The 56,602-nt window shown below is 67.8% G+C and carries 54 protein-coding genes and 3 tRNA genes (1 of these 57 cut by a window edge); 36 read left to right on the top strand and 21 right to left on the bottom strand.

The features are described 5' to 3' along the window. The 3 genes from WFM69_RS07255 to WFM69_RS07245 form a co-directional block, all read left to right on the top strand. Window positions 1–429: the 3' end of a YifB family Mg chelatase-like AAA ATPase gene (locus WFM69_RS07255; protein ID WP_337003146.1), read on the top strand. It extends 1,101 nt beyond the left edge of the window; only the last 429 of its 1,530 coding nucleotides appear in the window; its start codon lies off the left edge, out of view; its stop codon occupies window positions 427–429. Further along, the gene (gene dprA / locus WFM69_RS07250; protein ID WP_337003144.1) at window positions 426–1,616 is read left to right on the top strand and encodes a DNA-processing protein DprA; all 1,191 of its coding nucleotides are present in this window, start codon (window positions 426–428) and stop codon (window positions 1,614–1,616) included. Before WFM69_RS07255 ends, dprA begins: the two co-directional genes overlap by 4 nt. Before the next feature lie 64 nt (window positions 1,617–1,680). Then, complete coding sequence (locus WFM69_RS07245) at window positions 1,681–2,583, top strand: tyrosine recombinase XerC (RefSeq protein WP_337003141.1); 903 nt, start codon at window positions 1,681–1,683, stop codon at window positions 2,581–2,583. A gap of 27 nt (window positions 2,584–2,610) precedes the next feature. On the opposite strand, the gene WFM69_RS07240 is transcribed toward WFM69_RS07245, so the two are convergent. Then, a complete protein-coding gene (locus tag WFM69_RS07240; RefSeq protein ID WP_337003139.1) occupies window positions 2,611–3,120 on the bottom strand; it encodes a murein hydrolase activator EnvC family protein in 510 nt (169 codons plus the stop codon). 308 nt (window positions 3,121–3,428) lie between these two features. On the opposite strand from WFM69_RS07240, the gene rpsB reads away from it, so the two are divergent. From rpsB to WFM69_RS07195, 9 genes are all read left to right on the top strand, one after another. Next, complete coding sequence (gene rpsB / locus WFM69_RS07235; protein WP_337003137.1) at window positions 3,429–4,370, top strand: 30S ribosomal protein S2; 942 nt, start codon at window positions 3,429–3,431, stop codon at window positions 4,368–4,370. A gap of 44 nt (window positions 4,371–4,414) precedes the next feature. Beyond that, window positions 4,415–5,242, top strand: coding sequence for a translation elongation factor Ts (gene tsf, locus WFM69_RS07230; protein ID WP_337003136.1), 828 nt, complete (start codon window positions 4,415–4,417; stop codon window positions 5,240–5,242). Window positions 5,243–5,334: 92 nt separating this feature from the next. Further along, window positions 5,335–6,051: a UMP kinase gene (gene pyrH / locus WFM69_RS07225; RefSeq protein ID WP_017830711.1), complete on the top strand. Its 717-nt coding sequence runs from the start codon at window positions 5,335–5,337 to the stop codon at window positions 6,049–6,051. Between the two features lie 68 nt (window positions 6,052–6,119). Continuing rightward, window positions 6,120–6,674 (top strand): ribosome recycling factor, encoded by a 555-nt coding sequence (gene frr / locus WFM69_RS07220; protein ID WP_105668299.1) that lies wholly within the window; start codon window positions 6,120–6,122, stop codon window positions 6,672–6,674. A gap of 5 nt (window positions 6,675–6,679) precedes the next feature. Then, window positions 6,680–7,825, top strand: a complete 1,146-nt coding sequence (locus WFM69_RS07215; RefSeq protein WP_337003135.1) for a phosphatidate cytidylyltransferase — start codon at window positions 6,680–6,682, stop codon at window positions 7,823–7,825. After that, on the top strand, window positions 7,825–8,403 hold the full coding sequence (locus tag WFM69_RS07210) for a DivIVA domain-containing protein (RefSeq protein ID WP_337003133.1): 579 nt from the start codon (window positions 7,825–7,827) through the stop codon (window positions 8,401–8,403). The genes WFM69_RS07215 and WFM69_RS07210 overlap by 1 nt, the downstream gene beginning before the upstream one ends. Window positions 8,404–8,570: 167 nt before the next feature. Then, on the top strand, window positions 8,571–9,137 hold the full coding sequence (locus WFM69_RS07205) for a transglycosylase SLT domain-containing protein (RefSeq protein WP_337003131.1): 567 nt from the start codon (window positions 8,571–8,573) through the stop codon (window positions 9,135–9,137). A 9-nt stretch (window positions 9,138–9,146) separates the two neighbouring features. Continuing rightward, a complete protein-coding gene (locus WFM69_RS07200) occupies window positions 9,147–9,434 on the top strand; it encodes a hypothetical protein (protein ID WP_337003129.1) in 288 nt (95 codons plus the stop codon). A gap of 2 nt (window positions 9,435–9,436) precedes the next feature. Then, entirely contained in the window at window positions 9,437–10,150 is a 714-nt protein-coding gene (locus tag WFM69_RS07195; RefSeq protein WP_337003645.1) for an alpha/beta hydrolase, read from the top strand. Window positions 10,151–10,166: 16 nt separating this feature from the next. On the opposite strand, the gene WFM69_RS07190 is transcribed toward WFM69_RS07195, so the two are convergent. Further along, the gene (locus WFM69_RS07190; protein ID WP_337003127.1) at window positions 10,167–11,228 is read right to left on the bottom strand and encodes an AI-2E family transporter; all 1,062 of its coding nucleotides are present in this window, start codon (window positions 11,226–11,228) and stop codon (window positions 10,167–10,169) included. A gap of 180 nt (window positions 11,229–11,408) precedes the next feature. On the opposite strand from WFM69_RS07190, the gene WFM69_RS07185 reads away from it, so the two are divergent. Together WFM69_RS07185 and WFM69_RS07180 are read left to right on the top strand one after the other, a co-directional pair. Then, window positions 11,409–13,376, top strand: coding sequence for a glycosyl transferase (locus WFM69_RS07185; protein ID WP_337003125.1), 1,968 nt, complete (start codon window positions 11,409–11,411; stop codon window positions 13,374–13,376). Then, window positions 13,373–14,299 carry a tetratricopeptide repeat protein gene (locus WFM69_RS07180; protein ID WP_337003123.1) on the top strand — a complete coding sequence of 309 codons (927 nt, stop codon included), beginning with the start codon at window positions 13,373–13,375 and terminating at the stop codon, window positions 14,297–14,299. Before WFM69_RS07185 ends, WFM69_RS07180 begins: the two co-directional genes overlap by 4 nt. 36 nt (window positions 14,300–14,335) lie before the next feature. On the opposite strand, the gene glgB is transcribed toward WFM69_RS07180, so the two are convergent. The 3 genes from glgB to glgX form a co-directional block, all read right to left on the bottom strand. Further along, window positions 14,336–16,540: a 1,4-alpha-glucan branching protein GlgB gene (glgB, locus tag WFM69_RS07175; RefSeq protein ID WP_337003121.1), complete on the bottom strand. Its 2,205-nt coding sequence runs from the start codon at window positions 16,538–16,540 to the stop codon at window positions 14,336–14,338. Next, window positions 16,537–18,609 carry a maltotransferase domain-containing protein gene (locus WFM69_RS07170; protein WP_442928470.1) on the bottom strand — a complete coding sequence of 691 codons (2,073 nt, stop codon included), beginning with the start codon at window positions 18,607–18,609 and terminating at the stop codon, window positions 16,537–16,539. Before WFM69_RS07170 ends, glgB begins: the two co-directional genes overlap by 4 nt. Window positions 18,610–18,674: 65 nt before the next feature. After that, window positions 18,675–20,747 carry a glycogen debranching protein GlgX gene (gene glgX / locus WFM69_RS07165; RefSeq protein ID WP_337003119.1) on the bottom strand — a complete coding sequence of 691 codons (2,073 nt, stop codon included), beginning with the start codon at window positions 20,745–20,747 and terminating at the stop codon, window positions 18,675–18,677. A gap of 98 nt (window positions 20,748–20,845) precedes the next feature. On the opposite strand from glgX, the gene WFM69_RS07160 reads away from it, so the two are divergent. The 3 genes from WFM69_RS07160 to ligA are packed head-to-tail and all read left to right on the top strand — an operon-like array spanning window position 20,846 to window position 25,503. Then, the gene (locus WFM69_RS07160; RefSeq protein WP_337003117.1) at window positions 20,846–22,021 is read left to right on the top strand and encodes a cysteine desulfurase family protein; all 1,176 of its coding nucleotides are present in this window, start codon (window positions 20,846–20,848) and stop codon (window positions 22,019–22,021) included. Between the two features lie 10 nt (window positions 22,022–22,031). Next, window positions 22,032–23,129, top strand: a complete 1,098-nt coding sequence (gene mnmA, locus WFM69_RS07155) for a tRNA 2-thiouridine(34) synthase MnmA (protein WP_337003115.1) — start codon at window positions 22,032–22,034, stop codon at window positions 23,127–23,129. Between the two features lie 40 nt (window positions 23,130–23,169). Then, window positions 23,170–25,503: an NAD-dependent DNA ligase LigA gene (gene ligA, locus WFM69_RS07150; RefSeq protein WP_337003113.1), complete on the top strand. Its 2,334-nt coding sequence runs from the start codon at window positions 23,170–23,172 to the stop codon at window positions 25,501–25,503. Window positions 25,504–25,571: 68 nt separating this feature from the next. Here ligA and WFM69_RS07145 read toward each other — a convergent pair whose 3' ends face one another. Then, on the bottom strand, window positions 25,572–27,416 hold the full coding sequence (locus WFM69_RS07145; protein WP_442928456.1) for a DEAD/DEAH box helicase: 1,845 nt from the start codon (window positions 27,414–27,416) through the stop codon (window positions 25,572–25,574). Between the two features lie 47 nt (window positions 27,417–27,463). Then, window positions 27,464–29,164, bottom strand: coding sequence for a long-chain-fatty-acid--CoA ligase (locus WFM69_RS07140; RefSeq protein WP_337003111.1), 1,701 nt, complete (start codon window positions 29,162–29,164; stop codon window positions 27,464–27,466). A gap of 66 nt (window positions 29,165–29,230) precedes the next feature. Here WFM69_RS07140 and gatC point away from each other — a divergent pair, with 66 nt between their 5' ends. The 6 genes from gatC to WFM69_RS07110 are packed head-to-tail and all read left to right on the top strand — an operon-like array spanning window position 29,231 to window position 34,782. Then, window positions 29,231–29,530, top strand: a complete 300-nt coding sequence (gene gatC / locus WFM69_RS07135) for an Asp-tRNA(Asn)/Glu-tRNA(Gln) amidotransferase subunit GatC (protein WP_337003109.1) — start codon at window positions 29,231–29,233, stop codon at window positions 29,528–29,530. Beyond that, complete coding sequence (gene gatA, locus WFM69_RS07130; RefSeq protein WP_337003107.1) at window positions 29,527–31,044, top strand: Asp-tRNA(Asn)/Glu-tRNA(Gln) amidotransferase subunit GatA; 1,518 nt, start codon at window positions 29,527–29,529, stop codon at window positions 31,042–31,044. Before gatC ends, gatA begins: the two co-directional genes overlap by 4 nt. Further along, a complete protein-coding gene (gene gatB / locus WFM69_RS07125) occupies window positions 31,044–32,558 on the top strand; it encodes an Asp-tRNA(Asn)/Glu-tRNA(Gln) amidotransferase subunit GatB (protein ID WP_337003105.1) in 1,515 nt (504 codons plus the stop codon). The genes gatA and gatB overlap by 1 nt, the downstream gene beginning before the upstream one ends. A 47-nt stretch (window positions 32,559–32,605) precedes the next feature. Beyond that, entirely contained in the window at window positions 32,606–33,862 is a 1,257-nt protein-coding gene (dinB, locus tag WFM69_RS07120; protein WP_337003103.1) for a DNA polymerase IV, read from the top strand. A gap of 37 nt (window positions 33,863–33,899) precedes the next feature. After that, window positions 33,900–34,217: a hypothetical protein gene (locus tag WFM69_RS07115; RefSeq protein ID WP_337003101.1), complete on the top strand. Its 318-nt coding sequence runs from the start codon at window positions 33,900–33,902 to the stop codon at window positions 34,215–34,217. Beyond that, on the top strand, window positions 34,201–34,782 hold the full coding sequence (locus WFM69_RS07110; protein ID WP_337003099.1) for a hypothetical protein: 582 nt from the start codon (window positions 34,201–34,203) through the stop codon (window positions 34,780–34,782). Before WFM69_RS07115 ends, WFM69_RS07110 begins: the two co-directional genes overlap by 17 nt. Here WFM69_RS07110 and WFM69_RS07105 read toward each other — a convergent pair. From WFM69_RS07105 to orn, 6 genes are all read right to left on the bottom strand, one after another. Further along, complete coding sequence (locus WFM69_RS07105) at window positions 34,779–35,279, bottom strand: DUF2017 family protein (protein WP_337003097.1); 501 nt, start codon at window positions 35,277–35,279, stop codon at window positions 34,779–34,781. The two genes, WFM69_RS07110 and WFM69_RS07105, sit on opposite strands and share 4 nt — an antisense overlap. Continuing rightward, entirely contained in the window at window positions 35,276–35,572 is a 297-nt protein-coding gene (clpS, locus tag WFM69_RS07100; RefSeq protein WP_337003095.1) for an ATP-dependent Clp protease adapter ClpS, read from the bottom strand. The genes WFM69_RS07105 and clpS overlap by 4 nt, the downstream gene beginning before the upstream one ends. After that, entirely contained in the window at window positions 35,569–35,916 is a 348-nt protein-coding gene (locus tag WFM69_RS07095; protein ID WP_337003093.1) for a metallopeptidase family protein, read from the bottom strand. Before WFM69_RS07095 ends, clpS begins: the two co-directional genes overlap by 4 nt. 28 nt (window positions 35,917–35,944) lie before the next feature. After that, window positions 35,945–36,574: a LysE family transporter gene (locus WFM69_RS07090; protein WP_337003091.1), complete on the bottom strand. Its 630-nt coding sequence runs from the start codon at window positions 36,572–36,574 to the stop codon at window positions 35,945–35,947. A 91-nt stretch (window positions 36,575–36,665) separates the two neighbouring features. Further along, window positions 36,666–36,740, bottom strand: a tRNA-His gene (locus tag WFM69_RS07085). Window positions 36,741–36,775: 35 nt separating this feature from the next. After that, window positions 36,776–37,402: an oligoribonuclease gene (gene orn, locus WFM69_RS07080; RefSeq protein WP_337003089.1), complete on the bottom strand. Its 627-nt coding sequence runs from the start codon at window positions 37,400–37,402 to the stop codon at window positions 36,776–36,778. A gap of 85 nt (window positions 37,403–37,487) precedes the next feature. Between orn and WFM69_RS07075 the strand changes: the two genes are divergently transcribed. Then, window positions 37,488–37,560 (top strand) — tRNA-Arg (locus WFM69_RS07075). 31 nt (window positions 37,561–37,591) lie between these two features. Here the strand turns inward: WFM69_RS07075 and WFM69_RS07070 are convergent. Continuing rightward, window positions 37,592–37,861: a hypothetical protein gene (locus WFM69_RS07070; RefSeq protein ID WP_337003087.1), complete on the bottom strand. Its 270-nt coding sequence runs from the start codon at window positions 37,859–37,861 to the stop codon at window positions 37,592–37,594. Between the two features lie 206 nt (window positions 37,862–38,067). Between WFM69_RS07070 and WFM69_RS07065 the strand changes: the two genes are divergently transcribed. From WFM69_RS07065 to WFM69_RS07050, 4 genes are all read left to right on the top strand, one after another. Next, the gene (locus tag WFM69_RS07065; RefSeq protein WP_337003085.1) at window positions 38,068–38,583 is read left to right on the top strand and encodes a single-stranded DNA-binding protein; all 516 of its coding nucleotides are present in this window, start codon (window positions 38,068–38,070) and stop codon (window positions 38,581–38,583) included. Between the two features lie 67 nt (window positions 38,584–38,650). Continuing rightward, window positions 38,651–39,148 carry a DUF6993 domain-containing protein gene (locus WFM69_RS07060; protein ID WP_337003083.1) on the top strand — a complete coding sequence of 166 codons (498 nt, stop codon included), beginning with the start codon at window positions 38,651–38,653 and terminating at the stop codon, window positions 39,146–39,148. A 111-nt stretch (window positions 39,149–39,259) separates the two neighbouring features. Beyond that, entirely contained in the window at window positions 39,260–40,939 is a 1,680-nt protein-coding gene (ettA, locus tag WFM69_RS07055; RefSeq protein WP_337003081.1) for an energy-dependent translational throttle protein EttA, read from the top strand. 7 nt (window positions 40,940–40,946) lie between these two features. After that, complete coding sequence (locus WFM69_RS07050; protein ID WP_337003079.1) at window positions 40,947–41,432, top strand: acyl-CoA thioesterase; 486 nt, start codon at window positions 40,947–40,949, stop codon at window positions 41,430–41,432. Window positions 41,433–41,481: 49 nt separating this feature from the next. On the opposite strand, the gene WFM69_RS07045 is transcribed toward WFM69_RS07050, so the two are convergent. Beyond that, window positions 41,482–42,372, bottom strand: coding sequence for an acyl-CoA thioesterase (locus WFM69_RS07045; protein ID WP_337003077.1), 891 nt, complete (start codon window positions 42,370–42,372; stop codon window positions 41,482–41,484). A gap of 50 nt (window positions 42,373–42,422) precedes the next feature. On the opposite strand from WFM69_RS07045, the gene WFM69_RS07040 reads away from it, so the two are divergent. Continuing rightward, the gene (locus tag WFM69_RS07040; protein ID WP_337003075.1) at window positions 42,423–43,088 is read left to right on the top strand and encodes a hypothetical protein; all 666 of its coding nucleotides are present in this window, start codon (window positions 42,423–42,425) and stop codon (window positions 43,086–43,088) included. 19 nt (window positions 43,089–43,107) lie between these two features. Here the strand turns inward: WFM69_RS07040 and WFM69_RS07035 are convergent, their stop codons facing one another. From WFM69_RS07035 to pepN, 4 genes are all read right to left on the bottom strand, one after another. Next, the gene (locus WFM69_RS07035) at window positions 43,108–44,775 is read right to left on the bottom strand and encodes an FAD-binding dehydrogenase (RefSeq protein WP_337003074.1); all 1,668 of its coding nucleotides are present in this window, start codon (window positions 44,773–44,775) and stop codon (window positions 43,108–43,110) included. Further along, the gene (locus WFM69_RS07030) at window positions 44,772–45,221 is read right to left on the bottom strand and encodes a globin (protein WP_337003072.1); all 450 of its coding nucleotides are present in this window, start codon (window positions 45,219–45,221) and stop codon (window positions 44,772–44,774) included. Before WFM69_RS07030 ends, WFM69_RS07035 begins: the two co-directional genes overlap by 4 nt. Further along, entirely contained in the window at window positions 45,218–46,294 is a 1,077-nt protein-coding gene (locus WFM69_RS07025) for a mechanosensitive ion channel family protein (RefSeq protein ID WP_337003070.1), read from the bottom strand. The genes WFM69_RS07030 and WFM69_RS07025 overlap by 4 nt, the downstream gene beginning before the upstream one ends. 79 nt (window positions 46,295–46,373) lie before the next feature. Beyond that, window positions 46,374–48,926 (bottom strand): aminopeptidase N, encoded by a 2,553-nt coding sequence (gene pepN, locus WFM69_RS07020; protein ID WP_337003068.1) that lies wholly within the window; start codon window positions 48,924–48,926, stop codon window positions 46,374–46,376. Window positions 48,927–49,096: 170 nt separating this feature from the next. Between pepN and WFM69_RS07015 the strand changes: the two genes are divergently transcribed. Genes WFM69_RS07015 through WFM69_RS06995 form a run of 5 tightly spaced genes read left to right on the top strand, consistent with a single transcriptional unit; the run spans window position 49,097 to window position 53,970 of the window. After that, window positions 49,097–50,281 (top strand): ferrochelatase, encoded by a 1,185-nt coding sequence (locus WFM69_RS07015; protein WP_337003066.1) that lies wholly within the window; start codon window positions 49,097–49,099, stop codon window positions 50,279–50,281. Window positions 50,282–50,319: 38 nt separating this feature from the next. Then, on the top strand, window positions 50,320–50,805 hold the full coding sequence (locus WFM69_RS07010; RefSeq protein ID WP_337003064.1) for a ribose-5-phosphate isomerase: 486 nt from the start codon (window positions 50,320–50,322) through the stop codon (window positions 50,803–50,805). A gap of 1 nt (window position 50,806) precedes the next feature. Continuing rightward, window positions 50,807–51,805 carry an Fpg/Nei family DNA glycosylase gene (locus tag WFM69_RS07005; RefSeq protein WP_337003062.1) on the top strand — a complete coding sequence of 333 codons (999 nt, stop codon included), beginning with the start codon at window positions 50,807–50,809 and terminating at the stop codon, window positions 51,803–51,805. A gap of 39 nt (window positions 51,806–51,844) precedes the next feature. Continuing rightward, window positions 51,845–52,486, top strand: coding sequence for an FMN-binding negative transcriptional regulator (locus WFM69_RS07000; RefSeq protein WP_337003061.1), 642 nt, complete (start codon window positions 51,845–51,847; stop codon window positions 52,484–52,486). Continuing rightward, entirely contained in the window at window positions 52,483–53,970 is a 1,488-nt protein-coding gene (locus WFM69_RS06995; RefSeq protein WP_442928440.1) for an amidohydrolase, read from the top strand. Before WFM69_RS07000 ends, WFM69_RS06995 begins: the two co-directional genes overlap by 4 nt. Before the next feature lie 61 nt (window positions 53,971–54,031). On the opposite strand, the gene WFM69_RS06990 is transcribed toward WFM69_RS06995, so the two are convergent. Then, window positions 54,032–54,517, bottom strand: coding sequence for a Dps family protein (locus tag WFM69_RS06990; protein WP_029263436.1), 486 nt, complete (start codon window positions 54,515–54,517; stop codon window positions 54,032–54,034). Between the two features lie 130 nt (window positions 54,518–54,647). Here WFM69_RS06990 and WFM69_RS06985 point away from each other — a divergent pair, with 130 nt between their 5' ends. Together WFM69_RS06985 and WFM69_RS06980 are read left to right on the top strand one after the other, a co-directional pair. After that, window positions 54,648–55,184, top strand: a complete 537-nt coding sequence (locus WFM69_RS06985; RefSeq protein WP_337003060.1) for a gamma carbonic anhydrase family protein — start codon at window positions 54,648–54,650, stop codon at window positions 55,182–55,184. Window positions 55,185–55,214: 30 nt separating this feature from the next. Further along, a tRNA-Ile gene (locus tag WFM69_RS06980) sits at window positions 55,215–55,288 on the top strand. Here the strand turns inward: WFM69_RS06980 and WFM69_RS06975 are convergent. Then, on the bottom strand, window positions 55,286–56,602 hold a 1,317-nt coding region (locus tag WFM69_RS06975), incomplete at its 5' end, for an FRG domain-containing protein (RefSeq protein ID WP_337003059.1). The two genes, WFM69_RS06980 and WFM69_RS06975, sit on opposite strands and share 3 nt — an antisense overlap.

Here is a 56,602-nt window from a genome sequence, read left to right as displayed (position 1 = left end):
CCGGCGTCGATCAGGCGGTACTCGACACGATTGTCCGGGCCGCTCCGGGATCGTGTCGATATCGACCTCCAGGTGGCGCGGGTCGCTGCGTCGCGCGCGACTGGAGAGGTGGCGACAGGCACGACGACCGCGCAGGCACGGAACCGTGTCACGGCGGCGCGGGAGCGCGCCGCCGTGCGGTGGCACCGAACTCCGTGGCGCCGCAACGCCGACGTGCCGGGCACCTGGCTGCGTCAAGGAGCGCTGCGCCTTCCTCCGGCCACCCGCTCGCCGCTCGATCGGGCGCTGGAACGCGGCGTGCTCACCTTGCGAGGCTATGACCGGGTGCTCCGCGTCGCGTGGACCATGGCGGATCTGGCAGAGCTCGACCGCCCGGGAACCGACGAGATCGGTCGAGCCCTGCACTTGAGAAGAGGCTTGCCGAGATGATCGATGCACTGCTCAGCGACGCGGAGAGCGTCGCCGCGATGCGCCGCGTGCACCCTGCGGGGGCACTCGAAGATGCCCTTGCCCGTGCGGCCTGGACGGTCATCGCGGAACCGGGAGATGCCGTGGCGGGTGTTCTGGTCGAGACGCTTGGTGCAGTCGACGCCCTGGCGCTGGCGGTCGGGGCCGCAGACTCGCTCTCGTCCACGGGTGGCGACTCTACGCTCGCGTCGCGGGAGCTGGCCGCCGCCCGAGCTCGATGGTGCCCGCGCGCCGACCTCGTGTCGGTACGCCGAGCGCTGACGAGTGCTCGCGATATCGGCGCGAGCCTGGTCATCCCCGGGGACGAGTTCTGGCCGGAGTCCCTCGGGGATCTGGGTCCGGGGGTGCCCAACGCCCTATGGGTACGCGGACGTCTCGAACTTCTGCGGTGGGCGCCGCGAGTGTCGATCGTCGGAGCACGTGCCAGCAGCGGCTACGGCGAACACGTGGCTGCAGACCTCTCCGGCGATCTCGCCTCGGCCGGGGCTGTGATCGTGTCCGGTGGTGCGTACGGCATCGACGGGGCTGCGCACCGTGCGGCGCTCGGGGTGGGTGGTGCGACGATCGCCTTCCTCGCAGGCGGGGTGGATCGCGCTTATCCGGCAGGGCATCAGACGCTGCTGAGCCGGATAGTGACGGAGGGGGCGGTGGTGAGCGAACCGCCGTGCGGCACGTCGCCGACGAAATGGCGCTTTCTCGCCAGGAACCGCCTGATCGCCGCACTCGGGCAGGCGACGGTGGTGGTGGAAGCCGGCTGGCGAAGCGGGTCCCTGAACACGGCGGGCCATGCGGCCAGCCTGGGGCGCCCTCTCGGCGCGGTCCCTGGACCGGTGACGTCGGCGTCGTCGGCGGGATGTCATCGCTTGCTGAGGGAGTACGACGCGCAGTGCGTCACGTCAGCTCAGGAGGTACGGGAGCTCTGGGGAGAGGCCTATCCTCCGCGGGCAGAGGACGAAAGGCGCGATCCGGAGCGAACCCGCCTCCTCGAGGTGATGAGCCCGAAGTCGGGTGCGAATCCGGATGAACTCGGGCGCCGATCCGGATTGTCGCTTCATCGCGTGCGCGCGTTGCTCGGACTCTTGCAACTGGAAGGAGCGGTTGAGTTCGGAGCGACAGGATGGCGGCGCACAGCCTCAGGCGCGATATGACCGACAATCGCTGCGAGCGGCGAGGCGCGGACTGTCGCAGGGCGATCCCCGGCAGGCTGGGGGCATGGATCTCGCGGAGGCAGCCGAAGCCTTCGCCGACCACCTGCTCCGGGTGCGTCGGTTGTCTCCGGCGACCGTCAAGGCCTACCGCTCCGATCTCCGAGATCTCGCGGCTGCGGTCGGCAACGTTCCGCTCGACGCCATCGATCTCGAGATGCTCAGAGACTGGCTGTGGCGGGCGACTCAGCGGGGCGATGCGCGATCGACGTTGGCCCGACGGTCAGCAGCGGCTCGGTCGTTCTTCACGTGGGTGCAGGAGCAGGGGCTGATCGTCCATGACCCGAGCCTTCGCCTGATCGCGCCGAAGAAGGGCCGCACGCTCCCCACCGTCGCGTCTCGTGATGCCATGTCGGCCCTGCTCGACGAGCATCGTCGGGCCGCGGAGGAGGGGGACCCGATCGCGCTCCGAGATCATGCGATCCTCGAGCTGCTGTACGGCTCAGGGATCCGTGTGTCGGAACTGTGCGGCCTCGACATCGACGACCTGGACCTCGATCGCTGCACAGCTCGCGTCCTCGGCAAAGGTGCGAAGGAACGTGTCGTGCCGTTCGGAACGCCCGCCCGCAACGCCCTCGCCGCATACCTGCGTCGGGGACGGCCGACCTTGGTGGCGAAGGCGCGTGCCTTCACGTCCGCGGCGATCCTGGGAAGCCGCGGCGGGCGGATCGGTCCGCGAAGCGTCTACGAGCTGGTCGCGAGGGTGCTGTCGCCGATCGTCGGCGCAGAGACCGTCGGCCCTCATGCTCTACGGCACACGGCGGCGACGCACCTCCTCGATGGGGGTGCGGATCTCCGAGCGGTGCAGGAGCTCCTCGGCCACGCGAGCCTCGGAACCACGCAGATCTACACCCACGTCTCCACCGAGCGACTGACCGCCACCTACCGGCTCGCACATCCCCGAGCCTGAGCAGACGGGAAACGACGCAGCTCGAGCTCACTCGCAGCAGGGGAGGAGCACGGCACGAGGGACATCGCCGAACAGCAGCATCGGGTTGATGTAGTCGCCCTCCCGTCGAACCCCCACGTGGAGGCCTCCTGCAGCCGTGTGTCCGCCGACGTCAACGCTCCCGATCTCCTGGCCGGCGATCACGGCCTCGCCCGGGATGAGCGACGACTCCACGGGCTCGAAGGTGGAAGTGAGGCCGCCGGGATGCTCAATCGTCACCAGCGGGCGATCCACGACAGTGCCGCGGAAGGCCACCACACCGTCAGCGGGTGCCGTGACGGCGGCACCGAGGGATGTTCCGAGGTCGATGCCACGATGCCCGGCACCATACGCGTGGGCGGGTGCACGATACGGCGCCAGTACGGCATGCGGTCCGGAGAGCGGCCACCGCCAGCGAGGCAAGGCGCTCGTCTCGGAGGCGGAGGCCGGACTGAGGGCCGTGACGATCAGGGCCAAGGCCAGGACGGTGCTGAGTATCGATCGTGAAGGCGTGCGCATCACGGCAGTCTGGTAGGCCGCTCGGGAAGGGGTGAACGGAAGTGGAGCGGAGTTCACGTATCCGGAAGAACTCCATGGAATGACGGGTCGTGCAGGGCGAGTGCAGGCGGAGTGATCCTGTATGCTGGGGGAGCACCCCGAACTCGGGGTGACTACGCGTGCCCAAAGTGAGTCATCTCACGGCATCCACTCCCACAGGTCCTTCTCTCTGAGCAGGCGGGTGTGAGCCGGGCACCAGGGAGTCCGGTCATCCGATCGGCTTGTACAACCTCAACGGCGCAGAAACGCGCCAGAACCAGGAGACGACCATGGCTGTGGTCACCATCCGCCAGCTGCTCGACAGCGGCGTGCACTTCGGACACCAGACCCGTCGGTGGAACCCGAAGGTCAAGCGCTTCATCCTCACGGAGCGCAGCGGTATCCACATCATCGACCTTCAGCAGTCGCTGGGCTACATCGACAAGGCTTACGACTTCGTCAAGGAGACTGTCGCCCACGGCGGCACGATCCTCTTCGTCGGCACGAAGAAGCAGGCGCAGGAGATCCTCGCCGAGCAGGCGACCCGCGTGGGCCAGCCCTTCGTCAACCAGCGCTGGCTCGGCGGACTCCTCACGAACTTCCAGACGATCTCCAAGCGTCTGGCCCGTATGAAGGAGCTCGAGGAGCTCGACTACGAGACCCCGGCGAACAGCGGCTTCACGAAGAAGGAGCTGCTTCTCAAGAAGCGCGAGCTCGACAAGCTGCACAAGTCGCTCGGTGGTATCCGCAACCTCACGAAGACGCCGTCCGCCATCTGGGTCGTCGACGCCAAGCGTGAGCACCTTGCGATCGACGAGGCCAAGAAGCTCGGTATCCCCGTCATCGGCATCCTCGACACGAACGCCGACCCGGACGACTTCCAGTACCCGATCCCCGGCAACGACGACGCGATCCGCTCCGTCTCGCTGCTGACCCGCATCATCGCCGACGCCGCGGCCGAGGGCCTGCAGCAGAAGCACAACCCGGAGACGGGTGACGCGGAGCCGCTCGCCGACTGGGAGAAGGAGCTTCTCGAGACCCCGGTCCAGGAGTCCGCTGACGCTGCGGAGATCGTGACCGCAGACGATGCTGCTGCTGTCGTCGAGACGCCTGCTGCCGATGAGACCGCTGCCGATGCAGCCGGTGCCGAGGCACACGACGAGGCGATCGCCGCCGCTTCCGGTGAGGAGACCGCTGAGGTCGCCGCCGCCGAGGCCGCAGACGCCAAGTAATCCCCTCGTACACACATACATAACGAAGCAAGGAGCCACCACACATGGCCAACTTCACCATCGCCGACCTCAAGGCGCTGCGTGAGCAGCTCGGCACGGGAATGGTCGACACCAAGAAGGCGCTCGAGGAGGCCGACGGAGACGTCGAGAAGGCCACCGAGATCCTGCGTCTGAAGGGTGCGAAGGGCAACGCGAAGCGCGCTGACCGGTCCACCAGCGAGGGACTCGTCGTCGCTCGCGAGCAGGACGGTGCTGTGACGCTGATCGAGCTCGCCTGCGAGACCGACTTCGTCGCGAAGAACGAGCGCTTCATCGCGCTGGCCGACAAGGTCGCCGATGCCGCGGCAGCGGTCAAGGCCGACTCGGTCGAGGCAGCTCTCGCTGCCTCCGCCGGCGACAAGAGCGTCGAGCAGGTCATCTCCGAGGAAGCCGCGATCATCGGCGAGAAGGTCGAGCTGCGCCAGGTGCGCACGATCGTCGGCGACAAGGTCGAGGTGTACCTGCACCGCACGAGCAAGGACCTGCCGCCGCAGATCGGTGTCGTCGTTGCCTACTCGGGCGAGGACGCGGAGACCGCTCGCAGCATCGCGCAGCACATCTCGTTCGCCAACCCGACGTACCTCTCCCGCGAGGACGTCCCGGCCGACGCCGTCGAGAAGGAGCGTGAGATCGTCACCGAGATCTCGCGCAACGAGGGCAAGCCGGAAGCGGCTCTCCCGAAGATCGTCGAGGGTCGTGTGTCCGCGTTCATCAAGCAGGTCTCCCTGCTCGAGCAGGACTACGCCAAGGACAACAAGCTCTCTGTCGCCCAGGTGGCGAAGGACGCCGGTATCACCGTGACGGACTTCGCGCGCTTCAAGGTCGGCGCGTAGCACTGTCGAAGGGGTTCGGATCGCAGAGATCCGAACCCCTTCTTCATGCCCACAAGGCACTATCTTGAATCGGGACGAGAGGACACCCACCCATGACTGAACGCACCGGACGCCGCCGCGTCCTTCTCAAGCTCTCCGGCGAAGCCTTCGGCGCAGGACAGCTGGGTGTGAGCCCCGACGTCGTATCCCAGATCGCGCGAGACATCGCTGCTGCGGTCGACCGGGTCGAGGTGGCCATCGTCGTCGGCGGTGGCAACTTCTTCCGTGGTGCGGAATTGAGCCAGCGCGGCATGGATCGCGGACGTGCCGATTACATGGGCATGCTGGGTACCGTGATGAACGCTCTGGCACTCCAGGACTTCCTCGAGCAGGCTGGTGCCGCGACCCGCGTGCAGTCCGCGATCTCGATGACCCAGGTCGCCGAGCCTTACATTCCGCGTCGTGCCGAGCGTCACCTCGAGAAGGGGCGCGTCGTGATCTTCGGCGCCGGCGCGGGCCTGCCCTACTTCTCGACCGACACCGTGGCGGCGCAGCGTGCGCTGGAGATCGGCGCGGATGAAGTCCTCGTCGCGAAGAACGGTGTGGACGCGATCTACACGGCCGACCCGAACAAGCACGCCGACGCCGAGCGCATCGAGCGGGTGACCTACCGTGATGCCCTGCAGCGCGGACTGAAGGTCGTCGACTCGACGGCGTTCAGCCTCTGCATGGACAACAGCATGGACATGCGCGTGTTCGGCATGGAGCCGGCAGGCAATGTGACCCGGGCGCTGCTCGGCGAGCCGATCGGAACCCTCGTCACCGCTTGAGCGTGGGACACGGCGGAGAAGGCTTCGCCCGATAGAATTTGCAGAACACCCCGACGATAGGAGTCACCGTGATCGCGGACGTCCTCGCTGAAACCACCACCCGCATGAACCGGGCGGTCGAAGCTGCCAAGGAGGACTTCTCCACGGTGCGCACCGGTCGTGCCAACCCGCAGATGTTCCAGAAGGTGCTCGTCGACTACTACGGAACACCGACCCCGATCGCGCAGCTCGCGTCGCTGGCGAACCAGGAGGCTCGTACCCTCATCATCACGCCGTACGACAAGTCGGCGCTGAAGGCCATCGAGCAGGCGATCCGCGACATGCCGAACCTCGGTGCGAACCCCACGAACGACGGCAACCTCGTCCGGGTGACGATGCCGGAGCTCACGGCCGAGCGCCGCAAGGAGTACGTCAAGCTCGTCAAGACCAAGGCGGAAGACGCCAAGGTGCATGTGCGCGGGATCCGCCGCAAGGCGAAGGACGAGCTCGATGCACTCAAGTCCGAGCTCGGCGAGGACGAGATCGCCCGTGGCGAGAAGGAGCTCGACGGTCTGACGCGTCAGCACGTCGACCTCATCGACGACGCGCTGAAGCGCAAAGAGGCCGAACTCCTCGAGGTGTAGGCGGGATGTCTGACGAAACGCGAGATGCCGAGGACGACAAGCCGTTGACGCGTCGTGACGCGACCGATGGCTCGCCGTCCGGAGGCGTCCCGCTCGTCGACGCGGCGTTCCCGTCGTTCGACGCGGACGCGGTTCCCCCGCGGCCCCCGCTTCCTGTGCCGTCGGGCGGTGGTGCTGTGCACGCGGATGACCCGCTGGACACGGCCGATCACAACGCGATCCGCGAGCAGTGGCGTGCGGCCCGAGACGAGCTCGGCAGTCATGTCTCGCACGCACGCGACCAGCTCGATCAGGCGAACGAGCGGATCAAGCAGCGCACCGGTCGCGACCTGGTGCTCGCGATCCTCATCGGTCTTGCTTTCGGGGCGGCACTGCTCGGCTCGCTCCTGTTCATCAAGGCGCTCTTCGTGCCGTTCGCTCTCGCGGCAGCACTGCTCGGCGTGTACGAGCTCTCCCGCGCGCTGCGCGCCTCGGGTCGGCGCATCGACGTCGTCCCGCAGTTGATCGCGGCCGCTGTCCTGGTGCTCTCGGCCTACTTCCTCGAGCCGTGGCTGTGTTGGGTCGTCCTGTTCGTCTCTGTTGCGTTCGTCATCGTCTGGCGGCTGATCGGGCAGATGATCGCGCGGGATGGCCGTACGTATGGCGATGTGCTCGCGGATGCCGTCATCAGCGGATTCGTCCAGGTGTACGTTCCGTTCCTGGCCGGTGTCGCCCTCATCCTGCTCCGGCAGGAAGGCGGGCAGTGGTGGGTCCTGGGCTTCATCGCGATCGCGGTCGCGGCGGACACCGGCGCCTACGCGGCAGGGCTGGCATTCGGGCGCCATCCGATGGCTCCGAAGATCAGCCCCAAGAAGACCTGGGAAGGCTTCGGCGGCGCGGTCGCGGCATCGCTCATCGCCGGTGTGCTCTTGGCGATATACCTCCTCGAGTTGCCCTGGTGGGCTGGTCTGATCTTCGGTGCGTCGATCCTGTTGTCCGCGACCCTTGGCGATCTCGGCGAATCCATGCTCAAGCGGGATCTCGGCATCAAGGACATGAGCTCCTGGTTGCCCGGGCACGGCGGACTGCTCGATCGTCTTGACAGCATCCTGCCGTCGACGATCCCCGCTCTCTGCCTCTACTTCCTCCTCTCTCCCTGGGTGGTGCTGTGATGAATGACAACTCGCTCGAAGAACAGGCCGTGCAGACGCCGCCTGCCTTCGCACTGACGACCGGCCGCACGCGGGGCTATCACCGTGCCGCGGTCGATGCCTTCCTCGCCTCCGCACGGCGTGAATTCGAGACCGGAGGCGAGGGGCTCAACGCGGATGATGTGCGCACCGCGTCCTTCCCGCTGGTCAAGGGCGGTTACGTCGTCGCCGATGTGGACGCAGCGCTGGGGCGCGTGGAAGACGCCTTCGCCGCGCGCGAGCGCGAGAGCGTGGTGCGTACGCAGGGTGCAGGTGCATGGGTCGAGAAGGCTCGTTCGGATGCGCAGGAGATCCTCGATCACCTCGCACGACCGCGTCGTCACCGCTTCGCTCGTACCGGTGTGCTCACGTTCGGCTACCGCATCGATGAGGTCGATCATGTCTCGACGCGGATCGTGCGCTACCTCCGTGATGGGGATGCGCTGACGGCTGAGCAGCTGCGTTCGGCAGCCTTCCGGATGCAGCGCGGGGGCTACCGTGAAGAGCAGGTCGATGCCCTTCTGGATGCGACGATCGACGTCATTCTCGCCGTCCGCTGACGTTCTGATGGTCGACTCAGACTCGATTGCGTAGACTGTCCTTCATCGTGAGCTCCCGAAACGACATGAATCTCGAACGAAACGATCTCTCGCTGATGCCCGCAGCGAGAGGATCTTCAGCGCGCACCGGCGCGCGGCGATGGTCTCGCCGTCGTGGTGTGGTCGGAGTGTTCAGTGCTCTCGCGGTGGTCGGGTTCGCCGGTGCGCTGGTCGCTCCGACGGGTGTGGCACTTGCTGAGCCGGTCAAGGCCGAGGCTCCGGACTCGGTGTATTCGCTCGCTCTCGCCGACACGCAGAATCTCACCGTGACTGTCAACGGCGCGGCGATCACCCCTGTCGAGCGCGGCACCTTCGAGGTGTACGTCAAGCCCAAGCCGCCGCCCCCGCCCGTCGTCGCCTCGACCGGTTCCAGTGGGTCGTCCGCACCGCGCGCAGCGCTCGCCCCGTACACCGGTGGCGGTGCTCCTGCCGAGTGGATGGCGGCCGCAGGCATCGCCGAGAGCGACTGGCAGTTCGTGAACTACATCGTCTCCCGCGAGAGCGGCTGGAACCCGAACGCCACGAACAGGTCGTCGGGTGCGTGCGGGCTCGTCCAGGCGCTGCCGTGCAGCAAGGTTCCGGGCAACGGGTACAACCCGGTGGACAACCTGCGCTGGGGGACCGGGTACGCGACCGGCCGCTACGGCAGCTGGGAAGGCGCGTACAACTTCTGGACCAAAAACCACTGGTGGTGAGCAGGCACGATGCCACGCTCACGTAGACGGCCTTCGGCGCGCCCTGATCACGAGGATTCGTTCGATCGCCTCCTCGCCGGGTGGAAGAGATCCGAAACGCGCCGCGGCGTGGAATGGACCGTACAACCGGTGTCCGGCGCTCAGGCGCAGAAGGAGTACGTCTGCCCCGGCTGTGGGCGCGGGATCGATGCGGGAACCGCTCACCTCGTCGCCTGGCGGGCAGATGGCGTTCTCGGTGACAGCGCCGACCTGGCTGCGCGCCGCCACTGGCACACACACTGTTGGAGGATCGCGTGAGCATGGAGATTCGAGGGCCGCTGGAGTTGCCGGCTCGCCGTGAGGAGATCGAGCTGACCACGGCGGACGGGCTGACCCTCGTCGGCGAGCTCGCTCAGCCGGAGACGGCTCCGCCTGTTGCAACACTCGTGACGCTGCATCCGCTGCCCACGGCGGGCGGCTTCATGGATTCGCACATCATCCGCAAGGCGGCGGCGCGACTGCCCGCGCTCGCTGACCTCGCCGTGCTGCGCTTCAACACGCGCGGCACCACCTCGCCCCGAGGCACGAGTGACGGCGCGTTCGACGGAGGTGCCGCCGAACAGTTCGACGTGGCCGCTGCGATGGAGTTCACCCGGGAACGGGGCCTCCCGCGGCCGTGGCTGCTCGGGTGGTCGTTCGGCACCGAGCTCGCCCTGAAGTACGGCCGCGAGCACGACATCGAAGGCATCATCCTGTTGTCGCCGCCGCTGCATCGGGCGACCGATGGCGAGGTCGCGGCGTGGGCGGCGACCGACCGTCCTGTCGTGGTGCTGGTCCCGGAACTCGACGACTACCTGCGCCCCGACGAGGCACGCAAGAGGTTCGCGGCCATCCCGCATGCGCAGCTGATCGCTGTCGAGGGCGGCAAGCACCTGTGGGTCGGCGAGACGCAGACGCGGCGCGTGCTCACGGAGATCGTCGCGGCCGTGAATCCCGCCGCGCTCCCGCTGGCGACGCACTGGCCCGTCGACTGAGCGGTCGGAGCGCGCGTCAGAGCTCGTTCATCCGGGGGATGAGGACCTGCCGGTAGAGGATCAGGATGCTCGCGGCGACCGGGATGGCGATGAGGGCCCCCAGCAGGCCGAGCAGGCTGCCACCGGCCAGGGCCGCGACCACCACGACCGCCCCGGGGACGGAGACCGCGCGGCTCATGATGCGCGGCGAGATCACGTACGCCTCGATCTGCATGTAGATGAGGTAGTAGATCGCCGCGGCGATCGCGACGCCCGGAGATCCGAGCCCGGGGATGAGGCACACGAGGACGATGATGGTCGACCCGGTCAGGGTGCCGACGAGGGGGATGAGCGAGAAGAAGAAGGCGACGATCGCGAGGACGGCGGGGAACGGTGCTCCGATGATCGAGAGGTAGATCGCGCTCAGGACGCCGTTGATCACGCCCTGCGAGACCTGCCCCATCACGTAGTACCCCACGGAGTCGGTGATCTGCTCGGCGAGGTCGATGAAGCGGTCGCGCTTCGACGCAGGGGCGAGCTGGTAGACCGCGCGCTTCAGCGACGGCGTCGATGCCGTGAGATAGATCGTCAGGATCAGCACGATGAAGGCCCCGAAGAGTCCGCTGAGCACGGCACCGCCGGCGACCAGGAATCCCTGGCCGATGGATCCACCGATCTGCGCGAGGTTCGTGGTGAGCCAGTCCTCGACGTAGCTGAAGACGTCATCGACCTTCAGGTTCGGGAACGTCTCGATCATCCATTCCCGGAGATCGTCGATGGCGGTACCCCGCTGCACGATGGCGGTGATCTGGGCGATCAGCTGGGAGATCTGATCGACCAGGATCGGAAGCACCATCAGGACGATGCCCGCGAAAGCCGCGAGCACGGCGAGGATCGTCGCCAGCACGGCGAGCCAGCGGGGGAGTCGCCGACGCTCCAGGAACGACACGAGCGGATCGAGGCCCAGGCTCAGGAACAGCGCGGTGCCCAGATAGAGCAGCACCGTGGAGAGCGTCTGCACGCTGCTGATCAGCAGGATGCCCAATCCCACGCCGAGCGTCGCCACCAGGGCGGTGCGGAAGGGATTGTGGATCTTCATCTAGCGGCTCCTCGGGATGGATGCAGCAAGGCTATCGAGCGGGTCGGTCGCGCTCGGGGCGACGTGCCGATCCAGGGCATACTGCAGCCGCTCGTGGGCAACACACAGCTGATTTCGCTAGTCTGAAATGTCGAGTGTTGCGTCGTCGGCAGATGTCGGCGATGCGTGAGGAGACTATTCGTGCGTTTCGTATGGGCCGTGGTGGCCTTCGTGCTGGCCGCGGTGCTGATCGGGGCGGGGATCGCTCAGCGAACCATCTTCCAGGGTCCCGCCTCCCAGCAGACGCAGGTCGAGATCAAGGATGCGGCACCGTTCGTGCTCCTTGATGGCGACGTGCTTCGGATGAACCCGGGTGCGCAGACGCTGATCGTCCGCGGTGAGGGCGAGATCTTCGGCAGCTACGGCCGCACCGCAGACATGGAAGCGTGGCTCGCCGACTCCGACTACAACCGCGTCACCGTGAACGACGAAGGCGCTCTCTCCGTCAAGCACGTCACCGCACCGGAAGCGGCGGATGAGCCGAGCGACGGAGCGGGCACCGACGCCGCGACCCCGGACGAGGGTGCGGGCGACACGCCCTCGGACGCGACCGGACGCGACCCGCGCGGGTCGGACCTCTGGCTCGACTCATTCACCGATGACAACGTGCTCATCTCCAACAAGATGCAGCTCCCCGAGGGCAACAGCCTCCTGATCGCGTACGACGGCACCAAGGACGCGCCGGACAACATCGTCGTCTCGTGGCCCCTCGACAACTCTGCTCCGCTGACGGGTCCGCTCATCGTGGGCGGCGGACTCGTGCTGCTGATCGGCCTCATCCTCTATGTGCTCGCGATCCGGCACCAGCGTCGTGGACGTGGGCCTCGTCGCAAGGGACCGGGGCCGCTTCCCGCCACCGAGCCGATCGATGTCGCGGTGCTCCCGCCGGCGGAGCGCGCCGCGCTCGAAACACCCGAATCCGCGGACTCCGATTCGGCGGCCTCGCCGGCGCAGAAGCCGAGCGAAGAGATCGAGGATGCGGAGATCGTGGACGAGGGCACGGAGCCTGAGGGGAAGACATCGATGAGGGCAGCGCGGGCGGTTCGTCGTCGGCGCCTGCTGGTGATTCCGGCCCTCGGTCTCACGGCACTCCTCGCCGCCGGCTGCTCCGCCGACTCCTGGCCGCAGTTCGACGCGGGAACCCCGACGCCGTCGCCGAGCCCGACCGTCATCGCGCCCGAGAACCAGAAGCCGCCGGCCGTCACCGACGAGCAGGCGAAGCGCATCCTGAAGAACATCTCGGACACGCTGGTGGATGCCGATGCGGCACTCGACCTCGATCTCGCCTCGACCCGACTGGATGGCGCGGCTCTCGCCGCACGGACGACCGAGTACGCGGTGCGCTCGAAGCTGACGGACACCGCGCCTCCCGCCGCCATCCCGACGGATGACGTCGAGGTGGTCCTTCCCGAGGCGACCGACCGGTGGCCGCGCACGGTTCTCGTGCTCTCGAAGAGCGCAGGGGATGACTCGGTCCCGCCCGTTCTCCTCACGATGACGCAGGCCGACCCGTGGTCGAACTACAAGGTCACAACCATGGCCGAGATGGCAGCCGATGCCGTGTTCCCCGAGGTCGCGGCGACCTGGCTCGGAACGTCGCTCGTGCCCGCCGACTCGCCGTTCCTGAGCATGCAGCCGGCCAACCTGGCCGCCGCCGTCGCTGACGTCGTCGATCAGGGGGAGAAGAGCGAGTACTACGGCCAGTTCGACCCTCTCGCCCAGGAGTTCGCCACGTCGGTCACGGCGAGCCGTGAGAAGCTCGTGCAGGGGCTGGCGGCCGCCGGCGCGGCCGAGACGTCGAAGGCCGCCTTCCAGATGACGCCGACGGATGCCGCGCCCGTATCCATGACGACGCTCGACAGTGGTGCGATCGTCGCGGTATCCGTGAACGACACGCAGACCGTGACGCCCACCTCGGACGATGTCGTGATCCGGTTCGGTGACAACGCCGCGGCCAAGGCTCTCACGGATGCGACAGAATCGGCCAAGGGCGTCGAGACCACATACGAGTTCCAACTGTTCTTCTCGGTTCCTGCTCAGGGGTCGACGGAGCAGATCAGGCTCCTGGCGGCCCGCCAGGACCTCGTGTCCGTGAAGGTGATCAAGTGAGCGAAATCTCTCCCGCCGCCCTGCGCGGCGCCGTGGACCTGTCGAGCCTCCGCAACCGCCCGGCGCCCACGGCCGAAGGCGCACCGGCCCCGCGCATCCAGGATGTCGTCGTCGATGCGACGGACGAGACGTTCGGACAGATCCTCGAGATCTCCCGCACGGTTCCGGTCGTCGTCGATCTGTGGGCCGAGTGGTGCGGTCCGTGCAAGCAGCTGAGCCCCATCATCGAGCGGGTGACGCGCGAGCTCGGCGGCCGCGTCCTGTTGGCGAAGGTCGACGTCGACGCCAACCCTCAGCTCGCGCAGAGCTTCCGCGCGCAGTCGATCCCCATGGTCGTCGCGCTGATCGCCGGGCAGCCGGTGCCGATGTTCACGGGTGCCGTGCCGGAGCAGCAGGTGCGCGAGGTCTTCGCGCAACTGCTCCAGGTGGCGGCGCAGAACGGTGTCACCGGTGCGTTGGCGGTCGGCGACGGCACAGACGCGCCGGAGACCCCGGCCGCCGAGCCGGAGCTTCCGCCGCTGCACGCGGAGGCGTTCGCAGCGATCGAGGCCGGCGACTACGCGACCGCGATCCAGGCGTACGAGAAGGCACTCGCCGAGAACCCCCGCGATGAGGATGCTCGCGCCGGCCTGGGGCAGGTGCGGTTGCTCGACCGTGTGCAGGGCCTGGATCTTCAGGCCGCGCGGGCTGCTGCCGCCGAGGGCCCCCTGGATGTGCAGGCGCAGTTCGACGTCGCCGATCTCGACATCTCAGGCGGCCATGTCGAGGATGCGTTCGGGCGCCTCCTGGACTTGTTCGCGACGCTGCCGGCCGACCAGCGCACTCCCGTCCGTGAGCGCCTGCTCGAGCTGTTCGGCCTGATCGGTGCGGGTGATCCTCGGGTCGTCGCAGCGCGCAACCGGCTCTCGTCGCTGTTGTTCTAGCGCGTCGCGGCTCGGGTCACGGCCTCGGCCGCAGGCTCACCCGTGGTTGACCGTGGGGACGTGCGGGTCCGTCTGATGGCGCAGCCACAGCGTGGACAGCGCCGGAAGCGTGATGGTCGCGGTCGGTGCGCCGCCTTCCGCGGGCCGTGCGATGACCATGCCCAGGTTGCCTGATCCCCGGCCGCCGTAGGCCGCGGCATCCGTGTTGAGGACCTCCTGCCAGACGCCTTCCCTGGGCAGCGCGAGCTGGTATCCAGTCCGTTCCACGCCCGCGAAGTTGCTGACGACGACGAGCCGCCCGCCGTGGGCATCCCGCCGCTCGAATGCGATCACGTTCGGATCCCAACTCGGCGCACCGAGCCGGCTGAACGACGACCCGTCGTTGTCCCGCTCCCACAGCGGCGCCTGCGCACGGTACGTGCGGTTCACGCTCCCGACGAAGTCCTGCAGCTGCGCGTGGGACGGCTGATCCAACAACCACCAGTCGAGTTCACGACTCTCCGACCATTCCGCGAGCTGACCGAACTCCTGCCCCATGAACAGCAGCTTCTTGCCCGGGTGCCCCCACATATAGGCCAGGTACGCGCGGACGTTCGCCAGCTTGTGCCAGTGATCGCCCGGCATCTTCGCAAGAAGACTGCCCTTGCCGTGCACCACCTCGTCGTGGCTGATCGGCAGCAGATAGTTCTCGCCGAACGCGTACACGAACGAGAACGTCATCTCGCCCTCGTGATGTGCGCGATACATCGGGTCACGCGCGATGTACTGGAGCGAGTCGTTCATCCAGCCCATGTTCCACTTGAAACCGAAGCCGAGGCCGGCGTGACTAGTGGGAGAGGTGACGCCGGGGAAGCTGGTGGACTCCTCGGCGATCATCATGATTCCCGGGTGCAGACGGTAGGCGGTGGCGTTCACCTCCTGCAGGAAGCGAATGGCCTCGAGGTTCTCGCGGCCACCGTGGATGTTCGGCTCCCACGCGCCGTCCTCCCGGGAGTAGTCGAGGTAGAGCATCGATGCGACGGCATCCACACGCAGGCCGTCGACGTGGAACTCGCGGAGCCAGTACAGCGCGTTGGCGACGAGGAACCCCCGCACCTCGGGGCGACCGTAGTCGAAGATGAGCGTGCCCCAGTCCTGGTGCTCGCCACGGCGCGGATCCGGATGCTCGTACAGTGCCTGGCCGTCGAAGCGGGCGAGCGCGAACGCGTCCTTCGGGAAGTGTCCTGGAACCCAGTCCATGATGACGCCGATACCCGCCTGGTGCAGGCGATCGATCAGATATCGCAGGTCGTCCGGGCTGCCGAAGCGACTCGTGGGAGCGTAGTAGCCGCTCACCTGGTAGCCCCAGGAACCACCGAACGGATGCTCCGCGAGAGGCATGAACTCCACGTGCGTGAAGCCGGTCGCGGAGACGTGCTCGATCAGAGGGTCGGCGAGGTCGCGGTAACCGAGGCCGCCGCGCCACGATCCGACGTGGATCTCGTACACCGAGAGCGGCTGAGCGACCGCGTGGGTCGCGGCGCGGCGGGTCATCCATGCGCCGTCCGACCAGGTGTACGACGACGATGTGACGACCGACGCCGTGTCCGGCGGCACCTCGGCGGCGAGCGCCATCGGATCGGCCTTGAGGAGCCACTCTCCGTCCCTCGCGCGGATCTGGTACTTGTACCTGGCGCCGACCGGGAGCTCCGGGACGAACAGCTCCCAGACACCACTGACGCCCATCGAGCGCATCGCGTGGGTCTCGCCGTTCCAGTCGTTGTGATCGCCGACCAGACGCACCGCGCTCGCGTTCGGCGCCCAGACCGCGAAGGCCACGCCGTCCTCGCCTTCGAGAGTGCGCGGATGGGCACCCAGAGCCTCCCAGAGCCGCTCATGACGGCCTTCCGCGATCAGGTGCAGGTCCAGCTCACCCAGGGTCGGGTGGTGGCGGTACGGGTCGCCGGCGATCGTCTCCTCGTGATCTCCATAGCGGGTCGCGATGCGGTAGGGGAGCGGGGGGCCGACGTGCTGCGCCTCCCAGAGGCCGTGCGCCACATGGCTGAGCACGAGACGGCTCCCATCGCCGAACACGGCGGCGACCTCGGAGGCGAGCGGGCGACGGACGCGGATGACGGTGACCGTGCGGCCGGCGGCATCCTTGCTCGCGTGTGGTCCGAGGACGGAATGCGGATCGTGGTGGGTGGCGGAGGAGATCGCCTCCCACTCGGTGGATGCGGTGACGTCTTCCGTGTAGCTCATGATCGCTCCCTCACCTTCAGGATGTGCACCGGCTCGGTGAAGGCATCGAGTCGCACGTAGTTGTGGTCGCTCCAGGTCCACACGGCACCCGTCAGCAGATCCTCCACCTCGAAGGATTCGCCGAGGGGGATGCCCCACCGTGTGGTGTCGAGGTGCACGGTTGTCTCGCGAACGGAGTGGGGATCGACGTTGGCGACCACGATGATCGTGTCGGGACGGCCGGTGCCCGTGAACGCGGCGGCGAGGTGCTTGCTGTACACGAGGACCGCGTCGTCGTCGCTCCAGTGCACCGAGAAGTTGCGGAGCTGCCGGAGTGCGGGATGCGCGGCGCGGATGGTGTTGAGGCGGCGCAGGAGGGGAGCGAGGGATTCACCGCGCGCCTCGGCACCGTGCCAGTCCCGGAACTTGTACTCGTACTTCTCGTTGTCGATGTTCTCTTCCGACCCCGGCCGCGCGACGTTCTCGAACAGCTCGTACCCGGCGTAGACCCCGTACACCGGTCCTGCCGTCGCCGCGATGCACGCCCGGATGCGGTACGCGGCCCTGCCGCCGAACTGCAGGTACTCCGTGAGGATGTCGTGCGTGTTCACGAACAGGTTGGGACGCATGTAGACCGCGGTGTCGTGTGAGATGGAGGTGAGGAACTCCTCGAGCTCGGCCTTGGTGTTGCGCCAGGTGAAGTAGCTGTAGCTCTGCTGGAAGCCCACGGCGGCGAGCGCGCGCATCACGGCGGGACGGGTGAAGGCCTCGGCGAGGAAGAGCACGTCGGGGTCTGCGGCGTTGACGGTGCGGATGAGCCATTCCCAGAACTGGAGGGGCTTGGTGTGCGGGTTGTCGACGCGGAAGATTTTCACGCCCTGGGCGACCCAGTGCTGCACGACGCGGAGCATCTCGGCGGCGATGCCCTCAGGATCGTTGTCGAAGTTCAGGGGGTAGATGTCCTGGTACTTCTTGGGCGGGTTCTCCGCGTACGCGATGGTCCCGTCGGGAAGGGTCGTGAACCACTCCGGGTGATCGCGGACCCATGGGTGGTCCGGCGAGGCCTGGAGCGCGAGGTCGAGGGCGACTTCGAGCCCCTCCTTCTGCGCGGCGCGAATGAACGCGCGGAAGTCCTGGGCCGTGCCGAGGTCGGGGTGGAGGGCGTCGTGTCCCCCTTCGGCGGCTCCGATCGCGTAGGGCGAGCCGGGGTCGCCGTCCTCTGCGGTGAGCGTGTTGTTGCGTCCCTTGCGGTTCGTCGTTCCGATCGGGTGGACGGGTACGAGGTAGATCACGTCGAATCCCATCGCCGCGACATCCGGAAGCCTCTTCGCCGCGGTGCGGAACGTGCCGCTCTTGACCGTGCCGTCCTTCATGCGCTTCGCACCTTCGGAACGGGGGAAGAACTCGTACCAGGCGCCCACGCCCGCGGCGACCCGGTCCACGTGCAGGACGTGGTCGTCGGTCGCTGATCGGAGCGTCGCGATCGGGCGATCGCGGAAGATCTGGGCAAGACCCGCATCCGTCGCGAGGGCGGAGGTGGTCGCGGCATCGCCCTCGGCGAGCGCGGCCGCATCGGTGAGCAGACGCTTCCGCTGCGCGGCCGGCCGATCCTTCTCCGCGGCGGCCCCCGTGAGGAGCTCCGCACCGAGGGCGGCCATCACGGGGATGTCGACACCGGCGGCGACTTTGACCTCCGCGGCATGCGCCCACGTCGCGAAGTCGTCGGAGAAGGCCTCGAAGCGGTAGCGCCACACACCCTGCTCGTCGAGAGCGATGTCGGCCGTCCAGGTGTCGGTGCCGTCCGTCCGCGCACGGAGGCGATGCAGGGACTCCTCGCCGGACGGGGAGGTCAGGCGCACATGCACGCCGATGACATCGTGGCCTTCACGGAAGGAGACCACGCTGAAAGGCACGACCTCGCCGACGAAGGCTTTGGGGGTGAAGCCGCCGGGAACCGCAGGAGACGGATCCAGCAGAGGTATCCGTGTCGTCCGCAGCACGCCGGGGACGTCCGCGGAGGCCGCGGCGCGCGTCGGGATCTGAGCGGGGCTCCGGAGAGCCGAGGACCGAGTACCAGCACGTGCAGCCACATCCCGAATGTACCGTGCGGACGTGGTCGCGGGTAGCGCGCCGCGGGGTGCGTCGGGCGCGGTGGTCACTCGATGCGGAACAGCCTCATCGAGGTTCCCGAAACGGGCAGCACATCGCCCGGCGCGTACACCTCTTCCTCATCAGCGGGGCGCTCCTGCGCACTCGACCAGAGCGACACGAACCGGGTCGCATCCTCGATCTCCTCGGGCAGGCGCACATCGATCGGAGACTCGGTGCCGTGCACGATGAGCAGGATGCGGTTGTACGCCTCGGTGTCGGGTGTCGAGGCCGCGACGTACTGCAGGGTCCGGTTGCCGGGGTCGGCCCACTGGCCCTGCTCCATCGTCTCGCCGTTCTGGTCGTACCAGTCCATGACCGACGCGTTCGGGATGTGCTCGCCGAGTCTCGCGTAGCGGCTCGGTCGGAGAGCGGGGTTCTCCTGGCGGAGCCGGATCAGCCGCGAGACGTGCGCGCGGAGGTCGTCCTGCCAGGGTTCGAACTCCCACCCGAGCCAGGTCATCACCGAGTCCTGCGCGTACGCGTTGTTGTTGCCGCGCTGGGTGCGACCCACCTCATCACCGGCGGTCAGCATCGGGATACCCGCGGAGAGGAGCAGCGTGCCGAGCAGGTTGCGCATGGCTTTGCGGCGCGCCGCGAGGATCGTGGGGTCGTCGGTCGGGCCCTCGACGCCGTGGTTGAAGGCACGGTTCATGTCGGCGCCGTCACGGTTCTGCTCGCCGTTGGCCTCGTTGTGCTTGACGTCGTAGGACACCAGGTCGTGCAGGGTGAAGCCGTCGTGCGCGGTGACGAAGTTCACGCTGGCGAGCGGGCCACGGTCCTCGCTGAAGGTGTTCGAGGAGCCGGCGAGACGGGTGGCGAAGCCGCCGATGCCGACCGGAGCCGTTGCACGCCGGGCGTAGTCGATGTCGCTCAGCCAGAAGTTGCGCACGCGATCGCGATAGCGGTCGTTCCATTCGTGCCAGCCCGTGGGGAAGTTCCCCGTCTGCCAGCCGCCGAGGCCGACGTCCCACGGCTCGGCGATGAGCTTGGTGTCGGCGAGGATCGGGTCGTTCGAGATCGCCGTCAGGAGCGGATGCTCCGGTGTGTAGGTGTGCGCGCCGTCACGAGCGATCGCGGTGGCGAGGTCGAAGCGGAAACCGTCGATCTGCATCTCCTGCGCCCAGTACCGCAGGGAATCCAGCACGAGTCGTGCGCCGGCATCGGTCGCCGTGTTCAGCGTGTTCCCGCATCCCGTCGTGTCGATGTAGACGCCCGATTCGTCCTGGCGGTAGTAGTTCGCGTTGTCGATGCCGCGGAGGCTCGAGCGCGGGCCGCCGATGCCCTCTTCGGAGGTGTGGTTGTAGACGACGTCGAGGATCACCTCGAGCCCGGCCTCGTGCAGCAGCCGGACCATGCCCTTGAACTCGGCGAGCACCGCCTCCGGGCCCTCCTTGCGCGCATCCTCGGTGGCATATGCGGTGTGCGGCGTGAAGAAGTTGAGGGTGTTGTATCCCCAGTAGTTCGTCAGCCCCCGCTCCAGCAGCCGTGGTTCCGGAACGAAGGCGTGCACGGGCAGAAGCTCGATCGAGGTGATCCCCAGCCCGTGGAAGTACTCGATCATCGCGGGATGGGCGAGACCCGCGTAGGTGCCGTGGAGCGCCGGCGGCACGTCGGGATGGCGCTTCGTCAGCCCCTTGAGATGACCCTCGTAGATGACGGTGCGATCGAGCGGCACCCGAGGCTTCTGCGAGTCGCCCCAGTCGAAGCCGTCGACGATGACCACCGAGCGCCACTCCTCGTAGCCGTCGCCCTGGGCGAGACCGCGCGCATACGGGTCGAGCAGGAGGGTCTCCGGATTGAAGGTGTTGCCGGGCCCGTGCGGGCCGCCGACACGCACCGCATAGCGGACGCCGGGCTGCAGCAGCTCCGTGGTGACCTCCCAGATGCCGCCGGGAAGGCGGTCGAGCGGCACTTCGTCGGTGGCCCAATCGAGGTCGGTGGCGTCGAAGATGACGAGCTCGACAGAGGAGGCGTTCTGCGACCACACGCGCAGGGTGCCGACGTCGTCGTGCAGACGGACGCCGAGGTTGTCGAGGGTGGAGCCGCCGGGCACGGCGAAGTCTCGGGACACGGGCATGAGTACACCCTAGGCGCGTTGTGTTGCAGTCTCATGTCAATGAGTACCGGGTTCCATCCCGGCGCCCCGTCGGCGCGGATTCGCGAGAGAATCGAAGGATGCGGCACTACCTCGACCACGCGGCGACGACGCCCCTGCGCCCGGAGGCACGTGCGGCCTGGCTGACCGCGTCGGAGACGATCGGGAACGCCTCGTCGACGCACGGATCCGGTCAGGATGCCCGCCGCCTCCTCGAGGAATCACGGGAACGCGTCGCGGCGGTGCTCGACGCCGAGCCGATCGAGATCGTGTTCACCTCGGGCGGCACGGAATCGATCAATCTCGCGTTGCAGGGCTTATGGCATGCCCGTCGAGACGGCGCTGCCGCGGTCGTGCTGCCGGATGGCGAGCATCACGCCACCATGGACACGGTGTCGGCACTCGTCGCGGCCGGCGCCGACATCCGGACGGTTCCGCTCAGTCCGCTCGCCCGGATCGAGCCGTCGGCGTTCGCCGCCCAACTTCCGGGCGCGGCCGTAGCGACCGCCCTCATCGCGAACAACGAAGCCGGCACGATCAACGACGCGGCGGCGATCGCCGGTGCCTCCGCGTCCGCCGAGGTTCCCCTCCATCTCGATGCGGTCGCCGCGCTCGGCCATGTGCCGCTGTCGTTCCGGGCACTCCGTGGCGGTGCGGCGCCCGGGGTCGGGCTCGTCGCGATGAGTCTCGCCGGGCACAAGATCGCAGCTCCCGTCGGCATCGGCGTGCTCGTCGCCGCCCGCACCGCGCGTCTCTCCGCGCTGCTGCACGGCGGCGGCCAACAGCGCGGTCTTCGGGCTGGGACCCAGGACATCGCGGGGGCGGCGGCGTTCGCCACGGCCCTCGAGCTCGCCGAGTCGGAGCGTGAGACGGAGGACGTGCGCCTGACCGTCTTGCGCGATCGTCTTGTCCGCGGGATCCGTTCCGCCGTGCCCACCGCCGAACTCCTCGGCGATCCGGAGCGGCGTCTGCCCGGGAACGCTCACGTGTTGTTCCCCGACGCGGTCGGCGAGAGCCTGCTGTTCCTCCTCGACGTCGCGGGCGTATCCGCCTCGACGGGCTCCGCGTGCCAAGCGGGGGTCGCCGAGCCGTCGCATGTCGTGATGGCGATGGGGCGCAGTGAACGAGATGCCCGGAGCGTGCTGCGGTTCTCGCTGGGGCGGACGTCCGACGAGGCCGATGTGGACGCGGTCCTCTCCGTGATCGGTGACGCCTATGCCCGCGCATCCGGCGCCGGTACAGGCGCGCGCTCGTAGACTGGGTGACATGCGGATTCTTGCGGCCATGAGCGGTGGTGTCGACTCCGCCGTCGCGGCTGCGAGAGCCGTGGAGGCGGGGCACGACGTGGTCGGTGTGCATCTGGCGCTCTCCCGCGCCGGAGGAACCCTGCGCACCGGCAGCCGCGGATGCTGCACGATCGAGGACGCCCTCGACGCCCGCCGCGCCGCAGATCTGCTCGGCATCCCCTTCTACGTCTGGGACTTCTCGGAGCGCTTCCGCGACGACGTGATCGAGGACTTCATCTCGGAGTACCAGGCAGGGCGGACGCCGAACCCCTGCATGCGGTGCAACGAGAAGATCAAGTTCGCCGCCCTTCTGGAGCGTGCGATCGAACTGGGCTTCGATGCGGTCTGCACGGGCCATTACGCGACGCTGATCGACGGTCCGCAGGGGCTGGAGCTGCACCGGGCATCCGACAACGCCAAGGATCAGTCGTACGTCCTCGGTGTGCTGAACGCCGAGCAGCTGGCGCACACCTACTTCCCGCTGGGGACGACGCCCACGAAGGCCATTGTGCGTGCCGAGGCGGAGGCCCGTGGACTGAGCGTGGCGCAGAAGCCGGACAGTCATGACATCTGCTTCATCCCGGACGGCGACACGCGGGGCTGGCTCGCGGAGAAGGTCGGCACGGCCACGGGCGAGATCGTCGATCGCAGCGGCGACGTCGTGGGCTCCCACGAGGGCGCGCACGCGTTCACCGTCGGGCAGCGGCGCGGCCTCAAGCTCGGTGTCCCGGCGGCGGATGGAAAGCCGCGATTCGTGCTCGAGGTCCGTCCGGTGTCGAACACCGTCGTCGTCGGACCGAAAGAGGCGCTCGCGATCGCCGAGATCGCGGGGGAGCGGCACAGCTGGGCCGGGGCGGCTCCTGTCGAGCAGGCCTTCGACTGCCACGTGCAGATCCGTGCGCACGCGGAGCCGGTCGCCGCGCATGCGCTCGTGACGGGAGAGGGCGTCCGTGTCGTCCCCGAGGTCCCGCTCGACGGCGTCGCACCGGGGCAGACCGCCGTGCTGTACATCGGCACGCGCGTGCTCGGGCAGTTCACGATCGATACCACCGTGTCGGCCGTCCCCGTCGACGCCTGAGGTCCCAGACGATGTCGGTGCCCGCTCGTAGACTGGCGGGGTGCCGGAGAACATCTCGTTGGAAGACGCCCGAACCGAAGCCGAGGAGCTGACCACGCGCATCCTCGACGCGAAGGATGCCTATTACGGCCGAGACACCTCGATCGTCGACGATTTCACCTACGACGGATGGATGCATCGGCTCGAGGAGCTCGAGCGGCTGCATCCCGAGCTGCAGGGCCAGGACTCGCCGACGCAGATGGTCGGGGCGGCCGAGACGACGGGGCTCGCGACCATCGAGCACGCCGAGCGGATGCTCAGCCTCGACAACGTCTTCTCGCTCGACGAGCTGCGGGAGTGGGCGGCGAAGACCCAGGCTTCGGCGGGTCGACCGGTCGCATGGCTGACGGAGCTGAAGATCGACGGCCTCGCCATCAACCTGCGCTACGAGAACGGTGTGCTCACGTCGGCGGCAACGCGCGGCGACGGACGCGTCGGGGAGATCGTCACGGAGAACGCGCTGCGTCTTCCGGAGATCCCGTACCGGCTCAGCGGAGAGGGGCACCCGGAGATCGTCGAGGTCCGCGGCGAGGTGTTCATCCCCGTGGCGGCGTTCGAGCGGCTCAACGCCGCGCAGGCCGCCTTCCGAGACCGCGCCTACGCCGATGCGTTCGAGCGCTGGGAGTCGCGCGGCGGGGTCAAGAAGCCGTTCGACGAGGAGAAGGCCCGTACCGCGGCTGCCCGTCGCTTCCCGTCATTCGCGAATCCCCGCAACGCGGCGAGTGGGGGTCTGCGACAGCAGATCGACAAGAAGAACGGACTCGAACTCGAAGCCGGGCTGCTGCGCATCGAGTCGCTGGCCCTCTACGTGCACGGAGTCGGTGCGTGGTCCCATCCGCCGGTGGCCGCACAGAGCGAGGTCTACGATCTGCTCGCCGAATGGGGACTTCCGACGAGTCCGCACACCAAGGTGTGCCGCACGATCGACGAGGTGGTCGCGTTCGTCGAGTACTTCGGAGAGCACCGCCATAACATCGAGCATGAGCTCGACGGGATCGTGGTGAAGGTCGACGAGCTCGAGCTGCACGACGAGCTCGGCGCCACCAGCCGTGCGCCGCGCTGGGCGATCGCCTACAAGTATCCGCCGGAGGAGGTGCAGACGAAGCTCCTCGACATCGTCGTGTCGGTCGGTCGCACGGGCCGTGCGACGCCGTTCGCCGTCATGGCCCCGGCGCACGTGGCCGGTTCCGTGGTGCGGCAGGCGACACTGCACAACAAAGACGTGGTGAAGGCCAAGGGCGTGCTCATCGGCGACACCGTCGTGCTCCGCAAGGCCGGCGATGTGATCCCCGAAGTCCTCGGACCGGTGGTCGACAAGCGCGACGGCACCGAGCGGGAGTTCGTGATGCCGGTCGACTGCCCGGAGTGCGGCACACCGCTGCGGGCGATGAAGGAGGGCGACATCGACCTCCGCTGCCCGAACGCGCGTTCCTGTCCCGCGCAGGTCCGCGGCCGCGTCGAGCACATCGGGTCGCGCGGCGCGCTCGACGTCGAAGCCCTGGGCGAGGTCACCGCCGCCGCGCTGACGCAGCCGACATCGCCGTCCGTTCCTCCGCTCGAGACCGAGGCGGGTCTGTTCGCTCTCACTCTCGAGCAGCTGGTGCCGATCGAGCTGTTCGTGCGCGATGCCGAGACCGGTTTGCCGAAGGAGGACGACGACGGGATCGTCAAGACCCGTGCACCGTTCCGCCGCAATCCGACGGCGGCCGAGAAGAAGGCCGGGATCGAGGGGCCTCAACCGTCGTCGCAGGCGCTCACACTGCTCGCCGAGTTGGAGAAGGCCAAGGCCAAAGAGCTGTGGCGGCTTCTCGTGTCGCTGAACATCCGGCACGTCGGCCCCGTCGCCGCGCGGGCACTCGCACAGTGGTTCGGGTCCCTGGATGCGATCCAGGGGGCCACGCGCGACGAGCTCGCGGCTGTCGAAGGCGTGGGCGGCATCATCGCCGACTCACTGCTCGCCTGGTTCGAGGTCGACTGGCACCAGGAGATCGTGCAGCAGTGGAGCGACGCGGGCGTGCAGTGGGCGACGCCCGGACACCCGGGCCCGGGCGCGGCTGTCGCGGCCGGTGGAGTGCTGGAGGGCCTCACCGTGGTGGCGACCGGCTCCCTCGACGGCTACACACGCGACGGTGCTCAGGAAGCCATCATCAACGCTGGCGGGAAGGCTGCATCCAGCGTGTCGAAGAAGACGGACTTCGTGGCGGCGGGTCCCGGTGCGGGGTCGAAGCTCGCGAAGGCCGAAGAACTCGGTGTCCGTATCCTCGACGCCGCACAGTTCCACATCCTGGTCACGGAAGGACCGGACGCGCTGCCTGCGGTGGGCGAGAGTTCCTGACACCTCGCGACGACCACGGGAGCGACAGAGGGGCGGGCGGCCGAAACCGCTCCGCCCCTCTGCGTTCGTCAGTTCTTGTGACGCGGCTTGCGGAACGGCTTCTCGTCACGACTGTCGCGCGAGGGCCGCTCGTCGCGGCTGTCGCGGGCTGACCGCTGGTAGCGGTCGCCGCGTCCGCCACCGTCGCGCGGACTGCTCGTGCGGCGTGCGCCGCCGGGGCCGCGGTCCGGCTTGATCTCGATCAGGCGACCGGAGATGCGCGTATCGCGGAGCTTGTCGAGCACGGACCGATCCATGTTCGCCGGGAGCTCGACGATCGAGAAGTCCGGACGGATGTTGATGGCGCCGAAGTCGTCGCGCCCGAGGCCGCCCTCGTTGGCGAGCGCCCCGACGATCTGACGCGGTTCCACGCGGTGGCGTCGCCCCACCTCGATGCGGTAGGCGGTGTAATCGCCGCGGCTGCGACGCTCGCGCGGCTCCCGGGTCTCCCGCTCCGAACGCTCGCGTGGCGGGCGGTTGTCGGCCGCGACGGCCTTGGCCAGGGGATCGTCCGCGGGGTCGAGCAGCAACGGCTTGCTGCCTTGCGAGACCACTGCGAGGGCCGCGGCGACGTCGCCCTCCGGTACATCGTGATGACGGACGTAGTGGTCGATGATGTCGCGGAACGCGTCGATCCGTGCGGTCTCGGACAGCGCAGCCGTGATCGCGTCGTCGAAGCGCGTCAGGCGTGTGGTGTTCACGTCCTCGGTGCTGGGCAGCTGCATCTGCGTGGGCTGCTGACGGGTCGCCTTCTCGATGTGCTTGAGGAGGTAGCGCTCGCGCGGGGTGATGAAGCTGATGGCATCGCCGGAGCGGCCGGCGCGGCCGGTGCGACCGATGCGGTGCACGTACGACTCGGTGTCGGTGGGGATGTCGAAGTTGACGACGTGGCTGATGCGCTCGACGTCGAGGCCGCGGGCGGCGACGTCGGTCGCGACGAGGATGTCGAGCTTGCCGTCCTTGAGCTGGTTGACGCTCCGCTCGCGCTGCACCTGCGGCACGTCGCCGTTGATCGCGGCAGCAGAGTATCCGCGCGCACGCAGCTTCTCGGCAAGGGTCTCGGTCTCGTTCTTGGTGCGGACGAACACGATCATTCCGTCGAAGTTCTCTACTTCGAGGATGCGGGTGAGGGCGTCGACCTTCTGTGCGTACGACACAACGAGGTAGCGCTGCGTGATGTTCGTGCCCGTGGCGGTCTTCGACTTGATGCTGATCTCTTCCGGATCCCGCAGGTACTGCTGCGCGAGCCGTCGGATCTGCGGCGGCATCGTCGCGGAGAACAGGGCGACCTGCTTCTCCTCCGGCGTCTGCGCGAGGATCTGCTCCACGTCTTCCGCGAAGCCCATCTTCAGCATCTCGTCGGCCTCGTCGAGCACGAGGTACTGCAGCTGCGAGAGGTCGAGCGTGCCCTTCGCGAGGTGGTCCATGATGCGGCCGGGGGTGCCGACGATCACGTGGACGCCACGACGCAGCGCCGACAGCTGCACACCGTAGCCCTGCCCGCCGTAGACGGGGAGGACGTGCACGCCCTTCATCCTGGACGCGTAGGACTCGAAGGCCTCGCAGACCTGGAGCGCGAGCTCGCGGGTCGGGGCGAGCACGAGGGCCTGCGGAGTCTTCTGCGAGATGTCGAGTCGCTCCAGCACGGGCAGCGCGAACGCGGCGGTCTTGCCGGTTCCGGTCTGCGCCATGCCGACGACGTCGCGTCCGGAGAGAAGCGTCGGGATGGTGGCCGCCTGGATGGGCGACGGGGTCTCGTAGCCGAGGTCCTTGATGGCTTTGAGGACGGGCCCGGTGATGCCGAGCTCCTCGAATCCGGGGGTCGCGGGGGAGTCCTCGGGGGCGTCGGTCAGCACTGCATCTTCAGGGGTCACTTCCCAAGGGTAGCGCGAGCCGGCATTCTGCGCGTGTGAGGTCGTCCTCACGCGCCCGTCGTGAGCGCGACGAGCTTCTCCTTCACCTGGCGACGGAGCACCTTTCCGATGAGGGACTTGGGGAGTTCGTCGACCACGAAGATCCGGCGGGGCACCTTGTACGGGGTGAGGATGCTGCGAGCGAACTCGCGGATCGCTTCGACGTCGACATCGGTGCCGGCGTCCACGACGATCGCCGCGACGACCTCTTCGCCGGAGTGCTCGCTCGGCAGGCCGACGACGGCGGCATCCACGACCTGAGGGTGCTGCCGCAGCGCGTTCTCCACCTCGGTGGGCGCGACGTTGAATCCGCCGGTGATGATCAGTTCCTTGATGCGATCGACGATGCGCACGAAGCCCGCCTCGTCGATGGTGACGATGTCTCCTGTGCGATACCAGCCGTCGACGAAGACGGACTCCGTCTCCTCAGGCTTGCCGTAGTACCCGGAGAACACCTGCGGTCCGCGGACCACCAGCTCGCCGGCAGAGCCCTGGGGTACGTCCTCGCTCGGATTCTCCGGGTCGACGACACGGCATTCGGTGCCGGGCAGCGGCAGCCCGACTGTTCCCGGTACGCGGTTGTCGGCGACGGGGTTGGCCATCAGCACAGGGGAGCACTCGCTGAGCCCGTAGCCCTCGACGAGGTAGCCGTTGGTGGCTTTCTCGAACGGGACGACCAGCTCGTGGGGAAGGGCCATCGCCCCGGAGATGGCGACTTCGATCCCGTCGAGGGAGACGCCCTTCTGCTTCGCCGCGGCGAGCAGGCGGTCTGCGATCGGTGGCACGAGCGGCAGGAACGTGGCGGGGTGCTTCTTGACGACGTCGAGCACGAGGTCGGGGTCGAACTTGGGGAAGAGCACGAGGCGCGCCCCCATCGACATCGCGAACGTGAGGCAGAGCGTGAGCCCGTAGGCGTGGAACATCGGCAGCACGGCGTAGACGACGCAGCCCTTGCCGCGCTGGATCGACGGCACCCATGCCCGGGCCTGTGCGGCGTTCGCGAGCAGGTTGCGGTGGGTGAGCGAGGCGCCCTTGGGCGTACCAGTGGTGCCGGAGGTGTACTGGATGATCGCCAGGTCATCCGTGCTCGGGCGTGGGTGCGAGTTCGGGATCGGGTCGGAGCCGAGCAGCGAGTCCCAGGCGACCGTGCCGCGCACCTTCTCGGTGAGAGCAGCACGGGATTCGCGCGCCTTCGCGACGGGAAGACGCAGAGCGATGCGCGTCAAGAACGGCATCGCACGCGTCACATCGACCGAGATCAGGTTCGTCACAGCGAGGTCGGCTGGGAAATCCTGGACCGTGGACACGACCTTGTTCCAGACGATCGCGTGCTTCGCGCCGTGGTCCTCGAACTGCTTGCGGAGCTCCCGCGGCGTGTAGAGGGGGTTGTGCTCGACCACGACGGCGCCGAGGCGGAGGACGGCGTAGAACGCGATGATGTGCTGCGGGCAGTTCGGCAGCACGATCGCGACCGGGTCTCCTGCGCGGACGCCGAGGTCGCGCAGGCCGGATGCCGCACGGTCGATCGCGGATTGCAGCTGTGCGTAGGTGGTCTCGCGCCCGAAGAACTGCAACGCCGGGGCATCGGGGTAGTCCCGCGCAGATGCGGCGACGATGTCGATCAGCGAGCCTTCGACCGCGGGAAGGTCTTCCGGGACTCCGGCGGCGTAGCTGGCGATCCATGGGCGAGGGGGCAGGAACGTGCTCACCCGCCCAGCATAGGGCGGGGCTGGGGCGGGGAGGGGGAGTGCGGGGTCCGCAACTAGACTGGGGTGGTGTCTGAAATCACCCCCGAACTCGTGCGCCATCTCGGTGTGCTCGCACGCATCCAGCTGAACGACGACGAGGTGTCGCGGCTCACGGGCCAGCTCGGCGCGATCGTCGACAACATTGCGAAGGTGTCAGAGGTCGCGACTGCTGATGTCGTCGCGACGAGCCACCCGATCCCGCTGAGCAACGTCTTCCGCCCCGACGTGGTCGGGCAGACGCTTACGCACGAGCAGGTGCTGCAGAATGCTCCGGATGCTGCCGACGGCCGCTTCCGCGTCACCGCGATCCTGGGAGAAGAGCAGTGAGCGACATCATCCGACTCGATGCAGCGGACCTCGCTGCCAAGCTCGCTGCCGGGGAGGTGTCGAGCGTCGAGGCGACGCAGGCGCATCTCGACCGGATCGCCGCCGTCGATGGCGACGTCCACGCATTCCTGCACGTCAACGAGGGGGCGCTCGAGGCCGCTGCAGCGATCGACGCGCGTCGTGCCGCCGGCGAGACGCTCGGCCCGCTGGCGGGCGTGCCGCTGGCGATCAAGGACGTGCTCGTCACGACCGACCAGCCGACCACCAGTGGTTCGCGCATCCTCGAGGGCTACCGCTCGCCGTACGACGCCACCGTCGTCGCGCGTTCGCGGGCAGCCGGAATGATCCCGCTCGGCAAGACCAACATGGACGAGTTCGCCATGGGGTCCTCTACCGAGCACTCGGCATACGGCCCCACGCGCAACCCCTGGGACCTCGACCGCATCCCGGGCGGCTCGGGCGGTGGCTCGGCCGCGGCCGTCGCCGCTTTCGAAGCGCCGCTCGCGCTCGGGTCCGACACGGGGGGCTCGATCCGTCAGCCCGCACACGTCACCGGCACGGTGGGTGTGAAGCCGACGTACGGCGGTGTCAGCCGCTACGGGGCGATCGCCCTCGCCTCCAGCCTCGACCAGGTCGGTCCGGTGTCGCGCACGGTGCTCGATTCCGGTCTCCTGCACGATGCGATCGGCGGGCACGACCCCAAGGACTCGACGTCGCTGCGCGATGCCTGGCCCTCCTTCGCCGACGCCGCTCGTGTGGGCGCGCGCGGCGACGTTCTCAAGGGGCTCAAGGTCGGCGTCATCCGAGAACTCCCCGACAGCGGCTTCCAGCCCGGTGTCGCGGCATCGTTCCGCAGCGCGTTGGCGCTCATGGAGGCGCAGGGTGCCGAGATCGTCGAGATCGGCGCCCCGCACTTCGAGTACGGCGTCGCGGCCTACTATCTGATCCTCCCCGCGGAGGCCTCCAGCAACCTCGCGAAGTTCGATTCCGTGCGGTTCGGTCTGCGGGTCACGCCCGAGGGCAACCCGACGGTCGAGGACGTGATGTCCGCCACGCGCGACGCCGGCTTCGGCGATGAGGTCAAGCGCCGCATCATCCTCGGCACGTACGCGCTGTCGGCCGGATACTACGACGCCTACTACGGCAGCGCACAGAAGGTCCGCACGCTCATCCAGCAGGATTTCGCGAAGGCCTTCGCTGAGGTCGATGTCATCGCGACGCCTTCGGCGCCGACCACCGCGTTCAAGCTCGGCGAGAAGATCGACGACCCGCTGCAGATGTACCTCAACGACATCACCACGATTCCGGTGAACCTCGCCGGCGTCCCCGGCATCTCCATCCCGAGCGGTCTGGCGGATGACGATGGGCTGCCCGTGGGTATCCAGTTCATCGCGCCGGCCCGGGAGGACGCCCGTCTCTACAAGGTCGGAGCCGCGCTCGAGACGCTGCTCGTGGACTCGTGGGGTGCGCCGCTGCTCACCCGTGCACCGCAGCTCGCAGGAGGGAACCGCTGATGGCCGCCGCCAAGCTCATGGACTTCGACAAAGCGCTCGAGCTGTTCGAGCCGGTCCTCGGTTTCGAGGTGCACGTCGAGCTCAACACCAACACGAAGATGTTCTCGGATGCGCCGAACCCGGCGAACGAGGCGTATCACGCGGCGGAGCCGAACACGCTGATCGCGCCGGTCGACCTCGGCCTGCCGGGCTCGCTGCCCGTGGTGAACGAGACCGCGATCCGCTCGTCGATCAGCCTCGGACTCGCGCTCGGCTGCTCGATCGCCGAGTCGAGCCGGTTCGCCCGGAAGAACTACTTCTACCCGGACCTCGGCAAGAACTACCAGATCTCGCAGTACGACGAGCCGATCGCGTACGAGGGGTCCGTGGAGGTCGAGCTCGAGGATGGGACCCTCATCACGATCCCGATCGAGCGCGCCCACATGGAGGAGGACGCCGGAAAGCTCACCCACATGGGTGGGGCGACCGGACGCATCCAGGGTGCGGAGTACTCGCTTGTCGACTACAACCGCGCCGGGGTCCCGCTGGTCGAGATCGTGACGAAGACCATCTTCGGCACGGACCACCGCGCACCGGAGGTGGCGAAGGCGTACGTGCAGGCGATCCGCGACATCGTTCGTGGACTCGGCATCTCCGAGGCACGACTGGAGCGCGGAAACCTGCGGTGCGACGCCAACGTCTCGCTGCGTCCCCGCGGTCAGGAGAAGCTGGGCACCCGCACGGAGACGAAGAACGTGAACTCCATGCGCTCCGTCGAGCGTGCCGTGCGATACGAGATCCAGCGTCAGGCGCAGATCCTCGCCGACGGCGGCACGATCATCCAGGAGACGCGGCACTGGCATGAGGATACGGGCACGACGTCGCCCGGACGCCCGAAGTCGGATGCGGACGACTACCGGTACTTCCCTGAGCCCGACCTTCTTCCCGTCGAGCCTGCGGCCGAGCTGATCGACGAGCTGCGGGCGGCACTGCCCGAGCAGCCCGTCGCCCGTCGCCGTCGCCTGATGACGGAGTGGGGGTTCACCGACCTGGAGTTCCAGGACGTGCGCAACGGCGGTCTGCTCGAGGTCGTCGAGGCGACGATCGCGGCCGGTGCGACTCCGGCCACGGCCCGCAAGTGGTGGACGGGTGAGATCACCCGTCTCGCGAACGCACAGGAGAAGGACGCCACCGAGCTCGTGAGCCCGGAGAACGTCGCCGCCCTGCAGCAGCTCGTCGAGGCGGGAACCCTCACCGACAAGCTCGCCCGTCAGGTGCTCGAAGGCGTGATCGCCGGTGAGGGCACTCCGCAGGAGGTCGTCGATGCGCGCGGACTCGCGGTGGTGTCGGACGACGGTGCGCTGATCGCCGCCATCGACGAGGCTCTCGCCGCTCAGCCCGACGTCATGGCCAAGATCAAGGACGGCAAGGTCCAGGCCGCCGGAGCCGTGATTGGTGCTGTCATGAAGGCGATGAAGGGCCAGGCCGACGCGGCCCGTGTCCGTGAACTCATTCTCGAGCGCGCTGCGCAGTAGCGTGCTGACCCGGGCCTCATGTCCGAGGCCCGGGGGAGAATGGTCGCATGGGACACGGTGACGGCAGGGGGCGAATCGTCTCGTCCGCCGATGCCGATGACACCGGCACGCGCATCCTGCATGTCGACATGGATGCGTTCTACGCCGCGGTCGAAGTACTCGACGATCCGTCGTTGCGCGGGCTCCCACTGATCATCGGAGCGCCCGACGGACGATCGGTCGTCTCCAGCGCGTCCTATGAGGCTCGTCGCTATGGCGTGCGGGCCGCGATGCCGGTCTCGCAAGCACTGCGCCTGTGCCCTTCCGCGCGCATCGTGCCGCCGCACTTCCATCGGTACCAGGAGGTCTCCCGGCAGGTGATGGCGATCTTCGAATCCATCACCCCGCTTGTCGAGCCGCTGTCCGTCGACGAGGCGTTCCTCGATGTGCAGGGCGTACGTCGGCTGTGGGGGAGCCCGGCGCGCATCGCCGAGCTGATCCGCGAGCGTGTGCTCGACGAGGTCGGCATCACCTGCAGCGTGGGTGTCGCGGCGACGAAGCATGTCGCGAAGATGGCCTCGACGATCGCGAAGCCCGACGGGTTGCTCGTGGTCGCTGCGCCCGACACACTCGACTTCCTCGCAGCGCGGCCCATCCGCGCCCTGTGGGGAGTCGGACCGAAGGCAGCGGAGTCGCTGGAAGCGCGTGGCATCCGCTCTGTGCAGGATGTGCGCGACGCTCCGCAGGAGATGCTCGACCGCGCGGTCGGATCGGCTCTCGGCGCTCGCATCGCCCAGCTCGCTCGCGGAGAGGATGCCCGGGCCGTCGACACCGAGCGCGTGGAGAAGAGCATCGGGCACGAGGAGACCTTCGATCAGGACATCCTCGACCGCCCGTTCCTCCGCGCCGAGCTCCTGCGGCTCGCGGATCGCGTCGCTGCGCGCCTCCGTCGTGCGGAGTGGGAGACGTCGACGGTGGCGATCAAGATCCGCTTCGACGACTTCCGCACGCTGAGCAGGTCACAGACCCTGAGTGAGCCGACGGCTGTCGGACAGCGCATCGGGGAAGCGGCGCAGACCCTGTTCGAGCAGATCGATCGTCGTGACCCGGTGCGTCTGGTCGGTGTGCGTGCCGAGAATCTGCGCCCGGCGGGCGGGGGAGGCTTCGCGCTGTGGGACGACGACGAGCACTGGCGCAAGGTCGAGGGCGCGATGGACGAGGCCGTCGCGCGCTTCGGTTCGGCGACCATCAGTCGCGCCCGGCACATCGGTCGCGGCGACGGTCGTGGCGCGGCCCAGCACCCGAAAGCTCACGGTCTGGATTGATCCCACGCGCACCGGGTTCCTCGGCTACCGTGGGGGTATGCCGAACATCGCACTGGAACTCGGAAAGCAAGCAGCCTCCTTCGGCGTGAAGAGCGCATACGGAGAACCTCAGGACGTCGACGGCATCAGCATCACGCCCGTCGCGTTCACCTACTCCGGCTTCGGCGGGGGCAGTGGGGACGGCGCCGAGGGCGGTGGTGGCGGGGGTGTCTCCGTCCCGGTCGGCGTCTACGTGCGCCGCGAGGAAGGGCTGCGATTCGAGCCCAACATCGTGACGCTTCTCGTCGTGGCAGTGCCTTTCGTCTGGGTTGCCGGACGAGCGCTCACCCGCATCATCCGTGCCCTCAAGAAGTGACGACCCTGTCGCGGCGGCGCTGGAGCATGCCGCGACACTGATCGAGCAGGATGTGCGGGCGGTGGCGGCAGCCAACCCTGTCGTCTTGATCGATGGCGGCAGCGGGGCGGGCAAGTCGTCTCTCGCTGCGTTGCTCGTACGGCGCTGGCCGGTGCTCGGTCACGTGCAGCTGATCGCGCTGGATTCGCTCTATCCGGGGTGGGATGGCCTCGACGAAGGCGCGTCACGCGCACTGGAGTGGATTCTGAAGCCGCATGGGCGCGGCTACCTTGGCACCTGGCGCCGGTGGGACTGGGAAGCGCAGACGGAGGCGGAGAGTCACGCCGTCGATCCTTCCCTCGGCGTGATCGTCGAGGGAAGCGGGATCCTCCGAGCCTCGACCGCCGGCCTCGCGGATGTGCGGATCTGGGTCGAGTCCGCGGAATCGTCGCGGAAGGCGCGCGCTCTCGCACGGGACGGAGAGACGTATCGGCCGCACTGGGACCGGTGGGCGGCTCAGGAGCGCCGCCACGTCGAGCGTGATGACCCGCGCGCGCTTGCGACGCGTATCGTCGAGATCCCTTAACGGATCAGACCGGTTCCGGCCTCATCCGCTGCCTGGATGAGCAGCTCCAGGCGATACCCGAGCCAGTCGTAGACGTCGTGGCTTCCGTTGACACCGGAGTCCTCGTCGGACACGATCCCGAGTCGTGTGGCGATCACGAGTCGAAGAGCCGTGAGAGTGCGGAGCCATGCATCGACGAGCTCGACCGGGACGACGAGTTCTTTCGGGGACAGCGTTCCGCCGGCGAACGACTCGCTGTCGTGATCGAGATCGCCGAGCGATGCGCGCACGCGGCGGGCGTCGGAGAGTCGACGGTCGAGGAGATCGTCGCGCGTCGCGTCGGCGAAGTCGCCCGCGGCATCGGCGTCATCCGGATACGGGTTCGGTGTCAGTCGGGCGATGGCCGGATCGGCGAGATCACGGGAAGCACCGATGAGTTCCAGGAATTCGTCGACGAGCTGCGCGAGGTGGTGCTCCTCGATCGCGGTGATGGCGACGACGATCGCATCTACGGTCACTGCGGAGCCTTCCGAACCGTTGCCCACAGGCCGAAGTCGTGCATCGCCTGCGCATGGACTTCCATGGTCTCGCGGGGTCCGGTGGACACGATCGCGTGACCGTCGTGGTGCACGGCGAGCATGAGTGCGGTGGCGCGTTCGACGGAGTACCCGAAGTACGTGCGGAAGACCCGCACCACGTAGCTCATCAGGTTGACGGGATCGTTCCACACCAGGACCTGCCAGGGTTCGAGCGGCGCAGCGCTCAGATCCACCGATTCCACGAGGTCCGGAACGGCGCTCGGCGTGCTCATGCCCAACCCATCTCGTGCAGCTGGGCATCGTCGATGCCGTAGAAGTGTGCGATCTCATGGACGAGCGTGGTGTGGATCTCATCCCTCAGCTCCTCCTCGGTGGTGCACTCAGCCAGGTGGGGTTCGCGGAACAGCACGATGCGATCGGGAAGCTCACCCATCCCGTACTGCGTGCGTTCGGTCAGGGCCAGACCGTCGTAGAGGCCGAGCAGGTCGAGGCTGCCGTCCTCCGGGCGGTCCTCGACGACGAACACGACATTCTCCAGTCCCTCGACCATGTCGTCGGGAAGCTGGTCGAGCTCGTCGATCACGAGCTCTTCGAAGGCGGCGGCATCCATGTCCATCCTCATCAGCCTACGGGCGTGGACCGGTTCAGTGCAGGAGAAGGAGGAGAGCGGCGACCGCGATGAAGAGCACGCCGAACACCGTGTTCAGGATGCGCTGTCCGCGCGCAGTGCGGGTGAGGCGACGGAACGGTCGCGCAGCGGCGGCGAAGAAGCCCCACATCACGATCACGTCGACGACGATGACGGTCGCGATCAACGTGAGGTACTGGGGGATCGGCGGCTGGTCGAGCCGGATGAACTGGGGGATGAAGGCCAGGAAGAACACGATGGCCTTGGGGTTCAACAGGTTCACCCAGAATCCGCGTCGGATCATCGACCAGTGACTCTCACGGGAGTCGATGGGCTGTGGGGCGTCATCCACGACAACGGCCGGCTTCGAGAGGAGAAGGCGAACGCCGAGGAACACCAGGTACGCGGCGCCGGCGTAGCGGATCGCATTGAACAGGAACTCCGACCGTGACACCAGCAGGCCGACGCCGGCGGCGACGATCGCGACGTGGACCACCAGGGCGATCTGCTGGCCGACGATTCCCCAGATAGATCGTCGCCACCCCTGGTTCATCGCGTTCGACATCGTGTTGATCGCGCCGGCACCGGGGGTGAAGCTGATCACGACGGAGGCGGTGAACAGAGAGAACCAGACCGCGAGTGACACCAGCTCAGTCTAGAGCGTCGGTGCACGCGCCCCCGTTGATCGCCAGGATGCGAAGAAGGCCCGAATCATTTGATTCGGGCCTTCTTCTGGAGGGTGAGTAACGGGACTCGAACCCGCGACATCCGGCACCACAAGCCAGCGCTCTACCAGCTGAGCTATACCCACCATGTGCCCACCGGAGCGGGCAACCATACGAGTCTATTACATGTTCGGAGTGAACTCTGACACGGTGCGCGTCGCGATCTCGCGTGCCTCATCGCTCGAAGGTCCGGGTTCGTCGACGAACACGGCTTCCCGGTAGTAGCGGAGCTCTCTGATTGACTCGAGGATGTCGGCAAGCGCACGGTGTCCGCCGTCCTTGGACGGCGCCTGGAAGAAGACACGCGGATACCAACGGCGCGACAGTTCCTTGATGCTGGATACGTCGACGTTGCGGTAGTGCAGCCACTGATCGACCTGCGGCATGTACTTGGCGAGGAACATCCTGTCGGTGCCGATCGTGTTGCCGGCCAGGGGAGCCTTCCGCTCCAACGGTACGAAGCGCTGGATGTAGGCGAGAGTCTGCGCCTCGGCCTCCTCGAGCGACAGGCCGCCGGGAATCTCCTCGATCAGACCGGAGGTCTCGTGCATCTTCGTGACGAAGTCGTTCATGTGCGCCAGGGCTGCGTCACTGGGGCGGATCACCACCTGGAACCCCTCGTCGATGGGACGGAGCTCGAAGTCGGTGATGACGACGGCGATCTCGACGAGCTCGTCGACTGCCAGATCGAGTCCCGTCATCTCGCAGTCGATCCATACGAGACGATCATTTTCCGACGCGTTTACCATGCCGCCATACTATCGACGGCTCCGACATCACCTTCCGGCCTGCGACGAGGAAGGATGCGGGGAGCGCGGTACGGTAGTCATGTGCGCCTCCGTAGCTCAGGGGATAGAGCAGGAGCCTTCTAATCTCTTGGTCGCAGGTTCGAATCCTGCCGGGGGCACTTCATCCGATCGCCACCAGCCGACCGTGGTTCAGGCATAGCGAAGCACGGCGATCGCGTCGTCGACGCGCCAGAACTCGCCCACGACACGGAATGTGCCCGTCGCGAGATGGAGCCGTTCGGCGCGATAGCGGAGACCGAGCGGGTCGGCGACGATGCGCAGGTGTCCGAGGACGTGCTCTCGCTGATCCTGCACGCGCCAGAGATGGTCGGCGGCGCGCACGAGGTGCTCTCGTGAGGAGGAGAGGCGAGGAGGCGCAAAGGGGACTTCGGGGAGGGCGGTGGTGACGTGGTCGGACATCGGTACTCCTTTCGTTCTTCGAAGGTATGACCGACCACCGACATTGAGACTGGACTCCGCCACGCCGTCCCATCTGGGCTTCTTCTCCACAGATTCCCTCCTTCGTCTCGTATCCACGGAATGAAGGATTCGTGTGCCGCGACGTCGGTCGAATCACCCACGCTTGTGGGACCCGGCGAAAGGACCGGCTGACGAGAGGACACGACATGATCGACACGCTGACCATTGTGGGAAGGGTCGCGACCGACCCGATCCAGGTGCAGACCGGGGGCGGGGTCTCTGTGACCAACTTCCGACTCGCCAGCACCCACCGACGCTTCGATCAGGCGTCACAGGCGTGGGTCGACGCGGGAACGAACTGGTTCTCGGTCGCTGCGTTCCGCCAGTTGGGTGAACACGTGAAGGCGTCGTTGCGCACCGGAGACAGTGTGATCGTCACCGGACGCCTCAAGATCCGGAACTGGGAGAGCAACGGCAAGCAGGGGACGAGCGTCGACATCGATGCGGAAGCGATCGGACACGACCTGCGGTGGGGCACGACGGCCTATCGACCGCAGGCGCGCACGACGCCTACGGAGGGGTCGACGGCTCGACCTCCGGCAGACCAGCAGTCGCCCGCGGCCGGGCTCGAAGACCGCGTGTCGATGCCGGGGGCGTCCGACCCCGAGCCCCTTGATGTCTCCTGGGCGCAGCCCGAGTCGCTCGCGAGTGCGACGGCGTAGGAGTTGCCCTTGTCGAGGGCGTCGGTCGCCTTGGGGGAAGTCAGGCGAGGCGACGTAGACTCAGCACGTGCTTCGTCGATCGCTCCTGTCCCCGGCGCGTGCGGCCGGCGTCCTCGCGGCCTCCGTTGCGGCCGTCCTCTTGTTCTCCGCGTGCACGCCGAGTCCCACTCCCTCCGTCTCTCCGTCGGCCTCCAGCACGCCGTCGCCCGAGCAGACGAGTCCAGCGGCGCCGCAGCTGGTTCCCGACGGCACCGCCGAGGACAATCTGCCTCTGTTCACGGCGGTCGCGGACGCCGTGTGGGCCACCGACCAGCGGGGCGCAGGGCGAGCGTACATCGACGCTCTGATCGGGGCAGGATTCGACCGTGGGGCAATGCAGGTGACGCAAGACCAGTCGACGGTCGGCAACCCTGCGGAGAGCATGCAGTTCTCAGTGCGTTGGGGCGAGAGCGAATGCCTGGTGGGTCAGGTGGGTCCGTCCACCGGCCAGGTGGTGACCGCGGTGATGCCACAGCTCGCTGAGGGGCGCTGCCTGATCGGGACCACACGCCCGATCGACTGGTGACGACGGCTCGCTGCTCGCAGTATCGCGTTGCCGCTGCCTCGTCCGTGCGACTCCAGGCGGCCGGTAGGCTGGAGTGTCGATCTTCGACGCCAACAGAAGGAGCGGTTTTCGGTGGCTGAGTACATCTACTCGATGGTTCGTGCGCGCAAGGCAGTGGGCGAGAAGCTCATCCTCGATGACGTGACCATGGCTTTCCTCCCCGGAGCCAAGATCGGCATGGTCGGTCCGAACGGCGCGGGAAAGTCGACGATCCTCAAGATCATGGCCGGTCTCGACACTCCCTCCAACGGCGAGGCGAAGCTCTCCCCGGGGTACAGCGTCGGAATCCTGATGCAGGAACCGGAGCTCGATGAGTCGAAGACCGTGCTCGAGAACATCCAGGACGGCATCGCCATCAAGGCGAAGCTCGACCGTTTCAACGAGATCTCCGCGCTCATGGCCGACCCCGAGGCGGACTTCGACGCGCTCCTCGCCGAGATGGGCACGCTTCAGGAGGAGATCGACGCCGCCGACGGCTGGGACCTCGACTCGCAGCTGGATCAGGCGATGGACGCCCTCCGCACCCCGCCGGGCGATGCCGCGATCGCACCGCTCTCGGGCGGTGAGAAGCGTCGCGTGGCCCTCGCGAAGCTTCTCCTGCAGAAGCCCGACCTCCTGCTCCTCGACGAGCCCACCAACCACCTCGACGCCGAGAGCGTGCTGTGGTTGGAGCAGCACCTTCAGGCCTACAAGGGCGCGGTGATCGCGATCACCCACGACCGGTACTTCCTCGACCATGTCGCCGAATGGATCGCCGAGGTCGACCGCGGCCGGCTCATCGGGTATGAGGGCAACTACTCGACCTACCTCGAGAAGAAGGGCGAGCGCCTCGAGATCCAGGGCAAGAAGGATGCGAAGCTCGCCAAGCGCCTCAAGGAGGAGCTGGAGTGGGTGCGATCGAGCGCCAAGGGACGCCAGACCAAGTCGAAGGCCCGCCTCGCCCGCTACGAGGAGATGGCGTCCGAGGCTGAGCGGACCAGGAAGCTCGACTTCGAAGAGATCCAGATCCCCGCGGGTCCGCGTCTCGGAAGCATCGTGATCGAGGCCAAGAACCTGAAGAAGGGCTTCGACGGGCGGTCGCTCATCGACGGTCTGAGCTTCAGCCTTCCGCCGAACGGCATCGTGGGTGTGATCGGTCCGAACGGTGTCGGAAAGACGACGCTGTTCAAGACGATCGTGGGCCTCGAGCCGCTCGACGGCGGAGACCTGAAGGTCGGCGAGACGGTCAAGATCAGTTACGTCGACCAGTCGCGCTCCAACATCGACCCGGACAAGACGCTGTGGGAGGTCGTGTCCGATGGCCTCGACTTCATCACGGTCGGCAAGACCGAGATCCCCTCACGCGCGTACGTCTCGAAGTTCGGCTTCAAGGGCCCCGACCAGCAGAAGAAGGCCGGCGTCCTCTCGGGTGGTGAGCGCAACCGTCTGAACCTGGCGCTGACCCTCAAGGAGGGTGGCAACCTGCTCCTCCTCGACGAGCCGACCAACGACCTCGACGTCGAGACGCTGAGTTCGCTCGAGAACGCGCTCCTCGAGTTCCCGGGCTGCGCCGTGGTCATCACCCACGACCGGTGGTTCCTCGACCGCATCGCGACGCACATCCTCGCCTACGAAGGCACTGATGAGAAGCCCGACCAGTGGTATTGGTTCGAGGGCAACTTCGAGGCCTACGAGGAGAACAAGATTGAACGCCTCGGACCGGATGCGGCGAAGCCGCACCGCTCCACGCACCGCAAGCTGACGCGCGACTGACGCCGTGATGTCCGATTCGCCGGGTCCACGGCTGCACATCCCGATCCACCTCCGCTGGGGCGATCTGGATGCGTTCAACCACGTCAACAACACCTCGATGCTGAAGCTCCTCGAGGAGGCTCGTGTCAGAGCGTTCTGGCGTGCAGGACCCGGCGAATCGGCACCGTCGACGGCCGTGCTCGATTCCGGTCTCGACGAGGGCATCCTGACCCTCATCGCCCGTCAGGAGATCGAGTACCTCGCGCCCGTGCCCTACCAGCGTCGTCCCCTCGAGGTGCAGATGTGGTTCGGCAAGCTCGGTGGTTCGAGCGTCGAGGTCTGCTACGAGGTGCACAACGACCCCGCCGCGCAGCCCCGCCAGCTCTACGCGCGCTCGACCGCCATCATCGTGCTCGTCGATGCCCAGACCGGGCGACCGACGCGTCTCACCCAGGAGATGCGCGACGTCTGGGAGCCGTTCGTCGGTCCGTCGATCGAGTACAGCCACCGCTGACGCCCGCACCGCTCAGAGAACGGCGCCGGCTCGTCGTCAAAGAGCGGACTCAGCTCCGCTCGTCGGGAACGCGGATCATGATCTCCTGCGCGACGCTCGCGACGAGAGCGCCTTCGCGGGTGTAGATCCGGCCGGAGGCGAGCCCACGACCACCGCGGGCATTCGGCGACTCCTGCACGTAGAGCAACCAATCATCCACGCGCGCGGGTCGATGCCACCACATGGCGTGGTCGAGACTCGCGACCTTGAGCCCACGCAGCCCCCAGTACACGCCGTGCGCGCGCAGGATCGACTCCTGGATCGTCATGTCGCTCAAGTACGCGAGCGCGGCACGATGCAGCCGCAGATCGTCGGGGAGCGGCGCACGCAGCCGCATCCACACCGCCTGGCGCGGTACCCGCGCATCATCGCTCGGCAGATAGAGCGGCGAATCGACGTGCCTGATGTCGGCGGCCCGCTCGCTGAGCATCCGTGCAGTGCCGTCAGGGAGGCCGTCGACGCGCGCCTCATCCGGGGCGAGCTCCTCCGGTGCGGGGATCCCCTCAGGCATCGCCTCCGCGTGCTCCACGCCCGGGTCCTCGTCCTGGAACGAGGCGATCATCGAGAAGATCGGCACGCCGTTCTGATACGCCTGGGTGCGGCGCGTCGAGAACGACCGCCCGTCGTGGATGCGATCGACGGCGATCGTGATGCCCTGACTGGCGTCGCCAGGGCGGAGGAAGTACCCGTGCATCGAATGCACTGCGCGATCCTCGGGAAGAGTGCGCTCCGCAGCCAGGAGAGCCTGCGCGAGCACCTGACCGCCGTAGATTCGACCGGTGGGCATGGGATGCGAGGATCCGGTGAAGATGTCCTCGGTCGTCCTGGCCTGAGTCGAGTCGAGATCGAGGACCTCCAGCAGTCGTTCGACGGTCTGGATGGCGTGGTCGTTCGCGCTCATGGGTTCCTCTCTGCGACCGCAGCCGCCGCTCCGTTGGTAGTTTAGAACGCGTGCCGCATCACCTTCTCCTCGCCGACCCGGACACTGCGAAGGACGTGCTCACCTTCGTGGGCCGAGCAACGAGGATCACCGATGACGGTGTCCGACTCCAGGCGGCGCGCGGTGTCCTGGCGCTGACGACTGCCGTCCTCGCACCGCACGGCCTGTTCGATCAGACACCGACGATCCTCGCGATGCGCATCGTTCACGCCGACCCCGAGCTCGAGTGCGACCTCGTCGTGGATCAGCTCACGGCGACGGACGAAGCGCAGCGCCTGCAGCTTCCGGACAGCGGTCTCTCGCCGGCGTGGGCGGGCGTCGCGCCTCCCCGCAGCGGGTGGGAGCCGAGCGCGACGCTTGCGGCTTCGACGATCGCGCAGCGCGCGCAGTGGGGGATCTCGGCGGTGGCTCGCGGCGCCACCCCCGGCACGGGCGAAGAAGCCGTCCGTGCTCTGCGTGCCGCGATCTGGGGCGAACCAGACGACGACCTCGATGGGCTTCCCCGTGGTGTCGCCTTCGCCGCTGACGCGATGGGATTCATCTCCGGGGAAGAGCAGGTGGCGGTGACACGGTCCGGTCGCTGGACTCGGCTCGCGTTCCGCCGCGGTCACGTGCTCGCCCGCGGCCCCGTGGCATCGGGCCTCACGAGCGTGCGCGATACCGGCTCCGCAGGCTGAGCGGAGCCGCTCCCGACGGTCAGCGGGTCGTGGCTGCTGCCGCCCGCCCGGCCGCTCGTCCGGAGAAGAGACAGCCGCCGAGGAAGGTGCCTTCGAGCGCTCGATATCCGTGCACGCCACCACCTCCGAAGCCGCTCGCCTCTCCCGCGGCATAGAGCCCGGGGATCACAACCCCGTCCGCGTTGAGGGCGCGTCCGTCGAGGTCGGTGTTGATGCCGCCGAGCGACTTCCTCGTCAGAACATGCAGCTTCACCGCCACGAGCGGTCCTGCCGCAGGATCCTGCAGACGGTGCGGGGCCGCGGTCCGGATGAGCTTGTCGCCCCGGTAGCTGCGCATCGATCGGAGCATCCCGATCTGAGCATCCTTCGTGAAGTCGTTGTCCATCTCACGGTCGCGTGCGATCACCTCACGACGCACGTTGTCGATGTCGAGGAGCTCACCGCCGGAGTGCTTCTGCATCTGATCGAGCAGTGACTCGAGGTCGTTCTCGACGATGAAGTCCTCGCCCTCGTCGAGGAAGGATTGCACGGGACCCGTCGGCCCCTTCGCGAGGCGTGACTTGAGCAGCAGCCCGACGTCCTTGCCGGTGAGATCGGGGTTCTGCTCGCTTCCGGAGAGGGCGAACTCCTTCTCCACGATCTGCCGCGACGTGACGAACCAGGAGTGGTCGTGCCCGGTGGTACGGAGGTGCTCCAGCGTCCCCAGAGTGTCGAAACCCGGGAAGAGCGGCACCGGAAGTCGCTTCCCGGTCGCGTCGAGCCAGAGCGACGAAGGCCCGGGCAGGATGCGGATGCCGTGGGACGGCCACACCGGGTCCCAGTTCGTGATGCCCTCGACGTAGTGCCACATCCGGTCGCCGTTGATCAGCCGGGCGCCTGCGGCCTCGCTCACGCCGTGCATCGAGCCATCCACGTACGCAGGAACCCCGGTGAGCATGTGCTTCGGCGGGGTGCCGAGGCGCGACGGCCAGGCGGCGCGCACGAGCTCATGGTTGCCGCCGATGCCTCCCGAGGACACGATCGTCGCGGTCGCCGAGATCTCGAACTCTCCGATGACGTCGCGGGAGGACTGCACCCCGCGCGCCGCCCCGCTCGTGTCGAGGATGCTGCCCCGGGCTCCCGTGACGGTGCCGTCCGTCACGGTCAGCGCGGTGACGCGGTGTCGGGGGAGGACGGTGAGGCGGCCCTCACGCTCGCCCTGCTCGACCGCGGCCGCGAACGGTGCGACGATGCCCGGACCCGTACCCCAGGTGATGTGGAAGCGCGGGACCGAGTTGCCGGGTCCGATCGCGCCGTATCCGCCTCGTTCCGCCCATCCGACCACGGGGAAGAAACCGACCCCGCGCTCACGTAGCCAGGAGCGTTTCTCACCGGCGGCGAACTGGAGGTACGCCTCGGCCCAGCGCCGCGGCCACTCATCCTCCGGACGATCGAAGCCGGCGTTGCCGAACCAGTCCTGCGTGGCGAGCTCCAGCGAGTCCCTGATCCCGAGTCGTCGCTGTTCCGGGGAGTCGATGAAGAACAGCCCCCCGAACGACCACCATGCCTGACCGCCGAGGTTCGTGCGAGGCTCCTGATCTAACAGGATGACTCGGTTGCCGGCATCGAGCGCTTCTGCGGCGGCGACCAGACCGGCCAACCCCCATCCGATCACCAGGACATCTGCGGACAGGGGTTTTATCGTCATGAGTTCTCCGTTGATTCCTGACGTGTGCGGGTCTCGATGGTGGGGCGACCACCGGGCGCGGTGCCGATCCCCGAAGGCTCGAATGTGTTCACCATGGCATAGGCGGCGCGCTCCAGGTAGTCCCAGAGCGTCGATTCGTGCAGGGGAGACAACTGGGCCTCGTCCACGGCGATCCTCATGTGACGAAGCCAACGATCGCGCGCGTCCGCGTCGATGTGGAAGGGCATGTGCCGCATCCGGAGGCGCGGGTGGCCGCGGGTCTCACCGTACGTGGTCGGACCACCCCAGTACTGCTCCAGGAACATGCGGAGGCGATCCTCCGCCGGTCCGAGATCCTCCTCGGGGTACATCGGCTTCATGACGGGGTCGAGTGCGACCTCGCGATAGAACACGGAGACGATCTTCGCGAAGGTCTCGTGACCGCCGATCTCGTCGTAGAACGTCACTTCTGAGGGCTCCCGTCGTCATCGTTCGTCTTCTTGCGACGCCAGATCCCGCGGTCCGGGATCACCGGGACGCCGGTGACGGCGTTGGGTCGGGTCTTCGGCGGGTTGGCGCCGCGGACGCGCCGGGCTCCGTCGAGTCCGGTCGGGACGACCTCCGCCATGCTCGGGACGCCGATCTCCTTCTCGAGGAGCGCGGCACGCAGACGGCGACGCAACTCCTGCGCCACGTCGTCCTTGGCATTGGCGCGGGCCTTGATCACGATGCGGACCACGAGCGCGTCGCCCCCGATGGACTCCAGGCCCCACAGCTCGGGCTTCTCGACGATGCGGGTGCGCCACTTCGGGTCCTTCGCGAGTCCCTGAGCGGTCTCGAGCATGATGTGCTCGACCTGTTCGAGATCGGAGTCGGCGGGCACACCCAGATCGATGATCGAGCGCGCCCAGCCCTGCGACATGTTGCCGATGCGGGTGACCTCGCCGTTGCGCACGTACCAGAGCGTGCCGTTGACATCACGCACCTGGGTGATGCGCACGCTGACGTACTCGACCACACCGCTCGCGAGACCGAGGTCGACCACGTCGCCGATGCCGATCTGGTCTTCCGCGACCAGGAACATACCGTTCAGCACGTCCTTGACGATGTTCTGCGCGCCGAAGCCGAGGCCGGCGCCCACCGCTGCGGTGAGCAGCGTGAGCGATCCGAGGAGGCTCGAGTCGAGGGCGTTGACGATCAGGACGATCGCGATGACCACGAGCATCACGTTCACGATGTTCTGCAGGATCGTTCCGAGCGTGCGCGTGCGCTGCACCAGTCGCATGTCGGCCAGGGGCGAGCGTTCCAGGGCCTGCGTGTCGTCGACCGAGGCTTTGCTCTTCGCACTGTCCACGATGCGATGCACGACGCGTCGGATGACCAGGCGCAGGATGAGCCCGATCACGACGCAGCTCGCGATGATGAGCGCGACCGCGAGGACCTTCATGCCGGCCAGGCCGAGCCAGGTGAGAAGGTCGGTCACCCATTCGGGGAGCGGGGTCTCCACGGGATCAACGGGAACATCGAGAGGGAGGATCATCACCCCCGATCCTAGCGATCGGGCCTCTGCGCGGGCTGGAAGCGCCGCAGGCAGAGGCCCGATCGGGAGTGTCGCGTGCTCAGTCCTCGGCGTCGCGGGCCTGCGCGGCGAGGGCGCGCTCGACGTCCGCAAGGTTCTCGAGCACGAGGCGGCGCAGCGCCGGAGCAGCATCCTGGTGGGCGGAGAGCCACCCGCGCGTCGCGTCACGCAGCGCGACGTCTGCGAGAGCGGTCGGGAACAGACCGACGATCAGGTACTGCGCGATCTGGTACGTGCGCGTCTCCCAGACAGGGAGGAGCATGTCGAAGTACTGCGGAACGAACTCGGCGAGCACCGCGGCGCCGGCCGGGTGCACGAATCCGAGCGCTGCCGAGCGCACGATCGTGTTCGGGGCGTCGTCGCGCTCGACGAGCGAGGCCCACGCCGCCTTCTTGGAGGCCGCGTCGGGAAGCGACGCCCGGGCCTGCGCCGCGAACTCACCACCCTTGGCGGTGTTGTCGGCAGCGAGTGCGGCATCGATCGTGGCCGCGTCGGTCGCGCCGATCGTGGCGAGTCCGACGAGGAGCTGCCAGTTCAGGTCCGCATCGATCTCGAGCCCGGGAAGGGTGTCCTCACCGGAGCGGAGTCGACCGATGATCCCGGCGTGCTCCGGTGTGACCAGTGCACTCGCGAACGCGGTCACGAACTGCAGCTGGCTGTCGCTGCCCGGCTCCGCCGCCTCGGCGAGTGCCCACAGCCCGTCGGCGACCTTGAGGCGGGCCGCCTGTCGATCGGCGGGTGCGACGTACAGCGTCGCCGCGGTCCGTAGCTGCGCGAGCGTCGTGCGCACGGTCGTCGACTCGGTCTCGCGACCGATGTTCCCCAGCACGAGGTCGAGGTACGCCGACGCGGCGGTCTCGGCGTCGCGGGTCTGATCCCACGCAGCTCCCCACACCAGCGAGCGGGCGAGCGGGTCGTGGATGTCTGCGAGGTGAGCGATCGCGGTCGCGAGGGACTTCTCGTCGAGACGGATCTTCGCGTAGGCGAGGTCGTTGTCGTTGAGGAGCACGAGGTCAGGGCGGGGGAGGCCCTGGAGCTCCGGGACCTCGGTGCGGTCGCCGTCGACGTCGACCTCGAGGTAGTGCGACCGCGTCAGCGAGCCGTCGGTCAGCGTGTAGAAGCCGATTCCGAGGCGGTGCGGCCGGATGGTCGGGTAGTCGGCCGGGGCCGTCTGGGTGATGGCGAAGCGCGAGATCGTGCCGTCGTGGCTCTCCGCGATGACCGGCTCGAGAGTGTTGACGCCCGCGGTCTCCAGCCACTTCTTCGACCAAGTGCTGAGGTCACGGCCGCTCGTGGCCTCGAGCTCCGAGAGCAGGTCGCTCAGCTCGGTGTTGCCCCAGGAGTGCTTCTGGAAGTACTGCGACACCCCGGCGAAGAACGCCTCGATGCCGACCCAGGCGGCGAGCTGCTTGAGCACCGAGCCGCCCTTGGCGTAGGTGATGCCGTCGAAGTTCACCTGGACGTCTTCGAGGTCGTTGATCTCGGCGACGATCGGGTGGGTGGAGGGGAGCTGATCCTGGCGGTAGGCCCAGGTCTTCTCCATCGCGTTGAACGTGGTCCACGCCTCGGTCCACTCGGTGGCCTCGGCGGTGGCGATGGTCGACGCCCACTCGGCGAACGACTCGTTCAACCACAGGTCGTTCCACCACTTCATGGTCACGAGGTCGCCGAACCACATGTGCGCGAGCTCGTGCAGGATCGTGACGACGCGACGCTCCTTGACGGCATCGGTCACCTTGCTGCGGAACACGTACGTCTCGGTGAAGGTGACCGCTCCGGCGTTCTCCATCGCCCCGGCATTGAACTCCGGGACGAAGAGCTGGTCGTACTTCGCGAACGGGTAGGGCACGCCGAACTTCGACTCGAAGTACGCGAAGCCCTCCCGGGTCTTGTCGAAGATGTAGTCGGCGTCGAGGTGCTGCCACAGGCTCTTGCGGCCGTACACCCCGAGCGGCACGACGCGACCGGACGCGCTCGTCAGCTCCGAGAACGTGGACTCGTAGGGGCCTGCGACGAGAGCCGTGATGTACGAGGAGATGCGCGGGGTCGGCTCGAAGCCCCAGGTGGCGGTGACATCGTCGTCGTGCACGATGGGCTCGGGCGTGGGGGAGTTCGAGATGACCTTCCACGCGGCCGGCGCCGTGACGGTGAACTGGAACGTCGCCTTGAGATCGGGCTGCTCGAACACGGCGAACACGCGACGCGAGTCGGGCACCTCGAACTGCGAGTACAGGTACACCTCGCCGTCGACGGGATCGACGAAGCGGTGCAGGCCCTCGCCCGTGTTGGTGTAGAGGCAGTCGGCGTCGACGACGAGCACGTTCTCCGCCTGCAGCCCGGTCAGTGCGATCCGGGAGTCTGCGAAGACCTCGTTCGGGTCGAGCTGCTCGCCGTTGAGTGAGATCTCCCGAACGTCGCGAGCGATGAGATCGATGAAGGTGAAGCCCTCCGGCGTCGCGGTGAAGCGCACCACGCTGCGGGAGCCGAAGATCTCGGCGCCCTTGGTGAGGTCGAGGGCGACTTCATAGGACTGCGTGTCGATGACGTCGCGACGCTCCTGCGCTTCGACACGGGTGAGGTTCTCTCCAGGCACAGCTGTACTCCCAGGGGTGAGGGGATGTCACCGAGGCTGGGCGCAGTTGGCGCCGACGGCAACCCTGACAGCCTACGCCAGAGAGGAAGTCGACCTCACGCCGTCGATGTCGACGAATGTGACGGCGACCGACGGACGCCCGATCGTCACCGAGGTGGAAGGATGGAGGGGTGACTGCGATCGAGCCGAATGTCGTTCCCTTTGCCTCGCCTGCTGCTTCCGGGGGTGCGCCCTATGTGACCACCCCGGTCGCCTACGATGCGATCCTCCTCGCCGGGTTCGGCGGACCGGAGGGACAGGAGGATGTGATCCCGTTCCTGCGGAACGTCACCCGTGGCCGCGGTATCCCCGATGAGCGCCTCGAGGAGGTCGCGCACCACTACCGGCACTTCGGGGGTGTGAGCCCGATCAACGGGCAGAACCGCGTACTGAAGGAAGCGCTCGAGAACGCTCTCGCCGAGCGGGGCATCGACCTTCCCGTGTACTGGGGCAACCGCAACTGGAGCCCGTATCTCGAAGAGGTCGTCACGGAGGCGTCCGCGCAGGGCCACAACACACTGCTCGCCTTCGCCACCAGCGCCTACAGCTCCTTCTCCAGCTGCCGCCAGTACCGGGAGGACTTCGCGCGCATTCTCGAGGAGACCGGGCTGGGCGAGACCGTCACGATCGACAAGATCCGTCCGTTCTACGATCACCCCGGCTTCGTCGAGGCGTTCGAGAGCGGCGTGCGTGCCGCGATCGAGGGCTTCCTCGCCGAGGGCATCGCGGCCTCCGACATCGAGATCCTCTTCTCGACCCACAGCATCCCGACCGCCGATGCGGAGCGCTCCGGTGCCCGCGACATCGACTGGGGTGAGGGAGGTGCCTACGCCGCACAGCACCTCGCCGTGGCCGCCTGGGTCATGGATCGCGTGCGCGAATCCGTCCCCGCGGCGGCCGACGTCTCGTGGGAGCTCGTCTACCAGTCGCGCTCCGGGCCCGCTTCGCAGCCCTGGCTCGAGCCGGACGTGTGCGAGGTGATCGGGGAGCTTCCCGACCGGGGACGCAAGGCCGTGGCCGTTGTCCCGGTCGGGTTCATGAGCGACCACATGGAGGTTCTGTGGGACCTCGACACCGAGGCCGCGGAGGCCGCGGAGGAGGCGGGACTCGCCTTCACGCGGACGCCCACGCCCGGTGTGTCGCCGTCGTTCGTGGCCGGCATCGTCGATCTGATCGAAGAGCGCCTGCAGGGACGCCCCAACGAGGAGCGCCCGCATGTCACCGCGCTCCCCGGTGGATTCGACGTCTGCCGTCCCGGATGCTGCGAGAACATCCGCGCGGGCTTCAAGCCCGCGGCCGCCGGCATCGCTCCGTGACATCACGATGAACGGCGCGCGCTTCTAGGATGGGAGCCATGCGCATCCACATCGCCACCGACCACGCGGGACTCGACTTCTCCACGCAACTGCAGGGCCACCTGCGTGACGCGGGACATGAGGTCGTCGATCACGGGCCGATCGAGTACGACGCGGTCGACGATTACCCTGCGTTCTGCATCCGAGCGGCGCAGGCCGTCGTCGCCGACCAGCGGGCGGGTGTCGAAGCGCTCGGAATCGTGTTCGGCGGCTCCGGGAACGGCGAGCAGATCGCCGCGAACAAGGTCGAAGGCGTTCGTGCGGCGTTGGTCTGGAACCTGTCGACCGCGGAGCTCGCCCGTGAACACAACGATGCCAACGTGATCTCCATCGGAGCACGGCAGCACACCTACGACGAGGTGACGTCGTTGATCGACCGCTTCATCGCGACGCCGTTCTCCGGCGATGAGCGTCACGTACGTCGTATCGGCCAGATCGCGGACTTCGAGCGCGACGGCTCGCTGCTGCCGGATCCCCGGGCCTGACATGCCCGAGGGCCATTCCGTTCATCGGATCGCACGGCAGTTCGATCGCAACTTCATCGGCAAGACCCTGAGCGCTTCCAGCCCGCAGGGCCGGTTCGCCGAGGGTGCGGCGGTGCTCGACGGTCGAGCAGCCGTGAGCGTGCAGGCCGTGGGGAAGCAGATGTTCCTCGAGACGGAGGGTGACCTCTGGCTTCGCGTGCATCTGGGGCTCTACGGGGCCTGGGACTTCGCCGGCGAGATCCTGGTCGATCCGACCATCGCCTCGGCGAACGGGCGGATGGGGCAGACCAATCAGCGCGGCACGGTCCTCGACGAGCCGATCCTGGACGACGCGGGGGAGAACTCCCTGGCGTCGATCGGCGCGCCGCGGCGCACGCGCGTGCATGTGCGCATGTCGGAGCAGACGAAGGGTCTCGCCGACGAGGGGATGGAGTGGCCGCCGCCTGTCGTCGGCCAGGTGCGCCTCCGGTTGATGACCGACATCACCGCGGCTGATCTGCGTGGGCCCACGGCCTGTGTGCTGCAGACACCTGAGGAGATGCTGGCGACGGTCGCGAAACTCGGACCCGACCCGCTCGTGGGAGACCCGGTCGAGAACGAGGAGCGCTTCGTTCGGGCGGTGCGGAAGAAGCCGACGGTGATCGCCCTGCTCCTGATGGACCAGGCGGTCGTGAGCGGCATCGGCAACGTCTATCGTGCCGAGATGCTGTTCCGACAGCGTCTGAACCCCCACACGCCGGGCCGGGACGTGCCCGAAGACGTCGTCCGCGCGCTCTGGCACGACTGGGTCCGACTGCTGGCTGTGGGCGTCGAAACCGGTCAGATGATGACGATGGACGGTCTGACCGGGGAGGATTACCGCGCGGCGATGGCCAATCGCGACGATCGCCATTGGGTGTATCACCGCGCCGGACTGCCGTGTCGCATCTGTGGCACCGAGATCGCGCTCGAGGAGATCGGCGCCCGCAAGCTCTACTGGTGTCCGCGCTGTCAGGCGTGAGCGCGCGGCGACCGGCAGCCGCCGTCCTAGGCTGATCCCATGCGACAGAATCCCAGTTTCACGCTGGCCGACGTGCCCGAGATGCGCCGCGTGATCGACGCGAATCCGTGGGCGACGATCATGAGTGCCGGCGACGACGGGCTCGTCGCGTCGCACTATGCGGTGCTGCTCGACGAGGCCCGCGACGATCTCACGATCGTCGGGCACGTCGGACGGCCGGACGATCTCATCCACGGCATGGGCGATCGCGAGATGCTCGTCGTGTTCCAAGGCCCGCACGGCTACGTCTCTCCCGGGTGGTACGGCGATGTCCCGGCGGTGCCGACGTGGAACTACACGGCAGTGCACCTCGCGGGCGTGCCGGAGATCCTGAGCGCAGAGGAGAACCTCGTCGTGCTGGATCGACTGGTCGCACGATTCGAGTCGCACATGTCGGAGCCCAGGCTCATGTGGGAGCGCCCGAACGACCCCGCCTACGTGGAGCGCCTCGCATCGGGGACGGTCGGTTTCCGACTGACGCCCACGCGTGTTGTGGCGAAGCGCAAGCTCAGCCAGAACAAGCCCGCCGAGACGCTCGAGACCGTCATCGCCGAGCTCGACGGAGACGGTCCGTACGCGAACCCCGCGCTGGCGGCAGAGATGCGGCGGGCACAGAACGCACGCACAGGAGGACGGCGTTGATCCAACGCGAAACCGGAATCGACGCCGTCAGAGCCGTGCGCATCGCGGGCCCGGGACGCGAGTTCCTGATCGATGACGAGCCCGTCGACATCCTCCTCGCGGACGGCCGCATCGCCGACATCGCGCCGACCGGTGCGCTGTCACTCCGGGGCGAAGTCCTCGACGCGGACGGCGACTGGGCGATCCCGGGGCTGTGGGACAACCACGTCCACACCGTGCAGTGGGCTCTCGCGGCGGAACGTGTTCCCCTCGGGAGCGCGGATTCCGCGGTCGCCGCCGCGCGAACAATGGGTGAGGCTCCGATCCTTCCGGACGGTCGACGCGTCGGCAGCGGCTACCGTGACGCCCTCTGGCCGGACCGGCCGACGCTCGACCTTCTGGACAGCGCCACCGGGACGGTGCCGACCTACCTGATCAACGCCGATGTGCACAGCGTGTGGCTGAACTCCGCCGCGCTCGCCCGCGAGGGCTTCCGTGCGGACGACGGTGTCCTGCGCGAACAGGACGCATTCGAGATCTCTCGGCGTCTGAACGCGGTGGATCCGGCCCACAGCGACCGGGCGGTGATCCGCGCGGGGGAGGCGGCAGCGGCGCGCGGCATCACCGGGCTGGTCGACTTCGACATGGCCTGGAACGCCGAGTCGTGGCCGCGCCGCGTTGCCACGGGCTTTTCCTCGCACCGCGTCGAGTTCGCGGTGTACCCGTTCGATCTCGACCGTGCCATCGCCGAAGGACTGCGCACCGGGGAGCCCTTCGCGGCGGATGCGGCGGGCGGTGCGCTCGTGCATGTCGGATCGCTGAAGGTGATCACCGACGGATCACTGGGTACGAGGACAGCCGCCTGCTCGCATGCGTATCCCGGCGACCCGGACAACTACGGCATGTTGACCGTTCCCTCCGACGAGCTCGTCGACCTGCTCACACGCGCGACAGGCGCCGGGCTGGCGGCGGCGGTGCACGCGATCGGGGATCGGGCGCTCACGTCGGCACTCGATGCTTTCACGACCACCGGGGCCACCGGATCGATCGAGCACGCACAGCTCGTCCGCCATGCCGACCTCGCGCGCTTCGCCCGGCTCGGTGTGATCGCGAGCGTCCAGCCGCAGCACGCCCTCGACGATCGCGACCTCGTGGAGCATCACTGGGCAGGTCAAACCGCGATCGAGTATCCGCTCGCCGCGCTGCGGGATGCGGGTGCCGAACTCCGCTTCGGTTCCGACGCTCCCGTCGCGCCGCTCGACCCCTGGCATGCCATCGCGGCCGCGGTGCTGCGGACAGACGACGATCGGTCACCGTGGCACCCGGAGGAGAGGCTCAGCGTGGAACAGGCTCTCCAGGCGAGCGTGCGGACGTCGCTTCGCCCGGGGTCTCCCGCCGACATCGTGGTGTGCGGCCCGGATCCGCTCGCGGCAGACGGCGACGTCCTTCGGCGGATGCCGGTTTCCGCGACACTTCTGGGCGGACGTCTCACCCATATCGCCTAGCTCAGGTACGACGAAGGGCCGGTGCTCCGATGGTGGAGAACCGGCCCTTCGACTGTGGTGGTCAGGCGGCGATGTGCGAGACCAGGAACCAGCGGTCCTTCTCGAGACCGCGCTGGATCTCGATCGCGACGTCCTGGCTGGTCAGGTCGACCTCGTCGAGTCCCTCGACGGCGGCCTTGACGTCGACCAGGATCGCGTCGATGTCGGCGATCACGGCGCGGATCAGCTCGTCCGACTGGGTGAAGCCCGCCGGGACGGTGGTCGCGCCGGCCTTCTCCGCGACGGCGCTCACGCGGGCGTCGATAGGAAGCCCCAGCGCGACGATGCGCTCGGCGGCGGTGTCGGCGAAGTCACCGGCGTGCGCGACGATCGTGTCGAGAAGCTCGTGGACGCCGACGAAGTTGGCTCCGCGAACGTGCCAGTGCGCCTGCTTGCCGTTGACGGTGAGCGCCTGGAGACCGAGGACGACAGGGGAGAGGAACTGGGCCGCCCCTGCAGCCACGGTCGGGTCGATGGCGGTGGTGGAAACGGTCTGTGCCTTGCTCATCTTGTTCTCCTCCGGATCGGATTCTCGTATCTGATGAAGACAACGCTACTCCGGCTCAGACATTCCGCAAGCAAGCTGAGGCTCGGCTCACTTCCGCGTGATTCCGCGGCAGCAAGGGTAGTCTCGCCTCATGAGCATCGCCTCCGGAGCATCCGTCCTCGCCCTCCCGAACAAGGCCCCGTCGATCGATGCAACCGCTTTCGTGGCAGATGGCGCGCGCATCGTCGGAGACGTCTCCCTCGCTGCCGGTTCCAGCGTCTGGTACAACGCGGTGCTCCGTGGGGACTCCGCGGCCATCGTCGTCGGCCCGGGGTCCAACGTGCAGGACAACGTCTCGGTCCATGTCGATTCCGGACACCCCGTGGTCATCGGCGCGAAGGTCTCGATCGGCCACAATGCCGTCGTGCATGGCTGCACAGTCGGCGACGGCAGCCTGATCGGCATGGGGGCGGTGATCCTCAGCGGGGCCGTGATCGGCCCGGGATGCCTGATCGCCGGGGGAGCGGTCGTGCTCGGCGGGGCGGAGATCCCTGCGGGTTCCCTGGTCGCCGGCGTCCCCGCGAAGGTCAGACGCTCGCTCAGCGAGGACGAGCGGGCGGGACTGATCCGCAACGCGGACATCTACCTCGGACACCTCCAGACGCACGCCGCTGCGACGGCGGTCTGAACACATCCACCGATAGGCTGGGGTACGTACGGGGCGGTGGCCAAGCTGGTTAAGGCAGTGGGCTCATAACCCAACGATCGCGGGTTCAAGTCCCGCCCGCCCTACTCGCTCGATGAACGCTTCAACTCCCTGATCAGCCCGGCGAAGTCCGGATAGATCGCGGCGGCATCCAGGCCGGCGGTCTCTTCGAGATGGGTCCGTAGTGCCGTCTTGAAACCTGCCGGGAGATGGATCGTCACGAACGGCACGTATCCGCGCAGATCCGAGGGGATGCCCTCGACTTCGTCGGGATGCCGCTCGAACGGCACGGGAACCCCGAGGAATGACGTCGCGTTCGCGATCTCCGTGGTGTTCCAATCCTGTCCGAAGTACTCGGAGTACAGTTCGGCCACCGGGGTCGTGACGATGCTGGAGGCCCCCAGCAGGAAGCCCGCTCGTTGCGCGCGCATCCGCTCATTGCCCGCCGCCGGCGGGAACCAGGGCCACATCGAGGTGCCCGTGCCCCAGTCGAACTCGCGTCTGATCGACTCGGTCGTCCAGTCGTGCCAGAACAGCTCCGCGCTGTCGGTCATCAGGTCACGGCCATTCTGATCGAGCGCCCAGACGACGACGCGCGCGGGGGCGGACTCCAACTGCTCGTCGGATTCGACGGCGAACCAGCTCGCCACGTTCGGGTCACGACTCACATCGAGAAGGCGGGTCGGTGCGCCGTTGTGCTGCAGGCGGGACAGGAATCCCATCGCGGGAGCGGTGGGAATCCCCCAGCGGGCGGCGGACGCGAAAGCGCGCTTCTCGTATCCGACCAGGTTCTCCTCAGTGGCGGGGACCTTCTCGTTCTCTCGCAGGTGACGATGCAACGAACTCTGCACCGCCCACTCCGCATTCTGCTGGCCGCGCCACACCAGCCGGTACCCGCTGTAGTTCGATTGGATGGTCGCGACGACCCGCAGATACTCCTCGACGGTCCGCACTGTGACCGCGTGCTTCCCGAAGAACGCCTGTGGGCTGTTCCGCCTCCGGGCTGTGGGCGGCGCGGGCTTCTGCTCCTCGTCCAACTCGACGTCGGGGTAGAGCTTCGGATCGGAGGAGGCATTCGCGGCCGCGTTCGCCGAGAAGTCGAGGAGCTCCCGGAAAGTGCTCTGCGCGCGAGAACCGGTCTCCATGGCGCGCTCCCACTCGGCGGGCAGCACCGTGGCGCCTCTCGCCAACTGCTCCTGGATCTCCGAGGGATACTGCGCTGCGATGCGGCGGAGCACATGCTCGATGGCTGGCGAGTCGCGTCTTCCACCGCGCGGGTTGGTGCGCGCCGCAGCGGCCGCTGCACGATCGGAGAGAAGGCGGAGCGAGTCGTCGACCGACTTCGATGGCCTGCTCCGACCGCGACCGCGCGATTGCCCGTCCCTGTCTTCCGTCACGGC

The organism is Microbacterium sp. LB12 (genome assembly GCF_037150835.1).
Taxonomy (GTDB): Bacteria; Actinomycetota; Actinomycetes; order Actinomycetales; family Microbacteriaceae; genus Microbacterium.
The sequence above is the reverse complement of the archived record's forward strand: the minus strand, read 5'-3'. Positions and strand labels throughout refer to the sequence as shown.

What these genes read in the sequence shown, in the direction of transcription:
- WFM69_RS07050 (WP_337003079.1), top strand. Translation starts at nt 40,947, where the DNA reads ATGTCCGATTCGCCGGGTCCACGGCTGCACATCCCGATCCACCTCCGC.
- gatB (WP_337003105.1), top strand. Translation starts at nt 31,044, where the DNA reads ATGGCCGCCGCCAAGCTCATGGACTTCGACAAAGCGCTCGAGCTGTTC.
- mnmA (WP_337003115.1), top strand. Translation starts at nt 22,032, where the DNA reads ATGCGGATTCTTGCGGCCATGAGCGGTGGTGTCGACTCCGCCGTCGCG.
- WFM69_RS07160 (WP_337003117.1), top strand. Translation starts at nt 20,846, where the DNA reads ATGCGGCACTACCTCGACCACGCGGCGACGACGCCCCTGCGCCCGGAG.
- WFM69_RS07095 (WP_337003093.1), bottom strand. Translation starts at nt 35,916, where the DNA reads ATGGACATGGATGCCGCCGCCTTCGAAGAGCTCGTGATCGACGAGCTC.
- dprA (WP_337003144.1), top strand. Translation starts at nt 426, where the DNA reads ATGATCGATGCACTGCTCAGCGACGCGGAGAGCGTCGCCGCGATGCGC.
- WFM69_RS07045 (WP_337003077.1), bottom strand. Translation starts at nt 42,372, where the DNA reads ATGAGCGCGAACGACCACGCCATCCAGACCGTCGAACGACTGCTGGAG.
- WFM69_RS07195 (WP_337003645.1), top strand. Translation starts at nt 9,437, where the DNA reads ATGGAGATTCGAGGGCCGCTGGAGTTGCCGGCTCGCCGTGAGGAGATC.
- WFM69_RS07035 (WP_337003074.1), bottom strand. Translation starts at nt 44,775, where the DNA reads ATGACGATAAAACCCCTGTCCGCAGATGTCCTGGTGATCGGATGGGGG.
- WFM69_RS07190 (WP_337003127.1), bottom strand. Translation starts at nt 11,228, where the DNA reads ATGAAGATCCACAATCCCTTCCGCACCGCCCTGGTGGCGACGCTCGGC.
- WFM69_RS07000 (WP_337003061.1), top strand. Translation starts at nt 51,845, where the DNA reads ATGCGACAGAATCCCAGTTTCACGCTGGCCGACGTGCCCGAGATGCGC.
- WFM69_RS06985 (WP_337003060.1), top strand. Translation starts at nt 54,648, where the DNA reads ATGAGCATCGCCTCCGGAGCATCCGTCCTCGCCCTCCCGAACAAGGCC.
- WFM69_RS07245 (WP_337003141.1), top strand. Translation starts at nt 1,681, where the DNA reads ATGGATCTCGCGGAGGCAGCCGAAGCCTTCGCCGACCACCTGCTCCGG.
- WFM69_RS07240 (WP_337003139.1), bottom strand. Translation starts at nt 3,120, where the DNA reads ATGCGCACGCCTTCACGATCGATACTCAGCACCGTCCTGGCCTTGGCC.
- WFM69_RS07005 (WP_337003062.1), top strand. Translation starts at nt 50,807, where the DNA reads ATGCCCGAGGGCCATTCCGTTCATCGGATCGCACGGCAGTTCGATCGC.
- WFM69_RS07200 (WP_337003129.1), top strand. Translation starts at nt 9,147, where the DNA reads ATGCCACGCTCACGTAGACGGCCTTCGGCGCGCCCTGATCACGAGGAT.
- glgX (WP_337003119.1), bottom strand. Translation starts at nt 20,747, where the DNA reads ATGCCCGTGTCCCGAGACTTCGCCGTGCCCGGCGGCTCCACCCTCGAC.
- WFM69_RS07210 (WP_337003133.1), top strand. Translation starts at nt 7,825, where the DNA reads ATGAATGACAACTCGCTCGAAGAACAGGCCGTGCAGACGCCGCCTGCC.
- glgB (WP_337003121.1), bottom strand. Translation starts at nt 16,540, where the DNA reads ATGAGCTACACGGAAGACGTCACCGCATCCACCGAGTGGGAGGCGATC.
- WFM69_RS07025 (WP_337003070.1), bottom strand. Translation starts at nt 46,294, where the DNA reads ATGATCCTCCCTCTCGATGTTCCCGTTGATCCCGTGGAGACCCCGCTC.
- clpS (WP_337003095.1), bottom strand. Translation starts at nt 35,572, where the DNA reads ATGAGCACGCCGAGCGCCGTTCCGGACCTCGTGGAATCGGTGGATCTG.
- WFM69_RS07115 (WP_337003101.1), top strand. Translation starts at nt 33,900, where the DNA reads ATGCCGAACATCGCACTGGAACTCGGAAAGCAAGCAGCCTCCTTCGGC.
- WFM69_RS07010 (WP_337003064.1), top strand. Translation starts at nt 50,320, where the DNA reads ATGCGCATCCACATCGCCACCGACCACGCGGGACTCGACTTCTCCACG.
- pyrH (WP_017830711.1), top strand. Translation starts at nt 5,335, where the DNA reads ATGACTGAACGCACCGGACGCCGCCGCGTCCTTCTCAAGCTCTCCGGC.
- tsf (WP_337003136.1), top strand. Translation starts at nt 4,415, where the DNA reads ATGGCCAACTTCACCATCGCCGACCTCAAGGCGCTGCGTGAGCAGCTC.
- orn (WP_337003089.1), bottom strand. Translation starts at nt 37,402, where the DNA reads ATGGTAAACGCGTCGGAAAATGATCGTCTCGTATGGATCGACTGCGAG.
- WFM69_RS06990 (WP_029263436.1), bottom strand. Translation starts at nt 54,517, where the DNA reads ATGAGCAAGGCACAGACCGTTTCCACCACCGCCATCGACCCGACCGTG.
- WFM69_RS07065 (WP_337003085.1), top strand. Translation starts at nt 38,068, where the DNA reads ATGATCGACACGCTGACCATTGTGGGAAGGGTCGCGACCGACCCGATC.
- dinB (WP_337003103.1), top strand. Translation starts at nt 32,606, where the DNA reads ATGGGACACGGTGACGGCAGGGGGCGAATCGTCTCGTCCGCCGATGCC.
- rpsB (WP_337003137.1), top strand. Translation starts at nt 3,429, where the DNA reads ATGGCTGTGGTCACCATCCGCCAGCTGCTCGACAGCGGCGTGCACTTC.
- WFM69_RS07070 (WP_337003087.1), bottom strand. Translation starts at nt 37,861, where the DNA reads ATGTCCGACCACGTCACCACCGCCCTCCCCGAAGTCCCCTTTGCGCCT.
- WFM69_RS07215 (WP_337003135.1), top strand. Translation starts at nt 6,680, where the DNA reads ATGTCTGACGAAACGCGAGATGCCGAGGACGACAAGCCGTTGACGCGT.